Origin of the sequence: Campylobacter concisus (genome assembly GCF_002913545.1) — a bacterium.
Lineage (GTDB): Bacteria > Campylobacterota > Campylobacteria > Campylobacterales > Campylobacteraceae > Campylobacter_A > Campylobacter_A concisus_AV.
In genome coordinates, this window is sequence record NZ_PPBR01000076.1 from 1 (window position 1) to 42,676 (window position 42,676).

41 protein-coding genes, 5 tRNA genes and 1 pseudogene are annotated in these 42,676 nt (G+C 40.4%); 17 read left to right on the forward strand and 30 right to left on the reverse strand.

Going from position 1 to position 42,676, the window contains the following annotated elements; all coding sequences use genetic code 11:
- Positions 1 to 109: 109 nt before the first annotated feature.
- From CYP05_RS04430 to CYP05_RS04445, 5 genes are all read right to left on the reverse strand, one after another.
- Positions 110 to 199 (reverse strand) — tRNA-Ser (locus CYP05_RS04430).
- Between the two features lie 57 nt (positions 200 to 256).
- Entirely contained in the window at positions 257 to 403 is a 147-nt protein-coding gene (locus tag CYP05_RS09950; protein WP_181001172.1) for a hypothetical protein, read from the reverse strand.
- Positions 404 to 443: 40 nt separating this feature from the next.
- Positions 444 to 517 (reverse strand) — tRNA-Cys (locus CYP05_RS04435).
- 7 nt (positions 518 to 524) lie between these two features.
- Positions 525 to 611, reverse strand: a tRNA-Leu gene (locus CYP05_RS04440).
- An 8-nt stretch (positions 612 to 619) separates the two neighbouring features.
- Positions 620 to 694, reverse strand: a tRNA-Gly gene (locus CYP05_RS04445).
- 103 nt (positions 695 to 797) lie between these two features.
- Here CYP05_RS04445 and CYP05_RS04450 point away from each other — a divergent pair.
- The 7 genes from CYP05_RS04450 (at position 798) to CYP05_RS04480 (ending at position 5,955) form a co-directional block, all read left to right on the forward strand.
- Positions 798 to 873: transfer RNA gene (locus CYP05_RS04450), tRNA-Ala, on the forward strand.
- 102 nt (positions 874 to 975) lie between these two features.
- Positions 976 to 1,716: a phosphotransferase gene (locus tag CYP05_RS04455; RefSeq protein ID WP_103642116.1), complete on the forward strand. Its 741-nt coding sequence runs from the start codon at positions 976 to 978 to the stop codon at positions 1,714 to 1,716.
- Between the two features lie 81 nt (positions 1,717 to 1,797).
- The gene (locus tag CYP05_RS04460) at positions 1,798 to 2,922 is read left to right on the forward strand and encodes a PepSY-associated TM helix domain-containing protein (RefSeq protein WP_103642117.1); all 1,125 of its coding nucleotides are present in this window, start codon (positions 1,798 to 1,800) and stop codon (positions 2,920 to 2,922) included.
- Positions 2,923 to 2,993: 71 nt separating this feature from the next.
- Complete coding sequence (locus tag CYP05_RS04465) at positions 2,994 to 4,016, forward strand: ribonucleotide-diphosphate reductase subunit beta (protein ID WP_009494790.1); 1,023 nt, start codon at positions 2,994 to 2,996, stop codon at positions 4,014 to 4,016.
- Positions 4,003 to 4,494, forward strand: coding sequence for a hypothetical protein (locus tag CYP05_RS04470; protein ID WP_219809357.1), 492 nt, complete (start codon positions 4,003 to 4,005; stop codon positions 4,492 to 4,494). The genes CYP05_RS04465 and CYP05_RS04470 overlap by 14 nt, the downstream gene beginning before the upstream one ends.
- Entirely contained in the window at positions 4,495 to 5,262 is a 768-nt protein-coding gene (locus CYP05_RS04475) for a carbon-nitrogen hydrolase family protein (protein WP_103642119.1), read from the forward strand.
- Positions 5,263 to 5,322: 60 nt separating this feature from the next.
- Positions 5,323 to 5,955 carry a protein-L-isoaspartate(D-aspartate) O-methyltransferase gene (locus CYP05_RS04480; RefSeq protein WP_103642120.1) on the forward strand — a complete coding sequence of 211 codons (633 nt, stop codon included), beginning with the start codon at positions 5,323 to 5,325 and terminating at the stop codon, positions 5,953 to 5,955.
- An 18-nt stretch (positions 5,956 to 5,973) separates the two neighbouring features.
- On the opposite strand, the gene CYP05_RS04485 is transcribed toward CYP05_RS04480, so the two are convergent.
- The 5 genes from CYP05_RS04485 to CYP05_RS04505 all read right to left on the reverse strand — a co-directional run bounded on the left by CYP05_RS04485 (position 5,974) and on the right by CYP05_RS04505 (position 11,095).
- Complete coding sequence (locus CYP05_RS04485; protein ID WP_103642121.1) at positions 5,974 to 6,456, reverse strand: hypothetical protein; 483 nt, start codon at positions 6,454 to 6,456, stop codon at positions 5,974 to 5,976.
- A 130-nt stretch (positions 6,457 to 6,586) separates the two neighbouring features.
- Positions 6,587 to 6,832 carry a hypothetical protein gene (locus CYP05_RS04490; RefSeq protein WP_103585539.1) on the reverse strand — a complete coding sequence of 82 codons (246 nt, stop codon included), beginning with the start codon at positions 6,830 to 6,832 and terminating at the stop codon, positions 6,587 to 6,589.
- An 81-nt stretch (positions 6,833 to 6,913) separates the two neighbouring features.
- Positions 6,914 to 8,488, reverse strand: coding sequence for a single-stranded-DNA-specific exonuclease RecJ (gene recJ, locus CYP05_RS04495; RefSeq protein ID WP_103642122.1), 1,575 nt, complete (start codon positions 8,486 to 8,488; stop codon positions 6,914 to 6,916).
- Between the two features lie 312 nt (positions 8,489 to 8,800).
- Positions 8,801 to 9,379: a membrane protein gene (locus CYP05_RS04500; protein ID WP_009295226.1), complete on the reverse strand. Its 579-nt coding sequence runs from the start codon at positions 9,377 to 9,379 to the stop codon at positions 8,801 to 8,803.
- An 81-nt stretch (positions 9,380 to 9,460) separates the two neighbouring features.
- The gene (locus CYP05_RS04505; protein WP_103642123.1) at positions 9,461 to 11,095 is read right to left on the reverse strand and encodes a CTP synthase; all 1,635 of its coding nucleotides are present in this window, start codon (positions 11,093 to 11,095) and stop codon (positions 9,461 to 9,463) included.
- A 125-nt stretch (positions 11,096 to 11,220) separates the two neighbouring features.
- Here CYP05_RS04505 and CYP05_RS04510 point away from each other — a divergent pair, with 125 nt between their 5' ends.
- The 7 genes from CYP05_RS04510 to CYP05_RS09955 all read left to right on the forward strand — a co-directional run bounded on the left by CYP05_RS04510 (position 11,221) and on the right by CYP05_RS09955 (position 19,567).
- A complete protein-coding gene (locus tag CYP05_RS04510; protein WP_009295224.1) occupies positions 11,221 to 11,436 on the forward strand; it encodes a DUF4492 domain-containing protein in 216 nt (71 codons plus the stop codon).
- 1 nt (position 11,437) lies between these two features.
- Complete coding sequence (locus tag CYP05_RS04515; protein ID WP_103642124.1) at positions 11,438 to 12,973, forward strand: cytochrome ubiquinol oxidase subunit I; 1,536 nt, start codon at positions 11,438 to 11,440, stop codon at positions 12,971 to 12,973.
- A complete protein-coding gene (locus tag CYP05_RS04520; protein WP_258031519.1) occupies positions 12,963 to 14,090 on the forward strand; it encodes a cytochrome d ubiquinol oxidase subunit II in 1,128 nt (375 codons plus the stop codon). Before CYP05_RS04515 ends, CYP05_RS04520 begins: the two co-directional genes overlap by 11 nt.
- Before the next feature lie 937 nt (positions 14,091 to 15,027).
- On the forward strand, positions 15,028 to 16,701 hold the full coding sequence (gene ilvD / locus CYP05_RS04530) for a dihydroxy-acid dehydratase (protein WP_103642127.1): 1,674 nt from the start codon (positions 15,028 to 15,030) through the stop codon (positions 16,699 to 16,701).
- 37 nt (positions 16,702 to 16,738) lie between these two features.
- The gene (locus tag CYP05_RS04535) at positions 16,739 to 17,863 is read left to right on the forward strand and encodes a DUF262 domain-containing protein (RefSeq protein ID WP_103642128.1); all 1,125 of its coding nucleotides are present in this window, start codon (positions 16,739 to 16,741) and stop codon (positions 17,861 to 17,863) included.
- Complete coding sequence (locus tag CYP05_RS04540) at positions 17,841 to 18,872, forward strand: AAA family ATPase (RefSeq protein WP_258031516.1); 1,032 nt, start codon at positions 17,841 to 17,843, stop codon at positions 18,870 to 18,872. The genes CYP05_RS04535 and CYP05_RS04540 overlap by 23 nt, the downstream gene beginning before the upstream one ends.
- Positions 18,872 to 19,567 (forward strand): hypothetical protein, encoded by a 696-nt coding sequence (locus CYP05_RS09955; protein ID WP_181001171.1) that lies wholly within the window; start codon positions 18,872 to 18,874, stop codon positions 19,565 to 19,567. The genes CYP05_RS04540 and CYP05_RS09955 overlap by 1 nt, the downstream gene beginning before the upstream one ends.
- Before the next feature lie 61 nt (positions 19,568 to 19,628).
- On the opposite strand, the gene CYP05_RS04550 is transcribed toward CYP05_RS09955, so the two are convergent.
- From CYP05_RS04550 to CYP05_RS04575, 6 genes are all read right to left on the reverse strand, one after another.
- Positions 19,629 to 20,363 carry a hydroxymethylpyrimidine/phosphomethylpyrimidine kinase gene (locus CYP05_RS04550; RefSeq protein WP_103642129.1) on the reverse strand — a complete coding sequence of 245 codons (735 nt, stop codon included), beginning with the start codon at positions 20,361 to 20,363 and terminating at the stop codon, positions 19,629 to 19,631.
- A gap of 87 nt (positions 20,364 to 20,450) precedes the next feature.
- The gene (locus CYP05_RS04555; protein ID WP_103642130.1) at positions 20,451 to 20,987 is read right to left on the reverse strand and encodes a hypothetical protein; all 537 of its coding nucleotides are present in this window, start codon (positions 20,985 to 20,987) and stop codon (positions 20,451 to 20,453) included.
- Positions 20,988 to 21,049: 62 nt separating this feature from the next.
- Complete coding sequence (locus CYP05_RS04560) at positions 21,050 to 21,727, reverse strand: response regulator transcription factor (protein WP_103568203.1); 678 nt, start codon at positions 21,725 to 21,727, stop codon at positions 21,050 to 21,052.
- Between the two features lie 3 nt (positions 21,728 to 21,730).
- On the reverse strand, positions 21,731 to 23,380 hold the full coding sequence (locus CYP05_RS04565) for a sensor histidine kinase (protein WP_103642131.1): 1,650 nt from the start codon (positions 23,378 to 23,380) through the stop codon (positions 21,731 to 21,733).
- A gap of 47 nt (positions 23,381 to 23,427) precedes the next feature.
- Positions 23,428 to 24,048, reverse strand: coding sequence for a protein-disulfide oxidoreductase DsbI (gene dsbI, locus CYP05_RS04570; protein ID WP_087583319.1), 621 nt, complete (start codon positions 24,046 to 24,048; stop codon positions 23,428 to 23,430).
- 8 nt (positions 24,049 to 24,056) lie between these two features.
- Complete coding sequence (locus CYP05_RS04575) at positions 24,057 to 24,713, reverse strand: thiol:disulfide interchange protein DsbA/DsbL (RefSeq protein WP_103585519.1); 657 nt, start codon at positions 24,711 to 24,713, stop codon at positions 24,057 to 24,059.
- A 239-nt stretch (positions 24,714 to 24,952) separates the two neighbouring features.
- Here CYP05_RS04575 and CYP05_RS04580 point away from each other — a divergent pair, with 239 nt between their 5' ends.
- Both CYP05_RS04580 and CYP05_RS04585 read left to right on the forward strand, forming a co-directional pair.
- The gene (locus tag CYP05_RS04580) at positions 24,953 to 25,597 is read left to right on the forward strand and encodes a ferritin family protein (protein ID WP_002940712.1); all 645 of its coding nucleotides are present in this window, start codon (positions 24,953 to 24,955) and stop codon (positions 25,595 to 25,597) included.
- 111 nt (positions 25,598 to 25,708) lie between these two features.
- Complete coding sequence (locus CYP05_RS04585) at positions 25,709 to 25,999, forward strand: DUF5339 domain-containing protein (RefSeq protein ID WP_103637931.1); 291 nt, start codon at positions 25,709 to 25,711, stop codon at positions 25,997 to 25,999.
- A gap of 38 nt (positions 26,000 to 26,037) precedes the next feature.
- Here CYP05_RS04585 and CYP05_RS04590 read toward each other — a convergent pair whose 3' ends face one another.
- The 14 genes and pseudogenes from CYP05_RS04590 to purB form a co-directional block, all read right to left on the reverse strand.
- A complete protein-coding gene (locus CYP05_RS04590) occupies positions 26,038 to 26,268 on the reverse strand; it encodes a DUF2798 domain-containing protein (RefSeq protein WP_103642132.1) in 231 nt (76 codons plus the stop codon).
- Positions 26,265 to 26,825: an NAD(P)H-dependent oxidoreductase gene (locus CYP05_RS04595; RefSeq protein WP_103642133.1), complete on the reverse strand. Its 561-nt coding sequence runs from the start codon at positions 26,823 to 26,825 to the stop codon at positions 26,265 to 26,267. Before CYP05_RS04595 ends, CYP05_RS04590 begins: the two co-directional genes overlap by 4 nt.
- A 15-nt stretch (positions 26,826 to 26,840) precedes the next feature.
- Positions 26,841 to 28,253 carry a tannase/feruloyl esterase family alpha/beta hydrolase gene (locus CYP05_RS04600; protein WP_258031517.1) on the reverse strand — a complete coding sequence of 471 codons (1,413 nt, stop codon included), beginning with the start codon at positions 28,251 to 28,253 and terminating at the stop codon, positions 26,841 to 26,843.
- Between the two features lie 30 nt (positions 28,254 to 28,283).
- Positions 28,284 to 28,412, reverse strand: coding sequence for a hypothetical protein (locus CYP05_RS10140; protein ID WP_258031518.1), 129 nt, complete (start codon positions 28,410 to 28,412; stop codon positions 28,284 to 28,286).
- Between the two features lie 8 nt (positions 28,413 to 28,420).
- Entirely contained in the window at positions 28,421 to 29,101 is a 681-nt protein-coding gene (locus tag CYP05_RS04605; RefSeq protein ID WP_103642134.1) for a putative quinol monooxygenase, read from the reverse strand.
- Between the two features lie 15 nt (positions 29,102 to 29,116).
- Entirely contained in the window at positions 29,117 to 30,553 is a 1,437-nt protein-coding gene (locus CYP05_RS04610; RefSeq protein ID WP_103642135.1) for a subtype B tannase, read from the reverse strand.
- Positions 30,554 to 30,623: 70 nt separating this feature from the next.
- The gene (locus tag CYP05_RS04615) at positions 30,624 to 31,394 is read right to left on the reverse strand and encodes an SDR family NAD(P)-dependent oxidoreductase (RefSeq protein WP_103642136.1); all 771 of its coding nucleotides are present in this window, start codon (positions 31,392 to 31,394) and stop codon (positions 30,624 to 30,626) included.
- Positions 31,391 to 32,032 carry an NAD(P)H-binding protein gene (locus CYP05_RS04620; protein ID WP_103642137.1) on the reverse strand — a complete coding sequence of 214 codons (642 nt, stop codon included), beginning with the start codon at positions 32,030 to 32,032 and terminating at the stop codon, positions 31,391 to 31,393. Before CYP05_RS04620 ends, CYP05_RS04615 begins: the two co-directional genes overlap by 4 nt.
- A gap of 29 nt (positions 32,033 to 32,061) precedes the next feature.
- Positions 32,062 to 33,207, reverse strand: coding sequence for an iron-containing alcohol dehydrogenase (locus CYP05_RS04625; RefSeq protein ID WP_103642138.1), 1,146 nt, complete (start codon positions 33,205 to 33,207; stop codon positions 32,062 to 32,064).
- Between the two features lie 84 nt (positions 33,208 to 33,291).
- On the reverse strand, positions 33,292 to 33,966 hold the full coding sequence (locus tag CYP05_RS04630) for an anaerobic ribonucleoside-triphosphate reductase activating protein (RefSeq protein ID WP_103642139.1): 675 nt from the start codon (positions 33,964 to 33,966) through the stop codon (positions 33,292 to 33,294).
- Between the two features lie 101 nt (positions 33,967 to 34,067).
- Positions 34,068 to 36,350 (reverse strand): annotated as a pseudogene (locus CYP05_RS04635) (ribonucleoside triphosphate reductase).
- 238 nt (positions 36,351 to 36,588) lie between these two features.
- Positions 36,589 to 37,425 (reverse strand): hypothetical protein, encoded by an 837-nt coding sequence (locus CYP05_RS04640; protein WP_103642141.1) that lies wholly within the window; start codon positions 37,423 to 37,425, stop codon positions 36,589 to 36,591.
- Between the two features lie 72 nt (positions 37,426 to 37,497).
- Positions 37,498 to 39,873 (reverse strand): ribonucleoside-diphosphate reductase subunit alpha, encoded by a 2,376-nt coding sequence (locus CYP05_RS04645; RefSeq protein WP_103642142.1) that lies wholly within the window; start codon positions 39,871 to 39,873, stop codon positions 37,498 to 37,500.
- 358 nt (positions 39,874 to 40,231) lie between these two features.
- A complete protein-coding gene (gene purB, locus CYP05_RS04650) occupies positions 40,232 to 41,563 on the reverse strand; it encodes an adenylosuccinate lyase (protein WP_103642143.1) in 1,332 nt (443 codons plus the stop codon).
- Positions 41,564 to 41,749: 186 nt separating this feature from the next.
- On the opposite strand from purB, the gene CYP05_RS04655 reads away from it, so the two are divergent.
- Positions 41,750 to 42,673 carry a pseudouridine synthase family protein gene (locus CYP05_RS04655; protein ID WP_103642144.1) on the forward strand — a complete coding sequence of 308 codons (924 nt, stop codon included), beginning with the start codon at positions 41,750 to 41,752 and terminating at the stop codon, positions 42,671 to 42,673.
- Positions 42,674 to 42,676: the final 3 nt, after the last annotated feature.

The window sequence follows — 42,676 nt, forward strand, 5'->3', positions numbered from 1 at the left end:
CAGAATATCTAACAATAAAAAGTTAAATATAAATTTCCTTAGTATAAAAATTGTTTCAAATCAAAAAAATTTATAATTTTTAAAAAAATCTAATAAGGTTGAAGTAAAGTGGCCGGGAGATAGGGATTCGAACCCCAGGAGGCTTTCACACCTCAACGGTTTTCAAGACCGCCGCTTTCGACCGCTCAGCCATCTCCCGATTAAAGATTTGTGATTATAGCCAACTTTGCTTAAAATTTGCTATAATCACTAAGAATTATTCTGTTTTTTCTTTGACGTAACTAGCGCCGTCATTGATCTTCTCTTTAGTCCATTCTTTGGCATTATGAGTATCTTCTTTTACGCCATGCCAAGTGTTTGAACAACCTACTGCAAAAAATGCCATACATACTATTAAAAGCAATTTTTTCATCGTTATCCCTTTATGTAGTTATTTTTGAAGTTGGAGGCGACACCCGGATTCGAACCGGGGATCAAAGCTTTGCAGGCTCATGCCTTACCACTTGGCCATGTCGCCGTTTTGGTGGTGCCCGAGACCGGACTTGAACCGGTACGGTAAAAACTACCGAGGGATTTTAAGTCCCTTGCGTCTACCATTCCGCCACTCGGGCAAAATTAATGGAGCGGGAAACGAGATTCGAACTCGCGACCCCAACCTTGGCAAGGTTGTGCTCTACCCCTGAGCTATTCCCGCATTAAAGGTTGCAATGTTACCCAAAAGTTGCTTAAAAATTTATTTTATAAAAACGACTTTCAAAAAAATGTAAGCCATAAAAAGATAAAATACCAAATCTTTTGGGGTTATAGCTCAGCTGGGAGAGCGCTTGAATGGCATTCAAGAGGTCGGCGGTTCGATCCCGCTTAACTCCACCATGAATTTAATCTCTTTTTTGCTAAAAAATATTTTCACGTTTTTCATGAAATTTTAAGTCAAATATATGTAAAAATTTAGAATTCTTTCGCTACATTTACAACATGCAAAATTTAAAACAATATGTAAATGAAATTTTAAAAGATCACCGCGACGAGCGTGTATTTAGCTTTGAATTTGATGGGCAAAAATTTTGGTTAAAACGCATTGAAAAGAGCATCGAAGGCAGCTTTTTAACTAAAATTTTTAAACCAAACCCTTATAGGTCATTTGCTGCTGAGATAAAAAAGCTTGAAATTTTAAACGAGGCAAATGCTCCTGTTCCAAAACTCGTGCTAAAAAGTGATGAATTTTTCGTTATAGAAGATGTTGGTGGGCCAGTTTCTAGACTATTTAAATATAGCACTGATGAAAATTTTAAGCATGAAATTTTACTAAAAGCAGCCCGCGCATTAGCTGGACTTCACGCGCTAAATTTTGCACACGGACGCCCAGCACTTAGGGATATCGCCATAAAAAATGACGAGATAAAATTTATTGATTTTGAGTCAAAATTTTTTAGCGATGATATAGAGCTTAGAAAGTGTCGTGATCTGCTAGTTTTTATCCACGAGCTCTACCGACAAAAAATTTCAAACGAGCTTGTAAAGGAGGCGATTGATGAGTACATTAAAGCTAATGGCAGCGAAATTTACGAGCACTCTTTGCGCTTAATAGCGAAATTTAAGCCACTTTACTACCTGCTAAAGCCGTTTAAATTTTTAGACAAAAAGGATCTAAATGCGGCTATTTCAACATTTGAGCTCCTTTTGCCAGCCGCAAAATCCAAAATCACATCCAGATAACTAAAAAATAATCTTCTAAATTTTATCTCTGCTTAACAAAAAATAAATTAATATTCGTTATTAAAATCTAAAAGGAGATATATGCTTTTCAAGCGTAACAAAATCATTTTCAACATCCACCTAATAATCGGCTTGATCGCTACTATACCACTACTTATCATGACACTTGCAGCGCCTTTTGCCTCTTATAGAGAGGAGATCAAGTCTGCGATAAATGAAAAATATATAAATTTAGCGCCTAGCGAAAAGCCAAATTTAAGCTTAAGCGAAATTCTCGCTAAGGCAAAAAGTGAGATCAAATTTGACACGCTTGAAAACGTGCAAATCGGTGGCGAAAACAAAGCTTACAGCATCAGCGTCACTAAAGATAAAAAGCTATTAAATTTCTTCATCGATCCACGCACTGGCGGGGTAATTAGCGAGGACTTGGGCGAAAAAACTCGCATGATAATACTAAGCCTGCATAGAAATTTAGGCCTTGCCCTGCTTGATAGCAAAGTCCCAGCCAACATCGGCAAGCAAATAGTCGCCATTAGCTCGATCATCATGGCGCTTCTTGCGATCAGCGGCCTCATCCTCTACGCACCAGCGATCAAGAGAAATTTGCTAAATTCGCTCAAAATCAAGCCAAGTGCAAAGGGCTACGCCTGCTTTTACAACCTCCACACGAGCCTTGGCACCTACGTGGCGATCCTGCTTGTCGTGATGTCGCTAACTGGCCTTTACTGGTCTTATGGCTGGGTCAGAAACAGCGTAAATAGCGTATTTTTCGAGCTAAAACCAAGCCAAGCGCAAAGGGCAATGCCTCAAAGAAATTTAATCCCAATAAGCGACGAGAAATTTAAAGAGATCGAGACTGCGGAGCAAATTTTTAAAGACAATGTCACACTAGAGCTAAAATCACTCACGATAAACGTACCTGAAAACAACCAAAGCACCTACACCATAAACTACGAAACTAGCGAGAGCCAAGTGGGCAAACTAAAGCTTGACGCGAGCGCTGGAAAAATCAAAGAAAACAAGCTTGTTAGCAAGGCTGAGAGCATCCCAGAGGCAAAAAAGGCTGGCCGCAAGGTGCTTAGCCTGCACACTGGAGAGATGTTTGGCGAGGTCGGTCAGATCGTCTTTGCCATCTCTTGCGTGATCGCCGTTTTACTAATAATAACTGGCTTTTTGATGACCATAAAAAGGACTAAGGCACTCTAAATAAAAGTAAATTTTTACCTTGCTTTGGGTAAGATTTTAAGAAATTTTTACCACAAACAAGAGAGAAATTTATGAACCGAAAACGCATCTACAACCCAAGTTCAAATGAAAATTTGACCGACAGAAGAGTCTTTAACGGCAACCCACACGGCATTTTAAATTTCACCAAGGCAAAATATGAGTGGGCGTTAAAGCTTTGGGACCTCATGGAGGCAAACACATGGTTTCCAAAAGAGGTCGATACCACCGACGACGTGCGCGACTATGCCTACAACCTCACAGAGGCTGAAAAACGCATGTACGACCTCGTCTGGAGCCAGCTCATCTCGATGGATAGTTTTCAGACAAACAACCTAGCTGACAACATCAACCCTTACATCACCGCACCAGAGATCAACGCCGTGCTAAGCCGCCAAGCCTACGAAGAGGCAAACCACAGCAAGTCTTACGCTGTCATGGTCGAGGCGATCTGCGACAATACCGACCTCATCTACGAGATGGAGAAGCACGACGACGTCTTACGCGAGAAAAACGACTACATCTCAAGCGTCTATGAGGAGCTTGCAGGCGAAGTGACTGATGAGAAGCTGCTTCTTGCGATGGTTGCGAACCAAATTTTAGAGGGCATCTACTTTTACAGCGGCTTTACAGCGATCTACGCTCTAGCTCGCGCTGGCAAGATGCTAGGCTCAGCGCAGATGATACGCTTCATCCAACGCGACGAGATCACGCACCTGCTTTTGTTTCAAAACATGATAAATTCAGTCCGCAAAGAGAGGCCTGATCTTTTTACGCCTGAGACTGAGGCAAAAATTTATGATATGTTCGAAAAAGCTGGAAATTTAGAGATAAAATGGGGCAAATACATCACCCAAAATCAAATAATGGGCTTTACAGACGACATCATCGAGCAGTACATCCACTATCTCATCGACCAGCGCCTAGTTGCGATCGGTCTAAAACGCAAATACAACGTCGCTCACCCGATCAAATGGGTCGATGACTTTGCTAAATTTAACGACCAAAAGTCAAATTTCTTTGAAGCAAAGGTGACAAACTACAGCAAGGGAAGTATCAGCTTTGATGACTTTTAAAAATGGCATCTTAGCCCTTGTCTGCGTACTTTTTGTGGGGTGTGCAAGCAGTAGTCAAAGGATAATTGATCAAGCAAATAAAAATAATCTCGAAAATTTCTACGCCTACAAGCTTGTCAAGATAAAAGAGACAAGCCAAGCGGAAGTCTATCAAGAGATGCCAAACGGCGAAATTGCACCAAGTTTCGCGCCGCTAGGGTCAGTGCTAGGAAATGACGTGATGCTTGGCATAAACAAGCAGTGCGGCTTTGAAGCAAAAGACCTAAAAGAGGTAAGAGTAGTTTTACATGATGAGGCTAGAGGTCTAGGCTTTGAGGTCTGGGTTTTTAATGATCCACTCTCACAGCGTGATGATAAGATCACAGCTATAAGCGTTATTTTAAAAGCTACACCAAACATCGGTGGCACGGATATAAACTGCAAAATTCCGAAAGACTGCCACGATGAAAAACCTGTAACATTTGTATTTGGAAAATAAATGAGCGAAAATTTAAACCTAATAAGCCTAACTTTAAAGGCGAAAAATGCTACCGAGCGGCTAGAGGAGCTTGCAAATTTAGTTGAGGCTGCACCTGAAAACTCTCTCCTGCTTGCAAGTGAGCTTTGCATCAGCGGTTATGATTTCGACGGCTTTTTTGCAGGGGCGAACAAAGCTATGCTTGGTGGCATGATAGGCAGCTTTGATGCGATGCTGCTTGAGCGCTTGCAAGAGGCGCTTAGCCCAGATAAATTTCTTGGTTTTACGCACCTTAGCAGCCTAAATAAAAGCGCAGGGCTCGCTCAAATTTCAAATCTAAATCCGCACCAACCAAAAATTTATAACGAATTTTTACTTCTTAACTCAAGCAACGTCTTTCACTCGCAGTTTAAGGCTGAGCTTTTTAGGCCAAATTTAGAGCACGAGATCTTTGCCGCTGGTGAGGTGAGCGATATAAATGCTTTTGATTTTAGAGGGCTAAGGCTTGGCGTGCTGATATGCTTTGAGCTGCGTGATAGCAGGCTTTGGGTAAAACTAAGAGGGTGCGACATCATCATGGTGCCAGCCATGTGGGGCAAGGCCAGAGAGGAAGCCTACCTTAGCCTTTGCAAGGCGCTAGCCATCGCAAACAACTGTTATGTCATGATATCAAGCTCGCTTGATCTTGAGCTCGCTGGGGTCTTTTTGCCAGATGGCACGCTAGAGCAAAGCGCAGTTTTTGACGCAAATTTGATCACACAGATAAAGAAAAATTTAGGGCTTTTATAAATTTTAAGATAAGCTTTAAATCGTATAATAACGATTTAAAATTTGTTTAGGATAGAAATTTTGACCCAATTAGAAGCGATAAAATGCCAAAATTTAGCTAGCGACATAGCCGACGAGATCACGCTAAGTCCGCTTTTGTTTGACGCGATATCAACGACCGAGCGTGAAATTTTCGTGCCTATCCCTGCGCATGCTTACAAGCTTGACGCGCAGCCGATACTGGGTAATCAGTGGATCAGCTCGCCGCTAACGGTGGCAAAGATGACGATGGCGCTAGAGTGCGAAAACGTGGATAACATCCTAGAAATAGGCTGTGGCAGCGGCTATCAAGCAGCGATACTAAGCAAGCTCGCACATAGAATTTTTAGCGTCGAACGCATAGAAAAGCTAGCCATGGAGGCAAAAAAACGCTTCGAGACGCTAAAGATCAAAAACGTACACGTAAGATATGATGATGGCAACAACGGCTGGCGAAGCTACGCGCCGTTTGATAGGATTTTACTCTCGGCTGCTGCTGATGAGATCTCGCCAAATTTATTCGCTCAACTAAAAAATGGCGGCATCTTGGTCGCTCCGATGAAAAGAGATGGCAAGCAGTTTATCGCTAAATTTAGAAAAGATGAGAGTGGAAATTTAGAAAAAGAGTTTTTAGACGAGTGCCTTTTTGTGCCACTTCTTGAGGGCAGAGAGTAGAGGCTTTTACCTCTACAACTACCACCTAACCAGCCACTCGCCGCTAGGGTGCTGCGTAAATATAATATCATCAAATTTTGTAGTTTCTTCGCCATCTGCTGTGATAAATGTAACGCTAAAACTAAAGGCGTTTTTGGCGATAAATTTCACATTTTTTATACTCAAAATATCGACATTGTCGCTACAAGTGCCACTAGCCCTTTTTAAATGGCTATCATCTCTTCTTAGCGCAGGTGCCCTTGTGCCACCTTCCATGAATTTATCATTTTTATTAGCCTTATAACATGCCATATTTGCTAAAAATTCCTGCATCCTAGGCTTTGCGCTGTCAAATTTCGCTTGATACTCTTTTGGCACCTTAATGCCAAAAATAGCGCCTGGCACCGTCTGACCAACTAAATTTCTACTTTTTGTTAGCGTTGGCTCGCTTTTTGGTTCGCAAAAGGCAAAGCTACCAAAAACGGCACAGAGCGCAATGGCAAGAAGTGATTTTGTTTTCATTTTTCTCCTTTTTAAGCAGGAGCCATTCTATCTTGTGCCACTTAAAAGTTGCTTGAGTTATAAATTTAAAGATCAAATGTGAGTTTTTAGGAGAGGGCAAAGCCTAAGCCTTGCCTTGAATTAGAATTTATTAGAATTTATAAGTGTAGCCTGTGTAAATTCCCACACTCGTATCTCTTAGCTGAGCGCCGCTATTTTTCTTATAAAATGTCTTATCAGCCTTTAAACCAAACTCTAGTGCGTTGTGAGCGTCAAATGAGTAGATACCACCAGCTTTTGCGCCAACTAGCAAGCCTTTAAAATTTTTCTTGCTAGTTTCGTTTTCAAAGCTTTGTCTAACGCTTAGATAGCCAAGACCAGCATAACCGCCAAGCACAGCTTTAAAGTTTTCAGTGATGTTTGGAGTGTAGATTTTAAAGATATTTAGTGATTAAATTTCAAACGACTAGGCAAAATGCTATAAAATTTCTCTTATGAGAAGCTGCGGCGTAACAAGTCCGCGGAACGAATTTTTAGATACGCAAAAGATAATATCTATCATTTCGCCTACTCTAACGTGCCTTGTGAAGTTGAAAAATAGCGCCTCAAGCGTTTTGTTATCTTTTTGCAAGATAAGTTTTAGGTGGTTTTGATCCCTACCTATGAGCCTCTCGTTTTTCACGACAGCGTTTTCTATCTTAAAGACTGGACGTGGATTTTTCTGTCCGTACGGCTCATAAAATTCCAAAATTTCAAGTAGCTCAAAGTCTATCTCGCTTGGCATTATGTCGCCAAGTAGCTCGTCTGAGCTTTTGCACTCTTGCATATTTAGGCATGAGCAGCTTTTATTTATCGCATCTTTAAATTTTTCCAAATTTTCAGGCGCAAGAGTTAGCCCTGCTGCACCTTTGTGACCGCCGTAGCTTGTTAGCAGATCTTCGTGACTTGCGATTAACGATAAGATATCAAGCTTACCAACGCTTCTAGCACTGCCTTTTGCGCGGCCTTTATCGATGCTAAAGACGATAGCTGGCTTTGCAAAGTGCTTTGCGAGGCGGCTAGCCACGATGCCTATCACGCCTTCATGCCACTGCTCTCCCCAAGTGATGATGACCTCATCGTCCTCTTTTACGTCCTTTAGCGAGCACTCAAAGAGTTGGCGCTCCTCCTCTTTTCTGGAGTTGTTAAACTCGATAATCGTATCAAGATAGTTGTAAGCCTCTTCAATGCTCTTTGCACGCAAGAAGTTAAATGAATTCATCGCATCGTCCATGCGTCCGGCTGAATTTATAAGAGGCGCTATAAGAAAGCTGATATCATCACACTCAAATTTATCCTTGCCGTAAAACTCTTTTATGACGCAAAATGCCGAGCGCTTCGAGGCATTTAGCTTGCAAATACCCATGCGAACAAGCATCCTGTTCATATCTCTTAGCTCCATCATATCAGCTATTATCGCGATGGCTAAAAGCTCTAAAAACTTGCTCATATCGTAGTTTAGCTTGCAAACATCCTTTAGCGCTCCAACCAAATACCAAGCCACTTCAGCACCGCAAATTTCGATATTTGGAAAGCTGCAGTCCTCTTGTTTTGGATTGATGATGGCGTATGCTTCTGGTAAAACGGCTGGTGGCATGTGGTGATCTGTGATGATGAGATCGATGCCTTTTTCTTTGCAGATGCTAGCTGCTTCATTAGCTGAGATGCCGTTATCGACGGTGATTATTAGACTCACATCGCTTGCAAGCTCGTCGATGATCTCAGGGTTTAAGCCGTATCCGTCCTTAAAGCGGTTTGGGATCTTTACTAGGTAGTTTTTTACGCCAAGATCATCAAAAAACTCGGCTAAAATCACACTTGAAACCACGCCATCAACGTCATAATCGCCAACAATAGCGATGTGTTCATTTCTCTCGATCGCTTCTTTGATGCGATTAGCGCCTTTGTAGATATCCTTTAGAGCGCTTGGCGTTGGAATTTCACTAAGTTTTTTGTGTATGTCGTTACAAAATCTACGTGCTAGTAAATTCCTAATATCCTCTTTAGTTAACATAGCTTTGGCAAGGACTTTTTGACGCCCTGCCAACTTTTACTAATGCTATTTGCTCACTTAAATTTACGCCCAAACTGCCAAAAATTTGGCAACAAAAATGCTTTTTTTTCATCGTAATCTTTCGTCTTTATTTTGAATGCTTTGATTATATCTTTTTGAAATTTAATTTCTTATAATTTTCAATGAAAGTAAGATTTTTAGGGCAAAAAACTTTTGTTAAATTGATACTCTTTATAAATTAGCCATTGTAAATTTGAAGTAAAAAATGAGAGAAATTTTAAGTAAAAATAAGGGGTCATAAGACCCCAAAAATTAAAATTTATATGTGTAGCCTAGATAAGCGCCAACATCTGTTGTTTTAAGATCAATATAATCAGATGAAGAATACCAAGACTTATCAGCTTTTAAGCCAAATTCAAGTGCATTATTTTTATCAAAACTATACTCACCACCTAGTTTAGCACCAAATAACCAGCCAGACTTTGTAACATCATATATTAGTCTGCCCGCATTTGTATTAGCAGTAGCATCAAAATTGATCACTGAAAGACCAGTATAAAGACCAGCAACTAGTTTAAAGTTGTCAGCTATGGTTGGTGTGTAGTCACCACCTATTACGAATTTATGATTTGTCCATTTTGCATCCACTATATTGCTATAGCTGTCTTTAGCTTTAGCATGGTAGAAATATCCACCATAAACTCTAGCTGTATCAAAATCATAACCACCTTTTATGCCTATGTTTGGTCTATTATCTTTTATGCTACCACCGCTAGTTAGCTTTGAGCTAAAATCATAGCCACCCTCAACTCCAGCAAATCCACCTTCAGCCAATGCAAATGAGCTAGCAAGTGAAAGTGCTAAAACACCTTTTAAAACACAATTTTTCATGTTAATCCTTTCAATAGTAATTGCACTACAATTTTATGTATCATATACTTTATCTTTACTTAAATATTTTTTGCAAATTTATCATTTTACGTGATTAGCCAAGCTTGCTTTGATAAAGCCTAGTATCACAGGATTTGGTCTAGTTAAGCGGCTAGTAAATTCAGGGTGACACTGCACGCCTACAAACCACGGATGGCCTTTTAGCTCGATCGCCTCTACTAGTCCGTCGCTTTCGCCACTTACTATTAGACCAGCCTTTTCAAAGGTCTCTTTGTATTTTGGATTTGCCTCGTAGCGGTGGCGGTGACGCTCTTTTACGCTCTCTGCGTTGCCATAAATTTCAGCCAAAAGCGTCTTTGGCTTGATGTCGCAGTTATAAGCACCTAGCCTCATAGTGCCACCAAGTGGGCTTGTGTGCGTTCTTATCTGCTTTTTGCCGTGGGCATCAATGAAGCTATCTATTAGATAGATGATAGGATTTTTGCACTCTTTGTTAAATTCCATAGAATTTGCATCTTCTAAGCCCAAAACATCCCTTGCAAACTCGATCATCGCTAGCTGCATACCAAGGCAAATTCCAAGATATGGGATCTTATTTTCACGAGCAAATTTTATAGCCTGCATCTTGCCTAAAACGCCTCTTTCTCCAAAGCCGCCAGCTACCAAGATGCCATCCACATCTTTTAAAAGCTCATTTACATTGCTCTCTTCTATCTTTTCGCTATCTATCCAGCGTAAATTTACCCTAGCGTCCAAATTTGCTCCAGCGTGGATGATACCCTCAGTTAAGCTCTTGTAGCTCTCTTTTAGATCGATATATTTACCTACAAAGGCGATTGTAGTTTCGTTTGTTGGGGCGATGATCCTTTTTACTAGGCTATCCCAGTTTGCCATGTCTGGTTTTAGCTCGCCAAAGCCTAAATTTTCAGCGATCGGCGTTAAGATATCTTGCTTTAAAAATGAAAGTGGAATTTGATAGATGCTTGCGCTGTCTAAGCTTTCTATGACGCAGTTTTTCTCAACACCACAGCTTGCTGCGATCTTATCTTTTAGCTCGCGGTTTAGTGGCATTTCAGATCTGCAGATAATGATATCTGGGGTTATGCCGATGCGTCTTAGCTCGCCTACGCTATGCTGAGTTGGCTTTGTTTTTAGCTCGCCAGCTACTTTGATAAATGGCACAAGTGTTAGATGGATATTTAGCGCTCTTTTTTTGCCAACTTCTACTCTTAGCGCTCTTATCGCCTCTAAAAATGGTAGTCCCTCGATGTCGCCAACGGTTCCGCCGATCTCAACGATGAGTACATCTTTGCCCTCGCCTGCTTTTTTGATACGATCAACGATCTCGCCAACGATGTGAGGGATCACTTGTATAGTCTTTCCAAGGTAGTCGCCACGGCGCTCTTTTTCGATAACCGAACTATAAACTCTACCTGTTGTGAAGTTATTATCCTGACTTAGGCTCTCATCTAAAAATCTCTCGTAGTGACCAAGATCTAGGTCTGTTTCAGCGCCATCATCTGTGACAAAGACTTCGCCGTGTTCTAGTGGGCTCATCGTGCCTGGATCTACGTTGATATATGGGTCAGCTTTTAAGACGCTCACCTTTAAGCCAGAATTTTTAAGTAATGTCGCGATAGACGCAGCTGCGATGCCTTTTCCAAGTGAGCTTAAAACGCCACCTGTGATAAAAATATACTTCGTCTCTTTTGCCATCAATTTTCCTTAACTTTAGTTATTTTTTAATCTGCCGATTATACCCCTTAAATATTTAGTAAGGCATTAATCTTGCAATTTTTAAAAATTATTCTTTAAGTTTTTTTGTTATAGACTTCGACATCATGATTAAAAACTGCTTAAAAAACATCGCCTCTTTATATATAGACGGCTTTAAAAATATGAAAATAGGCAAGAAACTATGGCTTCTCATAGCGATAAAGCTTATCATTATGTTTGGGATATTAAAGGTCTTCATCTTTGATGAAACTCTTAATACCAAATTTCAAACCGACGAAGAAAAAAGCGAATTTGTAATTCGTAATTTAATAAAGGAATAAAATGTCTGAGATGGATTTTGTTGATTGGTCTAGGGCTCAGTTTGCGCTGACTGCCATTTACCACTTTTTGTTTGTCCCGCTTACGTTGGGGCTAAGTTTTATCATCGCCATTATGGAGACGATATATGTCAAAACTGGCGATAAAGCCTGGCTTGAGATAACGAAATTTTGGCTAAAGCTCTTTGGTATAAATTTCGCTATCGGTGTGGCAACTGGCATCATCATGGAGTTTGAGTTTGGTACAAACTGGGCGAATTATAGCTGGTTTGTCGGCGATATATTTGGCGCTCCGCTTGCGATCGAGGGCTTGCTAGCATTTTTCATGGAGAGTACATTTTTTGCCATTATGTTTTTTGGCTGGGATAAGGTTAGTAAGAAATTTCACCTGCTTTCAACTTGGCTTGTTGCGATCGGTTCAAATTTAAGCGCACTTTGGATCTTGATCGCAAATGGCTGGATGCAATATCCAATAGGCATGAAATTTAACCCAGACACAGCTAGAATGGAGATGCAAAATTTCTTCGAAGTCGCGCTAAATCCACTTGGTATAACTAAATTTTTACACACAGTAACTAGCGGCTACACTATCTCAGCTCTTTTTGTGATAGGAATTTCTGCTTGGTTTTTGATCCAAAAACGCCACATCTTGCTTGCTAAAAAAAGCATCGTCGTTGCTAGTGCATTTGGTCTTATCACATCGGCATTTTTGCTACTTAGCGGCGATGAGAGCGCATATCTTGCGGCTCAAAAGCAGCCTATGAAGCTAGCAGCCATGGAGGGACTTTACAAGGGCGAGAAAAACGCTGGCCTAGTTGCAGCTGGTATTTTAAACCCAGCTAAAAAGCTTGGCGATGAGAGCGATGCCTTTTTGCTTGAGATAAAGGTGCCTTACGCACTTGGCATCATGGCAAACAGAGAACTTGACTCATTTACACCAGGTATAAACGACCTACTTTACGGCAACAGCGAGCACAATCTAATAAGCGTCGAAGAGAAGATGGCAAAAGGCAAAGTAGCTATCGAAGCTCTTAAAAACTACAAAGAGGCTAAAAAAGCAAATGACGAGAGCTTGATGAAAAGCTCACTTTCAAATTTAGAGAGCAATCTAAATTTCTTAGGATATGGCTATCTTAAGGACGCAAAAGATGCTGTGCCACCGGTCGCACTTACATTTTATAGCTTCCACATCATGGTTGCGCTTGGCACTTACTTCATAGCTCTTTTTGTTATCACTCTTTATCTAAATCTCTCAAGAAAATATAAATTTGAAAACATAAGAGCATTTTTGTGGGTCTGCCTCTTTACCATACCGCTTGGCTACATCGCAGCTGAGGCTGGCTGGATAGTAACAGAAGTCGGCCGTCAGCCTTGGGTAATTCAAGATCTCATGACCGTTGGCGTCGGAGCTACAAATTTATCTGACTCAAATGTCAAAATTTCATTTATATTATTTGCTGTTTTATTTACGGTCTTGCTAATTGCCGAGATCAAGATCATGCTTAAGCAAATAAAGATAGGATTTAACGATCATGCATAGTTTAAGCTTAGAAAATTTACAAATTTATTGGTGGTTTATAGTTAGCCTTCTTGGTGGACTTTTGGTATTTATGATGTTCGTTCAAGGCGGCCAGTCGCTCATCTTTAGCCTTGGCAAGGACGAGCTTAAAAAAGATATGCTCATAAATTCTATCGGTAGAAAATGGGAGCTTACATTTACGACGCTTGTTATGTTTGGTGGCGCGTGCTTTGCGGCGTTTCCGCTATTTTACGCTACTAGTTTTGGTGGCGCTTACTGGGTTTGGCTGGCTATTTTGTTTTGCTTTATCATCCAAGCTGTAAGCTACGAGTACCGCAAAAAGCCTGATAACTTCTTAGGCGCTAGGACTTATGAAATTTTCCTTTTCATAAATGGCTCACTTGGTGTTATCCTTATTGGCATGGCAGTTAGTACATTTTTTAGTGGTAGTGACTTTGTGCTAAATGAGCACAATTTTGTCGAGTGGAAGACTCCATTTCGCGGCCTTGAAGCATTGGCAAATCCTTACTTGTATTTGCTTGGAATAGCAATGTTTTTCCTATCTCGCGTAGGCGGTTGCTTATATCTTATAAATAACATCGCTGATGGCGAATTTATACAAAACGCTAGAAAACAGCTACTTGTTAATACCGTACTATTCTTGCCATTTTTCTTAGGATTTCTTGCTTGGATACTTACAAAAGATGGCTTTGCATACGACTCAAACGGCGTAGTTAGCCTTGTTGCTTACAAATACGCTATAAATTTGATCGAGATGCCTGTAGCTGGCGTGCTACTACTTGTTGGCGTTCTTTTGGTACTTGTTGGAATTTTCCAAGGGGCATTTACAAAAAGCATCCGCGGAATTTTTGCTTATGGCGTTGGCGTAACGCTTGCTGTAACCGCGCTATTTTTGATAACAGGACTAAATGGCACTGCATTTTATCCGTCATTTAGCGACCTTTCTAGCTCGCTAACTATCAAAAATGCAAGCTCTAGCCACTACACACTTGGCGTTATGGCCTATGTTAGCTTGCTAGTGCCAGTAGTGCTTGCCTATATCTTCATCGTCTGGAGAGCGATAGATAGCAAGAAGATCACGCAAGATGAGATCAAAAACGATCATCACGCATACTAAGGATAAAAGATGTTAGAAGCAGGAATTTTTTTGATACTTTGGCCAGTAACGCTGTTTATTAGCTACAAATTTGTTCTTTTTTCTCTCAAGAAATTTGATGCAAATAACTAAAATTTAGGGGCATTTGCTCCTAAATTTTAAATAACTCTTACAAAAATCCATGAAATAAAAATTTTATCAGCATAATATTTGGTGTAAGCCCCATTCTCACACCGAGTGTATTAGTTATTATGTTGAAATTTATAAATTTCTTCTTTGACACTAGTTAGGTCAAAATTTATCGCTCGCTCTAGCTCTAGCAAGCTTACATCTTCGTCTATCTCAAGAGCCATCGCTATCTCGTTTAGCTCTTTTGCTTCCTCATTTGCAAGGATTGCACTCTTAAAACTAGCCTCATCTATTTGGCCAAATTTTAAAAAGATCGATTTAAATTTATCTTTTAAAATTTCTCTACTTAGCTTCTTATCTTCTAAAGCCTTCTTCGTGCCACCATTTCTGTTACAGGTTCTAAATATAAAATCTATTGTTTCATTTACTTCATCTAGTAAATTTTTGTTTTTTTACTTTGCACATATCCGATTTCTTCAGTGCAAACAAATGAGCAAAGTATCTTCTTGATATAAATTAATCTCAAAAATATTATATGATTAACTCTTTGATTTGCATATTATTATATCCAGGTACAGCAAAGCCTTTTAAATTGGTATCCGTGATACATGTATGACAATTTTACGTTATCAATTTATATATCATTTTGATTAAAATGAGGCAAATTTCATTTTATACGTCTTATCTTTTAAGAGAGAGTTAAATTTAACGTGTTATTTGCGTTATAGAACTTATTAAAAATTTTCTTTTAAATTTTGTAAAAACTTTTAAAATTTTTGATACTTTAGATGTGATAAAATCCTCTCAAATTTTAAAAAAAGGATCAAATTTGAGAAGCGATATAATAAAAAAAGGCTACACAAGAGCCCCACACCGCTCACTTTTACGTGCGACTGGGCTAAAAGACGAGGACTTTGCTAAGCCATTTATCGGCGTTGCAAACAGCTTTATAGAGATCATCCCTGGGCACTTTTTCTTAAACAAATACGCACAAATTTTAAAAGATGAAATTCGCAAAAATGGCTGTGTGCCGTTTGAGTTTAACTGCATAGGCGTGGATGACGGCATAGCGATGGGGCATAAGGGCATGCTATATAGCTTGCCTAGCCGCGAAATCATCGCAAATTCTATCGAAACCGTGATGAACGCGCACGCACTTGACGCGCTTGTTTGTATGCCAAACTGCGATAAGATCGTCCCTGGCATGGTTATGGGCGCTTTAAGGGTCAATGTCCCGACCATTTTCGTAAGCGGCGGCCCGATGAAAAAAGGTCACACAAAAGATGGCAGGCCGATCGATCTTGCGACTGCGTTTGAGGCGGTTGGTAAATTTGAGACCAAAGAGATAGACGAGGCTGAGTTAAGAGATATCGAGTGCAACGCATGTCCAAGTGGCGGTAGCTGCAGCGGTATGTTTACGGCAAATTCTATGAACACACTTTGCGAGGCGATGGGCATAGCGCTCCCTGGCAACGGCACCATCTTAGCGCTAACTCCAGAGCGTGAGGAGCTCATCAGGCAGGCTGCTCGTAGAATTTGCCAGATCGCCCTTGATGAGAAATTTAAGATAAGAAACATACTAAATGAAAAGGCGATCCGCAACGCACTTGTCGTTGATATGGCGATGGGTGGCAGCAGCAACACCGTCCTTCACATGCTAGCCATCTCAAGAGAGGCTGGCGTAAATTTAGACATAAAAGAGCTAAATAAGATCAGCCAAAACATCGCTCACATCGCTAAGATCAGCCCAAGCTTGCCAAACGTGCACATGGAGGATGTCGGCAGAGCTGGCGGTATGAATGCGGTGATAAAAGAAATTTCACGAAGAGACCATGGCATGCTAAATTTGGACAACCTAACAGTTAGCGGCGAGACTTTGGGTGAGCGTGTAAAATCTAGCGACATAAAAGATGAAAGCGTCATTCACAAGGTGGAAAATGCCTATTCGCAAGTTGGCGGACTTGCCATTTTGTTTGGAAATTTAGCCGAGCAAGGCTGTGTCATCAAGACAGCTGGCATCGTTGGTGAGCGTAAATTTAGTGGCAAAGCGGTCTGCTTTAACTCGCAAGATGAAGCCATAGCTGGAATTTCAAGCGGCAAAGTAGATAAAGGCGACGTCGTCGTCATCCGCTACGAAGGCCCACGCGGAGGCCCTGGCATGCAAGAGATGCTAAGCCCTACTTCGCTCATCATGGGACGAGGCCTTGGCGCAGACGTGGCGCTCATCACAGATGGTCGCTTTAGCGGGGCGACAAGAGGTCTAAGCATCGGTCACGTAAGTCCAGAAGCAGCCGAGGGCGGCATGATAGGCCTGCTAAAAGATGGCGACATCATCGATATAGACGTCGATAAATATGAGATAAACGTTCGCCTAAGCGAAGCTGAGATCGCAAAAAGAAGAGCGGAATTTAAACCAGTCGATAAAGCACTAAGCTCTCGCTGGCTAAGGCAGTATCAAAAACTAGTCACAAACGCAAGCAATGGAGCGATATTAGAGGCGTAAAAAATACGATACTTAAAATTTTATATAAAGGACAGTTATGGATAATAATTTATTTGATTTTGAGGGCGAAGATAGTCTTGGTCCAGAAAATATTGAAACAGTATACCCACTAAAGGAAATAAGAATAGATAAGGGCAGAATGAGTGTTTTTGAATTTAAAAGAAAATACGACGACCCTGTAAAAGGCAATATTGTATTAAACCCAGATTTTCAAAGAGATGAAGGAAGGTGGGGTCTAAAACAAAAAAGTGAACTAATAGAATCTATTCTGATGGGGATACCATTACCTGTTATATACTTATTTCAGGATGAAAAGGGTATCAAACAAGTTGTCGATGGAAGACAACGTTTAACTTGCATGGCAGATTTTTTAAACAATAATTTTAAACTAGAAAAATTAGAAATATTGAGAACCTTAAATAATAAATATTTTAAAGACCTTGAAGTATATGAACAAAATAAAATAGAAGATTACCAATTAGACATTTACACTATTTTACCTCCGGCACCAGAGAGGGTTAAATTTAATATATTTGACAGACTAAATAGGGGCGGAACAAAATTAAACAATCAAGAAATGAGAAACGCTCTATATCAAGGAACATCAACCAAACTTATAAAAGAAATGAGTGAACTAGAAAGTTTTAAACAAGCAACAGGATATTCTCTAAATGCAACCACAATGAAAGATAGATATCTAATTCTTAGATTTGTTGCTTTCTATTTTTTTAGAAAAGATAAATTTGGGAAAAAAATCGATTTTAATTCTGACATTGATGACTTTTTAAAAAATGTCATGCAGTATATCAACGCAAAGACTCTTGATGAAATAAAATACTTAAAAGATGCATTTGATAAAACAATGCAATACATATCTGATAACTATGGAGATAGTGTTTTTAGATTTAAGAACAAAGATGGCAATAATAGAAAAAGACCTATAAACATGGGTTTATTTGAGTGTATAACATATATGTTTATGCTGGCTTTGGAAAAAAATATAGAAATAGACAAAGAAGAATTGGAGAAATTTAAGACGCAAGAATTTGACAAACCAGAAAGGTTTACATATGGAATAGATAGTAAAGATAATATTAAATTCAGATTCGATAGTGTAGAAAAATTTATAGGGGTTTACAATGATACAACAAATGAAAATTAGCAACTTTAAAAGTATAAATAATCAAGAAATTGAATTAAAGCCGCTAACTATATTTACTGGGACTAATTCATCTGGCAAAACTACATTAATGCAGAGTATTTTACTATTGTCTTATTATTCTAACCAAAATTCGGAACTAGAAAAGGCATTAATAAAGGTTAAAAAATTTCAAGAAATTAGAAATTTTAATAATAACAGCAATGAAGCTACATTGCAAATAAAAATGGACGATGGAGAATACATATTAAAATGTGATAGTAACAGTAATTGGGTTATAAATAAGAAATCTCCTTTAGTTTTTGAAGATAATTTATACTATATTAGTTCTAATCGTATAGGACAAGAAGATATAGCAACTTATAGCGAAAATATAAAATTTGGAATAAATGGTAAAAATGTTTTTGGTTTTTTTCAAAAATATAAAGATCAGATTGTAAGTTTTGTAGCAGATCATAATAATGACGAAACGTTATCTGGCAATCTTAAGTATTGGATTAAAAAAATTTTAGATTTAGATATTGAGCTTTATACGGAAGATATAGATGGTTCAAATATAAAAGCCGGCTATAAATCTAGTCTTATTACCTCAAATATTCTTTCTACTTTTAATGTTGGAACTGGTGTAAGTTATGTCGTAAGAATACTAATTGTTGCCTTATGGTTAAAACCAAATAATATCTTTATGATCGAAAACCCAGAAATTCATCTGCATCCAAAAGCTATATCAAATTTGGCTAGTTTTTTTGCGGAAATTGTATCAAAAAATAAAGTTCAGCTAATTATAGAAACTCACTCAGAATATTTTTTACACAAATTAAGGTATGAGATTTATAAGAGAAAATTTAATGCCAATGATGTGAGATTTTTTTACAAAGATGATCCAAATAAAGAATTTGAAATAATTGATATAAATGAAAATGGGCATTTGGTAAATTTTAAAAAAGAAAAAATCAATTTTCCTACTGGTTTTTTAGATGTTAGTCTTGGTGAATTATTGGAGATAATGTAATGGTATTTTCTATGTGTTGTGAAGATGATTTATTACAAGAATTTATCAAATTTAAACACGGCGAATCAGTAAACAGTGATGCTATAGGAAAATTTTTACATTATTATAAGTCTGAAATTTTACCAACAAAAGAACAGTTCAGTATATTAGATAATGATTTAAAATCCAAGTTAGTATCAAGTGGCCATATTTATGATGATTTATCTAAAGCACTCTCAAAAACTATATATAAAATTTGTTTATCAAATACAAAAAAAGATTTTCCATATGTAAATATAAATGGCGATGAGATAGAAAATAATTTAACCGGTACATTTAAATCATCATCACGAGATAAAGCTATTGCACATATTAAAACATTGCTTGAAAATGCGAATTATATTGTTATCTATGATAAATTTATAAGTAGTAATTTTAATATTTTTGAAAAATTTATCAAACAATGTATTCCTAAAAAGCAATTAACACTAGAATGTTTTGGATTAGAGCAAAAGCAAAAAACTAAAATAAAACAAATTCACAATGATTATACAGTAAAAGATTATCCTGCTAATAATACGTCACCATATCAAAATGGCTTTCATGATAGGTATATTTTAGTAGATGGAAAAGTTGAGATAATTTTAACCAGCGGTATAGATTATTTAATGAATAATAAAAATGACTTCACTTATATAATAAGAAAGTTAAAATAACAATCTATAACATCAAAAACCTCACAACATCATCTTCTACCATGATCTTGTGAGAATAATTTTAATTCACTCCGTGCCAAAGTAGGCGGTTTTTACCTAGTTTTGTATCGATGCTCTCTTTTATAATGGAGCAGATATACTCTTTTGAAAGCCCTATGGCCTCCTCTAAGCTCTTTCCCTTTGCAAGGTAGCAAGCAAGCGCCGTTGAGAAAGTGCAACCAGTGCCGCTCATCACAAGCGGATTAGCAAGCGGAGTTTTGAAATTTTGCAGTGAGCCATCTTTTCTATAAAGCGTATCTATGCTGCTATCCTCACTTACATGTTTTTTCACGATGATATCGCAAGGCAGATCTTTAAAATTCCCTCCAAAAAGGACGTTTGCCTCGTCTAAATTTGGCGTAGCGACGGTTGCTAGCTTCATTAGCTCTTTTAGCTTCTCTACTGCGCTATCTTTTATGAGCTTGTGGCCGCTCTTTGAGACGCAGACTGGATCAAGCACGATCTTACACTTTTGAGTGAGTAAAAACTCATGCACCACGTCCATTATCTCCTCGCTAAAGAGCATGCCGATCTTTATGGCATCAAAGCTAAATTCCTCAGCAAGCGTGCAAAGCTCGTCTTTAACAAAGCTAGATTCAAGACAAACTACGCTTTTTATCGCGTCTGTGGTCTCAGCAACTAGCGAAGTAACCGCCGTTGCGCTGTAACAATTTAACCTAGCACATGTCTTTATATCGGCTTGAAGCCCTGCTGTGCCGCTATTGCAAGAGCCTGCGATGATTAGAATTTTTTTCATCATTTTCCTTTTGTAAATTTTGGCTTATTATAAGAGATGTTAGTTAAATTTGAGTTTTTAAAAGGATTTGAGCCAAGCGGCTCAAATTTATGAAAGTTTGTTTAGATCGTTATCAATCTCGATATATATCGTAGTTGCGTCAAAATTTGCATGCTCATAAGAGTTATCTACTTTTAGCTCGTTTGAGTCAGATAAAATATCTTTGTTTACATTATATTTATCTGATAAATTTTCGTCAATCTCTTGACTATTAGCACTACTCTCTATCTCTTTTACCTCTATTTTTGTGAGTATATCTTCTACTTTTTCGTTCATATGATCAAGTATATCAGGATAGTTCTCTCCAATAAGTGCTCTAAAAAGCGCATCAGTATCGATACTATTTTCAGCGCTAGTATCAGCACTTACCACGCTACTATCAAGCCATATCGTGTCATATCCACTTAAAGATATATCATTGCCATCTAATGCCGTAATAGTCACACTAGCACTCTGGCTCTCGCCTTTTATGCTCTCTCCAATATAAACCTCATCATTTACATTTAGAACTCTTATGTGATCATTTTTATCTATCGCTATAACATCAGATGTGACGCTTTTTACCTTACCAGCTATAGCTGTCATCTTTATTCCTTATTTTTGGTTTTGATGTATTTTAGTATTTTTTATCAAATTTGTATATTGTACTATGGTACAACTAAGATATACCCACTCTCGCTGATGTTTTTAAATTTCACGCCAAGCTCGCGTTTTAGGCGCAAAACGACATTTTGTATCGCAGCCTTGCTCACCTCGGTGCTCTCATAGACAAATTCCTCTATCATCTCGTAGGTGACAAGCTTGTTTAGGTTGTAGGCAAATAGCCAAAATATCTTATTTTGCAAAAAGCTAAGGTATAGCTCACTGCCGTTTTTATAAATTTTCTCTCTTTTTAAATTTATACTCACCTCATCACTTAGGCGCACTAGCTTCTCATCTCGCTCGAAGCTTAGGCTTATCAGCATCGATCTAAGATCCTTTATATCGATAGGTTTTTTCAAAAACAAGGTCGCCCCCTGCTCATAGCTCTTGATCAAATTTTCATCGCTGTCGTATGAAGTAAAGACGATAAATTTCTGATGAGGCTTTAGCTTTTTTATCTCATTCATCATCTCAAAGCCATTTAGCACTGGCATGTGAATGTCGCTCATCACGATGTCAAAGCCCTGTTTTTTAAATTTCTCCAGCCCATCTTGCCCATCTTTTGCGCCTACGACCTGACCACAGTATGGCTTAAGGCCAGTGATGATGAGCTCCCTTGCCATCTCGTCGTCCTCAGCTACCAAGATAGATACTTTTTTTAAAATTTCTAGTGCCTCTTGCATCTTTTAACCCTTTAAATTCTTATCAAAGCTTAGCTCAAAAATCGTTGGCTTTAGGTTGTGCGCAAGCGTGATGTCGCCATTTAGCTTCTCACGCGCGAGCTTTTTAGCAAAGTAAAGCCCTATGCCATTTCCTTGCTTTTTAGTTGTGTTTAGCCATGTAAAAATTTTCTTACTCATCTCGTAGCTCACGCCGCCACCACTATCATAAACGCCGATGTAGCACTTATCTTCAAAGCTTCTAAATTTTAGCTCTATCACGCGTTTTAGCGGCTCATCTTTGTAGCTTTCAACTAGTGAGTCCTTTGCGTTGTGGATTAGGATTAGTAAAATTTGCTGGATGATGTTTTCTATCTGGCAGACCTTCATCTCTTCAAATCCGCTAAATTTCACGCTCACGTTTGCACGGCTAAGCTCTGTGTGCATAAGTGTTATTAAATTTCTAACGCTTGTTTGGATGTCAAATTCGCTCACATTTTCAGCGCTTTTGTAAAAATTTCTAAAAATTTCGATTGTTTTTGAAAGTAGCTCGATCGAGCTTTGCCCTTTTTCTAGTAAATTTAAAAGCTCCTCATCGCTTAGCTTGCCCTCTTTTTTTAGCATTATCGCCGAGCTTAGCATCAGTTTTAGCGAATTTACTGGCTGGATGAACTGATGACTTATGCCGCTTATGAGCTCTCCAGCCTCGCTCATCTTGGCTCTGTGCGCTAGCAAGGTCTCGTACTCATCTTGCACCTTTTTTATCTTGTTATACATGAAGTTGTGCAGGCTGTTTGCCAAAAATGCAAGTGCGACGAAGGCAAAGAGTAAATTTAGGGCGTTTTTTAGCGCCTCTCTTGTCATGGCTAAAATTTCTTCTTCGTTGTTTGTGCCAGCTCCGATAAACCAGTTCATCGTCGGTATCTCGGCTACTTGGATCAAATTTTGCCCTATCTTTAGGCTAGTGATATCCTCATCTTTTAAAAATAGCTCTTTAAATTTCTCCTCGATCTCTCTTTTTAGCGTTATATCGGCCATCGATGTGAGGATCTCACCGCTGTGAGTTACTAAAAATGAGTAAGAATTTGGCGCAAGGCTAAAGTTTTTGATGCTATCAAAGATAGTGCCTATGCGCACGACGCCGCAAAGTGCCGCCTCAAATTTCGCGTCTTTTTCAACTGGCACGCATAAATTTAAAGTAGAGTCTTTTAAAATTTTGTGATTTTGCATGAAATTTACACTTGGGGCATTTGTATTTTTTGTCTCGACATACCAGATAAGCCCTGCTCGCTCACGCTTTGACATCACCTCTTCTGAGATCTTTTGCCCATCTACAAAGATCTCGCCATCCTCTCTTAGAAGCTGCATGAGATCAAATTCTTTCGCATTTTCTTTAAAGAGCTTTATGAAATTTGCCACCCTAGTATCGTCATCAATGATATTAGAGTTTTGGATAAATTTTGACGCACGGATGAGTGAATTTAAGCGCTCATCAAGCCAAATTTGAAAGTTGCTAACGATGTTTTTACTAACTGCGATATTGTTTTTATCAGATAGCTCGATGATCTTTTCTTTTGCTTTGTTGTAGCTGTTTAGCCCAAGAAGCACGACAAAGAGGCTTGCTAGCAAGATGATCGCATAAATTTTAATATTTTGTGATTTTAAATTAATACCCATGCGCGCAGTATATCCTAAGTTAGCCCAAAAATAGGGCTAACTAAAATTTATTTCTTAAAAGATAGAAGCTTTGAAACAAGCATAAGTGCAAGCACAACAAAGCAAATACCAAATCCAAGCAGCGTGCAATCCGCCATCGACATAAATTTAGAAGATGGCACAAGATACCAGCCGTCTGCGTAAAGATCCACTATGCTCTTTTGCAGATCGCTTAGCACCGCGCCATCAGGCACCATAGGGCTGTCATATCCGCAGTCGCCTGTCGGCATAAACCAGTCAGGTGCCCACTTCTCAAGCGGCAAGCCAAATGGATAGTGTGGCTCAGTCGAGCAGCCCTGCACGCCAAAAGGATCATCGCCATGCACCGCGTCGTGGATTTTGGCTAGCTTTACGCTATACATTATGCCCTGCACCGCTCCCCAAAAGGCAAAGACGTAGCCAACTAGAGCAAAGAGTAAATTTTTAGGGTTTATGATAGCGATCACGCCACCAAGCGCCATGCATAAAAAGGCAAAACGTATATAGACGCACTGCTCGCAAGGAGGCATATAAGCGTAGTTTTGAAAGAGCGAGTGCGCGATAACTACAAGCGCGACGCTTACAAAGACTAGGATCGCCCAAGAGATGCGTGAGTCTTGAAATTTAGCCATTTTTTTAAAAAAGCTCATGTGGCGCCTTATTTTTTAAGAAGCTCTTCGATGAGTGCTGCCATGCCGTCAAGCGAGCTGATCGATTTTGTCATGATGAGATATTTGCCATTTACGACAAATGCTGGCACACCTTGAATTTTAGCCACGTCATAGCTCTCATCCCACTTTTTAAGTAGCTCAGTCACTTTTGGATTAGCTAGCTCTTTTTCGTAGTCTGCTTTGCTAACGCCAGCAGCATCAAGCCCAGTCTTTAAAAAGCCCTCAGCATCTTTGCCATCGCCCCAGCGCTCTTTTTTGTCATGATAAGCTTTGTAGTAGGCAAATTTAGCCTTTTTAAATAGCGAATTTTCATCAAATAAGCTCACTCCCTTTGCCTCGTCCATAACGATAAGCACGGCAAAGACCTTGCTCGCAACCTCGCCGTAATCGCCCTTTGTCTTTAGGTGAAATGGCTCGTATTTTAGTCCAGGGATTTTCTCAACTACCTTTGGAGTGACGCTCTTGTCGTACTTGTAGCAAAATGGGCAAGCGTAGCTAAAAATTTTAACTAGCGTATTTTGTCCCACACTTAGTGGCTTTTCAAGCTTGACGTAGTCCTCGCCCTCACTAAATGCACTCGCACTGATCGCACCAGCAACTGCAACGGCAAAGATAGCCTTACTAAATTTAGATAGAAAACTCATGATGATCTCCTTTGGATAATTTATTTTGAGTTATTCTACAACCAAGCTCAACCGCACTTTTAACGCTAGAATAAATTTTGGCTGAAATTTATCTTTTTTAAATTTATGATGGTGGATTTGGCGATTTTGTTTTTTGTTAAATTTATAAAAATAATATACGTTATCAATAAAAATTATTATTTACATATTTTAATTATTTGGTTATAATCCGCTCAAATTTTATCAAAATAGGAGTCAAAATGAGACAGTACGAAACATACAAATGCGAGAAATGCGGCAACGAGATCGAGGTTCAAAAGGTTGGCGGCGGCACACTAACCTGTTGCGGCGAAGAGATGAAATGCGTGACTGAGAATTTAACAGCGGTAAATTTGATGAAGGCATTTGCTGGCGAGTCACAAGCTAGAAACAAGTATGAGCTTTACGGCGACCTAGCTAAAGAAGCAGGCTATCACGCGATAGCTAGACACTTTTACGAGGCAGCTGAAAACGAGAAGTGGCACGCAAGGGCTGAATTTAAGAAGTATCACGAGATGATGAACGATCCGATCGATAAGATGGATAAAAATTTACTTGACGCTGCAGCTGGCGAAAACTACGAGCATACGACGATGTATCCAGACTTTGCAAAGATCGCAAAAGAAGAAGAGCTAAGAGATGTTGAGAGGCTATTTAACGCGATCGGCAAGGTTGAAGTTGAGCATGAAAGAGAGTATTTAGAGCTTAAAAAGATGCTTGATGAAGAGGGCTTTTTTGAGAGCGACGAAGAAGATATCTGGGTTTGCGAGGTGTGCGGACACGTTCACAGAGGCAAAAAAGCTCCAGGCGCTTGCCCACTTTGCAAAGCTCCAAAAGAGTATTTTAAACGCGAATTCTTAGGCTAAAAAAGCCAAAATTTTAGCCAAGGCGCTTGTCTTGGCTAAATTTAATAAATTTAAATCTATTTAAAATAAAAAAGTTATATAATCTCCTTAAATTTTCACAAGGAGAAAGAGATGAAAAAATCACTTTTAGTTTTAGCTACTCTTGGCTTTGCATTAAGCCTAAACGCTGCAGATCTTACAGATACTTGCAAGTCTTACTTCTCAGACATCGATAAGATGGTTGAAGCTTACAAAAAAGCTGGTCAAGAACAACAAGTAAAAATGTATGAAGATCAAAAGAAACAATCAATGGATCAACTTGCTGCACTTCCAAAAGAGCAACAAGACGCTACTTGCAAACAAGCTAAAGAGATGTTTGCTCAAGTAATGGATCAAATGAAAAAACAAGGTCTTTTAAAATAAAACTCCGCGTGGCTAGGCTCTCTAGCCACACTTTAAATTTACCCCTCTTTTTTACATAAATTTTGCGCGATCTTTGCAACAGACGGCGAAACTAGCAAAAGCACAGGATACGCCACTACAAAGGCTTTTACATAGGCGATTAGCCAAATTTTCACAAAGCCATCAACAAAACCAAGGTTTAGATACGTCAGCACAAACGACATAAAAAAAGCCATAAATGCTGACATTATAAACGCAAAAACATATCTATAAAATTTCGCTGGTATCATGAAATTTTACCTATCAGCTCCTCTAGCCTCTTTGCATGATCAAGCGCCTTTTGCCTCATCAAAGCAAGCTTTGTCTCATCGTGCCTGCTCTGATATGACAGCCCTCCGCTATAAACATAGCCTGCAAACTCCATGCCACACATATTTGCTAACGCCTTAAGCGGCGGTAAAAACTCCTCTATCTCATAGCGCTGAAGCGCCTCTTTTTTATAAAGCTCCTCAGGCGCGCCAGAGGTAAATGAAAGCACCAGCTTCTTGCCATGTAGCTTATCTCCCTTACTGCCATGAGAGAAGCCATGAACTAGCACATCCTCAAGCCACTTTTGCAAAAGCGATGGCACGCCGTACCAGAAAAATGGATAAACAAGCACGATCACATCAGCCTTTACTAGCTTTTCTTGCTCGGCTTTTACGTCGATAGCGTAGTTTTTATAAAGCTCGCTTAGTATGTCAAATTTAGCCTCTGGCAAGTGCTTTTTTAGCTCGCCTAAAATGATCTTATTCGCAAAGGAATTTTCAAGGTCTGTATGACCTGATACGACTAAAATTTCACTCATTTTCTCTCCTTAAATTTACTTGCAAACAAAGCTACTTGCCTTGCTGGTATCACCACCCACGTATGTAGCTACCTTTGGATAGGCGCACACTAAAAATTCCTTGCCAGCGTAGCTCTTGCTTTTTGCTAGCATACTCTTTGGCGCTTCGCCCTTTTCGTGCCACGCTTCAAGCGCACCAAGCGGATCGACGTCATCTATGCCGTTGCCGCCACCGCAGTGGTTCATCCCCGGTAGCGCAAAAAATGCCGCAAAATTTTGGCTATTTTTATTATCAGCCTCTAGCTTTTTAAACCAATCCCTTTGATCTTTTGCCGAGAAAACTGGGTCTGAGACGCCAGTTACGATGATGAGCTTACCGCCATTTGCGCTAAATGTGCTAAGGTCTGTTGAGATGGCGTCATTTATCGCAGCGGTCTCGAAAGTCTTTGGCGTGTCTTTGTCAAAGTCAAAATTTATCGTGTCAAAATTTGGCTGCGCTGGCGTTAAAAAGTAGTAATTCACCGAGCCACTTGAAAGCGTGATATTTCTAGCGTTTGGCTTAGCACTTTGTGAGTCGCCTAGCTTCCACTGCCTCCAGCCCTCAGCGCTCACTCCTGAGTCGTAAAACCAGCCACTATAAATTTGCTCGCCCTTGCTGTTTTTGGCTCCGTTAAAGATTTTCTCTATCGCCTCTATCTTTTGCTTATCTAAATTTAGACTTTTTGGATCAAATTTGCACGTTTCCCACGCATTGATGATCCCATCTTTTAGTCCGTCTAAGGCGTCACATTTTTCTAGCACGGCGTGGCTTAGCTTGTCAAGGTCGTCCTGCGTTAGGGCATTTGCGAAAATTTTCTCGCCTTTTTCATTTTTCGGAGCTATCTTCATAAGGGCTTGGTTGTCCCACTGCTGAGCGATCGCCGCGCGAGATAGCCTAAAGCCAGGGTTTGCAGCGATGACGCCGTCAAATTCAAGTGGATAGCGCTGGGCTGCGATTAGTGCTGCCCTGCCGCCATTTGAGCAGCCCATGAAGTAGCTATGTTTTGGCTTTTTGGCGTATGCGGCAGCTAAAATTTGCTTAGATGCGTCCGTGACCTTGCCGATCGCCTGATAGGCGTAGTCTAGCCTTGCTTGCTGATCTAGTCCAAACTCTGCCGTTGGCTCTGGGTGTCCTGAGTTTGTAGTAACCACCGCGTAACCTCTAAGAAGCGCTGGCGTGGCCGTGCTTGTGCGTATCGGCACTGCGCCAAGAGCGGGCGCTACAAAGCCGTCCATACCGCCTCCACCTTGAAACAAAAACTTCTCATTCCACTGCTCTGGCAGCCTTAGCTCGTAATCAATCGCATACTCTTTGCCGTCACTGCCAGTGCGCTTATAGAGTTTGCCATGTACCACGCAGTGAGGCTTTGCTTTGATAGTGTTTTTACTGCCACCAGTTAGCGCAGACATCTTATCGGCTGATACTTCGCCACTCTCACTCTACAGCGCATCTATCATCTCGTTGTTTAAAATTTTCACATCTTTTAAACTCTCACATCCTGCCCTATCAAGGGCAAAAGCCGTGCTGCCAATGAGTGCCAGTGCGCAAAAAAGTGAAATTTTCTTCATAACATCTCCTAAAATTTTACCTTGCTAAATGAGGTCTCGTTTTTTAGTCCAAAGCCGTCAAATTCATCTATCAGCCCAGCTCGCTCTTTGGCATAAGCCTTGTAGTTTTCGCTGTGGCGGTAGCTCTCAAAGCTAGCTTCGTCTTTGTAAATTTCAACCAGCACCCACTTATTAGGTGCCTCTTTTTGACCAAAGGCAAACTGCGCATAAGCACCATCATCTACGCTTTTTTGCATATATTTTTTGATGATCTTTTCAAATTTCGCATCGCTCTTTGCTAAAAGGCTTAAGTTTGTAATGTGAAAATAGGCATCTTTTAGGCGCTCTGGCGTTAAATTTTTAGAAAACGCAGCCCGTTTTTTCAAGCTTATAGCCTTTTTACTTGCCAAAATTTCATCACTCGCACTTGCAAATTTCTTATAGTGCGCCGAGCCTATATGCTTTTTATAAGCCGCCTCGTCCTTGTAAAACTCAAGCACATAAAATAGCTCTGGCTTGCTCTTTGCGCTCGCAAAAAAGATCGCCTGCATGTCTGGCTCGCTCTTTGAGCTTAGTATATTTTCCCTGCCAAGACGCTTTAGCAAACTCTTGTTATTTGGCGTTGAAAGCAGCTCATATAAGCTCACTTTTGCCTCCGCCCCAAAGGCAAAAGCCGCCAAAACCGCTAGTAAAAATAGCTTTTTTATCATCAAATTTCCTTAAATTTATTTCTCAACCACTCTTTTCATCCAAGCAAAAAGCTCGTCTAAATCGTAGTCACCGCCATGTCCTTGCCCCCAAACCGCTTCGAAATCAACCTCTTTGCCAGCATTTTTAAGCGAGAGTGCGAGCATAGCAGGCACGGCAAGGGCTAGGTCGGTGTCGTTTGTGCCCTGCCTTATGCGGTAAAATTTCGCCGCTTCTTTATTTTTAGTGTAGTTCATCGCATTCATCATCTTTATGACGCTAGCCTCCGCCATCTCGCCCTCGCTTCGCTCTTTTGCAAATTTAGTAAAGTGCTTTGCAGGCGTTTTACTATCGCCAAAAAGGTCATTTTCTGGATTTTCTAGCCCAAATCCGTCAAAGGCAACCACCGCTTTGGCACGCTTTAGCGAGGCGATGAAGTCTTCAAGCTTAAATGTATATCCAAGCGAGCAGCCCTGCGTATCAAGAGTTATAAATTTAGGCGTGAGCGTGCTTTTGTCGCTGCTTTTTGTAGCGGTAAATGCCTTTGAGATAAGGGCGTTTATATACTCTTTGAAACTGCCCTCGCCGTTTTCATCAAGGCTTAGCGCGTGACCTTTGGTGTCTTTTAAATTTAGCGAGTTTAGATAGGCTGGGAATTTACTCTTTAGCTCGCGTGAGAGCTCTTTTTGCGTGGCGTTTAGCTCGCCTGTGATAGTCTTTGGCTTTTTGCTCCTGTCGTTAAAAATGCTTGCATCAAGACTTGAAAAATCAATCCTTTCAAATTTATCCAAATCCCCAAACATCCACTCATACGCCTCGTCCTCATGCTCTAAATTTGTCACAGGGCAGTAGGCTGAAGCGGCATAAATTTGATCGTCCGCCTTTGCAGCGCCTAGCTCTTTAAGATATGGCTCATACTCTTTTGCCCCTGCGCTAGTGCCTAGAAGTGCCGACATCGCGCCGCCTGCGCTCGTGCCGTTTGAGATGATCTTATTTGCGTCGCCTGGCATAAATTTGTCGTTAAATTTAAGATATCTAACGGCCGCTTTTAGATCGACTATCGCAGCTGGCGCTTTGCCGATGAAGCGCTCGCCATCTTTTAGCGTCCTGCCCCTAGCGCCAACGCTTGCCACGACGTATCCTCTAAGAAGCGCTTCGAGGGTGGCATTTGGCTTTTCGTTTTGGATTTCTGGCTTTTGTGGTTTAGCGCTCATGTAGCCACCGATCGCATTTGGCATAAAGATAGCGCTCTTTTGGTCGCTAAATTTACCCTCTGGCACGTAAAAATTTAGCACCTCATAGTCGCTAACTGGCTTTGCCACATAGACTATGCCCTCATAGGCTCTAAATTTAAGCGTCCTCTCGCCAACTTGCACGCTTTTTAGCTCAAATTTCTTTTCATCAAATTTAAGTTCATTTCCAAAGCAAGCGCCTACCAAACAAACCCCTAAAATAGCAACTCTAACGCATTTCATGATCTGCCTTTTTATTTTGTCCTACTTTTTGTTTCGCTAGCCTTGGCGTAGGCTACCAAGGCTTTAAAGCCTAGTTATCTTTTGGCTTATACTTGATCGCATAGTCAAATTTTGGCTTACTTAGGCTAAACTCAAAGCTATCTCTATCGACCGAGCCAACGCAGTAGTGGCTATCATAAAGACGAAGCAAAAACTCCGCCATCTGCTCGCTCGTGTGATACTTTTTAAACGCTTCGTCGTAGTCGTAGCTCTCTTTGCTAGTTGCTACCATGCCAAATTCTGTCTTTGTAGCAGCTGGAGCCAGCACTTTTGCTTGCATCTTTGCCTGCTTGTCCTGTGCTAGCTCGTGGTAAAGCCCCTCGCTAAAGGCACTTACGAAAAATTTGCTAGCGCAGTAGGTGACGGCGTTTGGCACTATCTTGTAGCCGCCTATTGAAGAGATATTTATAAGCTGCGTATCTTTGTCTTTATATTTTTTAGTAAAGAGCGTTGAGAGCGTCACAAGTGAGATGATGTTTAAATTTATCATCTGAGTGATCTTGTCTAAATTTTGCTCGCCGACCTTGTTATAGTCGCCAAAGCCAGCGTTGTTTATAAGCGCTTTTAGCTCAAATTTTTCTAAATTACGCCAAAGCAAGAGGACATTTTCTTGCTTTGAAAGGTCACAAAGCTCTATCACCACATCGACATTTGCAAATTTAGCTATCTCGCTTTTTAGCTCCTCTAAAAGCTCACCCCGCCTTGCGATAAGGATCAAATTCTCCCCACGCCTTGCAAATGCCTTTGCCACGGCCGCTCCTATGCCTGAGCTTGCCCCAGTGATCACTATATATTTTTTCATTTTGTAAATTCCTCCGGACTATAAATTTTTACACCTTCACTGTGATCATCTTGTGCTACTTCCACGATCACCTTAGCGATGTCAGCCGCCTTCATCGGACGATACTCGTCAAAAAAGCCTTTTGGGATAAATTTAAACGCCTTTATCACCAAATACTCACCTAGTCTAAATTCCTTTCTCTCAGCCTCGATAAGTGGCAGCCTAGCGATATGAAATGAGTTATATCCAAGCTCTTTTATCTTTGCTTCTGCTTGACCTTTTGCCTTTAGGTAAAACGAGCCTGACTTTCTGTTTGCCCCTGCAGCCGAGAGCAAGACAAAGCGTTTTGCACCGCACTCCAAGCCAAATTTGGCGAAATTTATCGGATAGGTCACATCGACTTTGTAAAACTGCTCTTTGTGCTTTGCCACTTTCATAGTCGTGCCAAGCGCGCAAAAAACGTCATCAGCGATAAATGGCACCTCATCTTTAAAATCATCAAAATTTACTATCTTTACTTCAAGCTTTTCATGGGTAAATTCTAGCTCATGCCTAACAAGGGCGACCACCTTGTTGTAGTGCTCACTCTCGCATAAATCTTTTAAAATTTCACTTCCCACAGCGCCGCTGGCTCCTGCGATAAGGGCGACTTTTTTCATGTTTATCCTTTGTAAATTTTGGATAAATTCTATCTCGCTAAGGCAAAAATTTCGCTTATGGCCTCTTTTGTATAAATTTGCTCCAAGCCCCTGCCCTTGGCGTAGTCATAAACTAGCGCCATGATCTCGTCTAAATTTGACTCATCGACGCCGATTTCAATTAGGCTTGTTGGCGTGCCGATCTTGCTAAACCACTCTTTTAGCTTTTTAATAGCCTCGTCTGCGTCATCTACGCCAAAAATTTCTTTGCCAAAGCGCTTAAATGCCTTTAAATTTCTACTCTTATACCACTTCATCCATGCTGGCATCACTACACTTAGCCCAGCCCCGTGCGCGCAATCAACCACCGCACCTATGGCGTGCTCGATCATGTGGTTTGGATAAGAGTAGCCAGCCGTGCCAACGTAAGTTAGACCATTTAGCGCCATCGTCGCAGCCCAGGCAAACTCGCCTCTAGCGTCATAGTTTTCTGGCTCTTTTAGTAAAATTTCAGTCGTTTTCATGACCGTTTTGATGTTTGCTTCGATGTATAAATTTATGATCTCAGGCTGGATGCTCGCCGTAAAGTAGCCCTCGATGCTGTGAGCGATGATGTCAGAGGCCGAATAGACCAAGTACTCCTTGCTAACGCTTGCTTGAAGAAGTGGATTTACCACCGATACTTTTGGGTAAAGACAAGCGCCGTGCATGGCAAATTTCTCTTTTGTGGCTTCATTTGTGACGACTGCGCCGCCGTTCATCTCTGAGCCAGTTGCAGCAAGCGTTATGATGTCAAAGATCATAAGCGCCTCTTTTGGATTTTTGCCAGTAAAAAAGTCCCAAACATCGCCGTTATATTTTACTCCAGCAGCCACAGCCTTGGCCGTGTCAAGCACCGAGCCGCCACCTATGGCTAGCACGCTATCGACGCCTTGCTTTTTAGCTAAATTTATAGCCTCATTTACCTTGCTTAGCACTGGATTTGACTTCACGCCACCTATCTTGCAAAACTCGATGCCATTTGCGCTTAGGCTCTTTGTGGCAACGTCAAAAAGTCCGTTTTGTATGATCCTGTCGCTGCCATAGATGATGAGCGTCTTTTTTGCGCCAAATTCTTTCATATATCTGCCGATGTTTTGCTCTTTGTCTTTGCCAAATTCTATTTTAGTAGGGTTTAAAAAGCTGAAATTTTGCATAGTTTTCTCCTTATTTGCTTTTGTGATTTGGGGTAAATTTTAGTTAAATTTTCTTATTTTTAGCTATTTTTATCTGCGCTAAATTTAGAAATTTCTTAGTCTGATAGGTAGTTTTGATGTGATCTTATCTGGATCGAAGCTGTTTTTTGGATCGCCTAAGCCTCCAAAATTTTCGCCAGTGTTAAAGAATTTTTGTAAGAAATATTCCCCTCTATACCCAAGTTCAAAAAGTAGCTCAGACATCTCAGAGATATCCTTTTCGCTTAGCAAGTCCGCATGCACGGTCGTTCTAACTTCAAATTTAAAATTTATCTCAAGCAGATATCTAAGCGTGGCGGCAAATTTCTCATATAAATTTGAGCCAGTGATGCCTATAAATTTCTCTTTTGGAGCTTTAAAATCAAGCGCGATGTAATCAATCAGCCCCTCATCTATCGCCTCTTTTATAACACTGCAGTGCGAGCCATTTGTATCTACTTTTAAGCTAAAGCCACGTGCCTTTACCTCACGTGCTAAATCAAAAAATAAAGGATTCGCTGTGCATTCTCCACCGCTAAAGACGATGCCATTTAGCTTGCCGACCCTGCGATCTAAAAAGTCGCAAACTTCGCTAAGGCTTATAGTGCCATTTGACTTTACAACCTCGATGTTGTAACAGTATCCACAGCGCATATTGCAACCTGCAAACCAGATGACAGCTGCCACTTTATCAGGATAGTCAAGCGTCGTAAATGGCGTTATACTAAAGACTCTTTGCAAGTTTTTGACCCTTTTTTTAAATTCAAAGGCACAAGGGGCGTGCCTTTGGCTTGCATTTTAGTTTATTTTTTTAAATTTATTCTTGTTTTTAGGCAAGAAATTTATCTCTTGCAGCAACTCGCGTATTCGTCAAATTTTATTCGCTCTTTGTGCTCGCCTTTTTTACCGAGGTTAAAGCTCTCAACTGGTCTGTGATAACCCATAACACGAGTATAGACCACGCATCTTGTGCGCTTTTCTTGTACTTTTTCTAAAATTTCTTTTTCTGTCATTTCCTCTCCTTATTTGGATTTTTTCTTTTCATTTTCTATCAGCTCGGCATCACAAAGTGGGCAAAACTCATGCTCGCCAGCTATGTAGCCATGCTTTGCACAGACGCTAAAGACCGGCGTTATCGTGATGTATGGGAGTTTGTAGTTTGAGATTATACTCTTTACAAGCTCTTTGCAAGCTTTAGCCGAGCTTATGCGCTCTTTCATATATAGGTGAAAGACGGTGCCGCCAGTGTAGGCGCTTTGTAGCTCATCTTGTAGATCAAGCGCTTCGTAAGCGTCGTCTGTGAAATTTGCAGGTAGCTGGGTTGAGTTTGTGTAGTAGATATTGTCCCCCTCGCCTGCTTGGATGATGTCTGGGTAGCGCTTCTTATCCTCTTTGGCAAAGCGGTAGGTCGTGCCCTCAGCTGGAGTTGCTTCGAGGTTATATAAATTTCCGCTCTCTTCTTGAAATGTCCTTATCTTATCACGTAAAAAGCCAACCATCTCAAGGGCAAATTCTCGTCCAAATTTGGTAGAAATGTTCTCTTTATCGTCAGTGAAATTTCTAAGTAGCTCATTCATGCCATTTATGCCGATCGTGCTAAAGTGGTTGTTAAAGTGCTTTAGATACCTAGCTGTGTAAGGATAAAGCCCTCTGTCATACATCTCTTGGATAAATTTACGCTTTTTCTCTAGGGTTGATTTAGCTAGGTCTAAAAGGTAGCTTAGTCTGTTGTAAAGTGCGACCTTATCGCCTTTGAAGTTATAGCCTAGGCGGGCTAAATTTATAGTCACAACTCCGATCGAGCCAGTCATCTCAGCGCTTCCAAAAAGACCGCCACCACGCTTTAAAAGCTCTCTTAGATCAAGCTGCAAGCGGCAGCACATAGAGCGCACGTGACCTGGTTTGTAGGCGTTTTCGTTTTCTATTTTGTTGCCATTTTCATCGTAAGTGTATTGTGAGCCGATGAAATTTTGAAAGTAGCTTGAGCCCATTTTGGCGGTATTTTCAAAGAGCACGTCGGCTACTTCGCTATCCCAGTTAAAATCCTCTGTGATATTTACCGTTGGTATCGGAAATGTAAAAGGCTGTGAGCACTTGTCGCCAGCTGTTAAAACCTCGTAAAAAGCCTTATCTATGCGTGCCATCTCAGGCTCGAAGTCCTTGTAGGTCATATCGATCAAATTTTTCCTGCCACGCTCGTTTGCTTTTTTCAAAATTTTCTCATCTTTTACGTTCGTAAAAAGGTGTATGTCATCGCTCGTTGGTATCTGATCTCTTAGGTCGCTTGGGCATGTGATGTCTATGGTTACGTTTGTAAATGGACTTTGTCCCCAGCGTGCAGGGACGTTTAGGTTGAAAATGAAGCTAGTTATCGCCTTTTTGATCTCGGCGTCGCTTAGATCGTCTTTAAAAACATAAGGCGCAAGGTAGGTGTCAAAGCTAGAAAACGCCTGAGCGCCCGCCCACTCGCTTTGCAAAATGCCTAAGAAATTTGCCATCTGATAAAGCGCCTCTCTAAAGTGCTTTGGTGCCTTGCTCTCGACCCTGCCACGAACGCCGTTAAAGCCCTCATTTAGTAAAGCTCTTAGGCTCCAGCCAGCACAATACCCTGTAAGGCAGTCTAGGTCGTGGATGTGGTAGTCGCCGTTTCTGTGAGCTAGCCCCTCTTCTTTGTTATAAACAGCGTCCAGCCAGTAGTTTGCGATCACTTTGCCGGCGGTGTTATTTATAAGGCCTGCGTTTGAATAGCTCGTGTTTGAATTTGCAGAAATTCTCCAGTCGGTGCCGTTTATGTACTCATTTATCGTTTGGGTCGAGTTTATATAGGTCGTGTCAGCGTTTAAACCTAAAATTTGCTCGCGTTGAAGCTTATGCGTGTGGCGGTAGAGCATAAAGCTTTTTAAGACGTCAAAGTAACCGCCAGCAAATAGCTCTTTTTCGATAGCATCTTGGATGTCCTCGACTGTTATTGCGCTTGATTTTTGAAAGATATCTTGGACTACGTTTGTAAAAACTTGCTCGTCATAAGCCACATTTTCGCTTGCAAATGCCTTTTTTATTGCATCTACTATCTTATATGCTACAAATTCTTGCCTTGTGCCGTCTCGTTTTAAAATTTCACGCATCGCCCACTCTTTCCGATTTTTTTAATATGGAGTTTTAAAGTATAGGACAAGAAAGCTTAAACAATAGACAACTATTTTCTTTTGTTTAATAATATTTATCAAAAAATATAAAATTTTGGAAAGTTTTCTTAAATGATATATTTACTTTATTAAGGGTATATAATATAAATTATTATTTGTTACATTAATTTTAAAAACTAATTATTTTTTATAAAATAATTAGGTTAGACTAATACTATTATAGTTTCGTATCTCTTTGCTTTTTTAAATCTAAAATAGCCATTTTTAAAACCTGAAAAGCAACTTTAGCCGTTTGGTCGTCAGGTTTAAAATTATTAGCCATCTGTTCCATAGGATGTATATAGTTTCTAAAATCTCTTAATTCGTGTGAAAATTTTTTAGTATCTTGAGACAAAATCCCTATCCCGCCAGATACATCTATCATTTCTGCTAGTTTCCAATTTTGAAAAGGTTTCACTTTGCCAGTTTTGTCTTTTGGAGATTCGTTATATACATTAAATTGTTTTGGATTTTTTAGCATAAAGTTTAACAAAAGACATTCTAAGATACTTCCACATAGTATAATTACTGACATATATGCACCGATACCCAAGCATTTATCTATCTCTGTAACTCTATACTCCAAGACCTTTTCTAGTCCATAATCCAAAGTTAAATCTTTAATATTAATGTCATCAAATTTTTTCTTTAATAATTCATCTTTCGAATCTATAGTATTTTGAACACCAAGAAGCCTATTGGTGATTTTTATGCATTCACTGTAAATTTTTTCGTTAAATTTAATCCTTCCGCTATCAACATTAAATTTATAGCGTTCCAATAAATTCTTTAATACTCTTCCATTTACTGCGTCGCTTTCAGTTTGCCAAAAGGCTCTTAATTTTTTGGCTTTGGAACTTCCATAAATGTTATATTTAATAGCATGTATATCGATTCCAGTGATATTTTGTATAAAATCGTAAAAAGTCCGATCAGTAAAATCTAAAACATAGCCAGTATCCATTTCAAAAAGCATTTCTAAATATCTTTTTTCAATATCTGTTAAGCTGGACAAAATAATTACCTTTTGTTTTTAATGTGGATACAAAGGATACCTATGGTAAAAATTCATAGATATCCAATAGATTTACTGACAACCTTCACACTCGATCGAACGGTCAGCTACGTCGTTTAGTTTTTCGCTGTCTGGTGACTCAGAGCGTAGATAGTAGGTTGATTTTAGTCCGAGCTCCCATGCAAGCGTGTAAATTTCACTTAAATATCCGCCGCTTGCCTTATCTAGGCTCATGAAGATATTTAGACTTTGACCTTGGTCGATCCATTTTTGACGGATCGCGCCTGCTTTTATAAGAATTCTCTGATCAAGCTCGTAAGCTGGCGTGTAAAACTGCCAAGTATCTGGGCTTAAATTTGGCACGACATTTGGAATCATACCGCTTAGGTTGTGCTCAAACCACTTGCGCTTATAGACTGGCTCGATAGTCTGAGTAGTGCCAACAAGGATCGAGATCGAGCTAGTTGGAGCGATCGCCATTAGGTAGCCGTTTCTCATACCATCACGCTTGACCTTCTCTCTTAGCTTGTCCCAGTCGCAGACATTTTCGTCAAATAGTCCGCCTTTGTCGTTTAAAAGCGCTTTTGCGTTCTCGTTTGCAGTGTCTATCGGCATGATACCTTTGCTCCATTTTGAGCCTTCAAATTTTGGATAGATGCCCTTTTCTACGGCTAAATTTGAGCTAGCGTAGATCGCGTTGTAGCTTATGTTTTCCATTATGCTATCAATTAGAGCCAAGTGCTCATAACTGCCCCATTTTACGTTTTTCTCAGCTAGCATTTGCGCCTCACCCATGACACCAAGGCCGACCGAGCGAGAGGCTAAGTTTGTGTGTTTTACCTTTTTGTGTGGGTAGAAATTTAGGTCTATAACGTTATCAAGCATCCTGATAGCTATCGGCACGACACGCTCGATGTCCTCTTTGCTGTTTATCTTGCTTAAATTTATACTTGCAAGGTTGCAAACCGCCGTTTTGCCCTCGATACTCTCTTTTTCTACTATGAAAATTTGCTTGCCTTTTAGGCTATCAAGCGCGCTAAGCTTTTTGGCTTTTTTAGTTATGCCACTATCGACCGTGACGTCTTCTTCTTCGTCAAATAGCTCCTCGCCACCGTCTTCATAAGTGATCTTGATCTTATAGTAGTTTGGCGCTGTGTTTTGGAAAATTTCGGTGCATAAATTTGAGCTTCTGATGATGCCCTCATGGTCGTTTGGATTTGCTTTGTTGGCGTTATCTTTGAAGCATAAAAATGGCATGCCTGTTTCAAAATAGCTAGTTAAAATTTTCTTCCAAAGCTCTTTTGCAAGGATGGTGTTTTTCTGGATATTTTCGTCGTTTTCATACTCTAAATATCTCTTCTCAAACTCCTCGCCGTAAAGGTCGCAAAGGTCGCTTACTTGAGCTGGGTCAAAGAGGCTCCAGCGGCCATTTTCTTTGACACGCTTCATAAATAGGTCGTTTATCCAAAGTGCAGGGAAAAGCTCGTGCGCGCGGCGTCTCTCTTCGCCTGAGTTTTTACGAAGATCGAGAAAATCGCTCACGTCCATGTGCCAAGGCTCGATATAAACAGCGATCGCGCCCTTTCTAGTGCCTAGCTGATCAACCGCTACTGCGATGTCGTTTGTTACTTTTAAAAATGGTATGATACCGCCAGCTGCGTTTTTGTGTCCGTCGATACTGCCGCCCATCGCACGTACCTTGCTCCAGTCCCAGCCTATACCGCCGCCAAATTTTGAAAGTAGCGCCATCTCTTTGTAGCTATCAAAAATGCCCTCAATATTATCAGGCGTGCTACCTACGTAGCAACTGCTTAGCTGGTGGCGTGTAGTCCTTGCGTTTGAGAGCGTTGGCGTGGCTAGCATCACTTCAAATTTAGAGATGAGGTCGTAAAATTTCTTTGCCCAGCCTTGACTGTCTAACTCGTTTTGCGCAAGAAACATCGCGATCGCCATAAACATGTGCTGTGGCAGCTCGATAGGCATGCCGCTCTTGTCTTTGATGAGATAGCGATCATAAAGCGTCTTAATGCCAAGGTATGCAAACTGAAGGTCGCGCTCAGGCTTTATGTATGCGTTTAGGTCTTCAAGGTCGTACTTCTCTTTTAGCCCAGGGATGATGCGGCCTACTTTTTCGCCCTTTGCGAGGTAGTCTTTTAGGTGGTTGTAGCCGTTAAAGCCAGTCACTTTGTGATAAAGGTCGAACAAAAATAGCCTCGCAGCGACAAATGTCCAGTTTGGGCGGTCGATGTCGATCTTATCAACTGCTGTTTTTATAAGAGTTTGCTGAATTTCCTCAGTCGTTATCATATCTCTAAACTGAATTTTCGCATCTACCTCAAGCTCGCTAAGACTTACGTTGCTAAGACCTAGGACAGCTTCGTTTGTGTATTTTTTGATCTTGCTGATATCAAGCTCTTCTGTTCTGCCATTACGTTTTATAACTTTCAAAAATGTCTCTCCGTGTTAAATTTTAATTTGAGATTTTATCCAAAAAGATATAAAAACTCTCTTTGCCAAAAACTACTCAATAAATATAAAATTCAGAGCTAAAATGAGAAAAATAAAGGCTTTTAAAACTATCATTTTTAGTGCGAGAGAGCGACGAAGGCGTTAAACGTGATGAGCTTTTGTGTTAGCTTTAACGACCAAAATTTAAATGCGCCAACATCGCCGATAAATTTTGCTGACACTTGTAAAAGCTACTTGAAAATGTCGCTCTTGGCTGATAAATTTGGCGAGCTAAATTTAAGGTGGTTTTGTATTAGGGTATTTTGCAAGGGGCTAAATTTACCCCTTGCGTTTAAATTTATTTGCCAAAAACTCTGGCGAAAATTTTATCTACATTTTTGGTGTAGTAGTTGTAGTCAAAGCACTCTTTGATCTCATCTTTGCTAAGGCTCTTAGTTAAGTCCTCGTCGTTTAGCAAATTTTGTAAAAATAGGCTGTGACCTTGCTCGTCGATCGCTTTTTTGCCCTCTTGCAAGTCCGCCCAGACCTTCATGGCGTTGCGCTGAACGATCTTGTAGGCGTCCTCTCTAGATATTCCACGCTGTGGCAGCTGCAAAAGCACACGCTGTGAAAAGACTAAACCGCCTGTTAAATTTAAATTTTTCATCATATTTTCTGGATATACGACTAAATTTGCTATCAAATTTTTGATACGAACCAGCATAAAATCAGCCGTGATAAACATATCTGGCAGGATAAATCTCTCAACCGAGCTGTGGCTGATGTCGCGCTCGTGCCAAAGTGCGACGTTTTCAAGAGAAGGCGTGACGTATGAGCGTAGCACCCTGCAAAGGCCGGTGATGTTTTCGCTAAGGACAGGATTGCGCTTGTGTGGCATAGCGCTTGAGCCCTTTTGTCCTGGGCTAAAGTACTCCTCTGCCTCGTAAACTTCGGTTCTTTGGTAGTGCCTAATGGCAACTGCGATCTTCTCACAAGTAGAAGCCAAGATAGCCATGGCGCTCACCACGTGGGCATAGCGGTCGCGCTGGATCACTTGATTTGACGCTGGAGCAGCCTTAAGACCTAGCTCCTCGCATGTTAGCTCTTCAAATTCCATCGGTGCATGAGCTAAATTTCCCATAGCGCCTGAAAGCTTGCCGTAGCTGATCGTATCTTTTGCGTCTTTGATGAGCTTTAGCGCTCTTGCGATCTCGTCGTACCAGATGGCAAGCACAAGGCCAAAAGTTATCGGCTCGCCGTGGATGCCGTGGCTTCTGCCGACCATGAGCGTGTGCTTGTGCTCGTTCGCTCTGTTTTTGACCGCCTGCATAAACTCCTCTACGTCGCTGATGATGAGCTCTAGGCTCTCTTTCATCTGAAGCGCGACGGCTGTGTCGATACAGTCGCTTGAAGTCATGCCGTAGTGCACGAACCTGCTCTCATCGCCAAGGCTCTCGCTGACGCTTGTTAAAAATGCGATGACGTCATGCTTTGTCGTCTTTTCTATCTCGTCGATGCGAGCCACTTCAAATTTAGCGTTTTTGCAAATTTTCTCGCAGTCGCTGTCACTTATGAAGCCAAGCTTATTCCAAGCTTTAACAGCAGCTTTTTCTACTTTGAGCCAAGCGTCGTATTTTGCTTGTATGCTCCACTTTTCAGCCATCTCTTTGCGTGAGTATCTTTCGACCATTGTTGAACCTTTTGTGTTAGTTTGCTTTTGTCCTGAAAGTATAAATTTGGCTTTTTGAGCCAGAAATCACGTCGTGCAATTTCTCTAAATTTAAGTTTTGATTATATAAAATCCGGGCTGAAATGTCGGTTATACGCTTATAAATTTGGGCTTAAGATAGCTCGCTCGTTTTTCAAAGGATCATTTTTGCCCTATGTAAATAAATTTATCGCCACTGCAGATCATCAAAAAGCTTATGAAATTTTACTGCAAAATGGCTTTAACATGAGCCAAACCCAGCGCCTCATCGACAAAGGCAGGCTGATATGCGAAGGCAGTGTCGTGAGCGAGAAAAATGCCATTTTGTGTGGCGATGTCTTTTTGATCGACTATGAGGCCAAGCCAAAGGGACTAAAGCCGATCTTTGAGTGCGAGAGCTTTGCGGTATTTGACAAGCCAAGCGGGGTGCTCAGCCACCCAAATGGCAGGCACTGTGACTACTCGCTAAACGATGAAATTTACACACTTTTTGGGCGAGATGCGAGCGTAGCACATAGGCTAGACTTTGAAACAAGCGGCGTAATAGTCGTGGGCAAAGATATAAATTCTACGATAAAACTAAAGAAAATCTTTGAAAACAGAGAAATTTCTAAAAGCTACGTCGCGATGGTGCAAGGCAAGATCGAGCGAGAATTTACAATCGATGCTAAGATGGATCTAGCGAACAACTACGACGATGTGAAAATGCGAATGCAAATTTGCGAAAATGGTAAGAGCGCTGTGACTAAAATTTTGCCGATCAGATATTTTGATGATATCGATACGACTTTAATTCGGGCTATCCCGCTCACTGGCAGGCAACATCAAATTCGCTTGCATTTGTTTCATGTGAAACACAAGATCCTTGGCGAACCACTTTATGGTTTGTCACGTCCGCAGATCGAGAAAATTTTAGATAAAGAGATGAGCGAGTGTGAACGGATAAATTTAACTGGATCAACAAGGCTCTTGCTTCATTCGGATGAAATTTCATTTAAATTTGATGAAATTTTTTACACCATAAAAAGCAAATTTGACGCCGAAAGTGAGTTTTATAAATTTGCAAAAGAAGCAAATAATCAAACTATTTAAATT

Excerpts from the sequence above, each read along its gene's own strand:
- CYP05_RS04610 (WP_103642135.1), bottom strand. The coding sequence starts at position 30,553 with ATGAAATGCGTTAGAGTTGCTATTTTAGGGGTTTGTTTGGTAGGCGCT.
- CYP05_RS04615 (WP_103642136.1), bottom strand. The coding sequence starts at position 31,394 with ATGAAAAAATATATAGTGATCACTGGGGCAAGCTCAGGCATAGGAGCG.
- CYP05_RS04510 (WP_009295224.1), top strand. The coding sequence starts at position 11,221 with ATGATTAAAAACTGCTTAAAAAACATCGCCTCTTTATATATAGACGGC.
- CYP05_RS04475 (WP_103642119.1), top strand. The coding sequence starts at position 4,495 with ATGAGCGAAAATTTAAACCTAATAAGCCTAACTTTAAAGGCGAAAAAT.
- CYP05_RS04555 (WP_103642130.1), bottom strand. The coding sequence starts at position 20,987 with ATGACAGCTATAGCTGGTAAGGTAAAAAGCGTCACATCTGATGTTATA.
- recJ (WP_103642122.1), bottom strand. The coding sequence starts at position 8,488 with ATGTTAACTAAAGAGGATATTAGGAATTTACTAGCACGTAGATTTTGT.
- CYP05_RS04585 (WP_103637931.1), top strand. The coding sequence starts at position 25,709 with ATGAAAAAATCACTTTTAGTTTTAGCTACTCTTGGCTTTGCATTAAGC.
- CYP05_RS04565 (WP_103642131.1), bottom strand. The coding sequence starts at position 23,380 with ATGGGTATTAATTTAAAATCACAAAATATTAAAATTTATGCGATCATC.
- CYP05_RS04605 (WP_103642134.1), bottom strand. The coding sequence starts at position 29,101 with ATGATAAAAAAGCTATTTTTACTAGCGGTTTTGGCGGCTTTTGCCTTT.
- CYP05_RS04460 (WP_103642117.1), top strand. The coding sequence starts at position 1,798 with ATGCTTTTCAAGCGTAACAAAATCATTTTCAACATCCACCTAATAATC.
- CYP05_RS09955 (WP_181001171.1), top strand. The coding sequence starts at position 18,872 with ATGGTATTTTCTATGTGTTGTGAAGATGATTTATTACAAGAATTTATC.
- CYP05_RS04455 (WP_103642116.1), top strand. The coding sequence starts at position 976 with ATGCAAAATTTAAAACAATATGTAAATGAAATTTTAAAAGATCACCGC.
- CYP05_RS04540 (WP_258031516.1), top strand. The coding sequence starts at position 17,841 with ATGATACAACAAATGAAAATTAGCAACTTTAAAAGTATAAATAATCAA.
- CYP05_RS04620 (WP_103642137.1), bottom strand. The coding sequence starts at position 32,032 with ATGAAAAAAGTCGCCCTTATCGCAGGAGCCAGCGGCGCTGTGGGAAGT.
- purB (WP_103642143.1), bottom strand. The coding sequence starts at position 41,563 with ATGGTCGAAAGATACTCACGCAAAGAGATGGCTGAAAAGTGGAGCATA.
- CYP05_RS04500 (WP_009295226.1), bottom strand. The coding sequence starts at position 9,379 with ATGAAAAATTGTGTTTTAAAAGGTGTTTTAGCACTTTCACTTGCTAGC.
- CYP05_RS04590 (WP_103642132.1), bottom strand. The coding sequence starts at position 26,268 with ATGATACCAGCGAAATTTTATAGATATGTTTTTGCGTTTATAATGTCA.
- CYP05_RS04465 (WP_009494790.1), top strand. The coding sequence starts at position 2,994 with ATGAACCGAAAACGCATCTACAACCCAAGTTCAAATGAAAATTTGACC.
- CYP05_RS04485 (WP_103642121.1), bottom strand. The coding sequence starts at position 6,456 with ATGAAAACAAAATCACTTCTTGCCATTGCGCTCTGTGCCGTTTTTGGT.
- dsbI (WP_087583319.1), bottom strand. The coding sequence starts at position 24,048 with ATGAGCTTTTTTAAAAAAATGGCTAAATTTCAAGACTCACGCATCTCT.
- CYP05_RS04575 (WP_103585519.1), bottom strand. The coding sequence starts at position 24,713 with ATGAGTTTTCTATCTAAATTTAGTAAGGCTATCTTTGCCGTTGCAGTT.
- CYP05_RS04550 (WP_103642129.1), bottom strand. The coding sequence starts at position 20,363 with ATGAAAAAAATTCTAATCATCGCAGGCTCTTGCAATAGCGGCACAGCA.
- CYP05_RS04560 (WP_103568203.1), bottom strand. The coding sequence starts at position 21,727 with ATGCAAGAGGCACTAGAAATTTTAAAAAAAGTATCTATCTTGGTAGCT.
- CYP05_RS04515 (WP_103642124.1), top strand. The coding sequence starts at position 11,438 with ATGTCTGAGATGGATTTTGTTGATTGGTCTAGGGCTCAGTTTGCGCTG.
- CYP05_RS04595 (WP_103642133.1), bottom strand. The coding sequence starts at position 26,825 with ATGAGTGAAATTTTAGTCGTATCAGGTCATACAGACCTTGAAAATTCC.
- CYP05_RS04600 (WP_258031517.1), bottom strand. The coding sequence starts at position 28,253 with ATGTCTGCGCTAACTGGTGGCAGTAAAAACACTATCAAAGCAAAGCCT.
- CYP05_RS04580 (WP_002940712.1), top strand. The coding sequence starts at position 24,953 with ATGAGACAGTACGAAACATACAAATGCGAGAAATGCGGCAACGAGATC.
- CYP05_RS04625 (WP_103642138.1), bottom strand. The coding sequence starts at position 33,207 with ATGCAAAATTTCAGCTTTTTAAACCCTACTAAAATAGAATTTGGCAAA.
- CYP05_RS04535 (WP_103642128.1), top strand. The coding sequence starts at position 16,739 with ATGGATAATAATTTATTTGATTTTGAGGGCGAAGATAGTCTTGGTCCA.
- CYP05_RS04505 (WP_103642123.1), bottom strand. The coding sequence starts at position 11,095 with ATGGCAAAAGAGACGAAGTATATTTTTATCACAGGTGGCGTTTTAAGC.
- CYP05_RS10140 (WP_258031518.1), bottom strand. The coding sequence starts at position 28,412 with ATGAAGAAAATTTCACTTTTTTGCGCACTGGCACTCATTGGCAGCACG.